Consider the following 40924-nt stretch of genomic DNA (forward strand, 5'->3'; position numbering starts at 1 on the left):
GCTGCGCGCGCGGGCCGACCTTGCCGAGGCCGAAGCCGAACGGGTGCGCGACGAGCAGCGGGATGTTCTCGAGCAGGCTGTCGCTGTGGCCGATCAGCGACGGGTCGGCGACGTGCGAGATCACCTTGTCGATGTAGAGGTAGAGCGTGACTCCGCCGACGGCCGCGGCCGTGGTCACGGTGAGCATCGCCCACACCAGCATCGGCTTCGCGCGGAACAGCGCCCAGGCCACCAGGGTCACCGCGAGCATCGCCAGGCCGATGTAGCCGCTCCGGGACTGCGTCAGGTAGACGGCCACCAGCGGCAGGAGCGTCAGAGCGCCCTTCAGCCACAGCGGCCATCGGGGGCGGGTCCACAGCACGGCGAGCGCGATCGTGACGGCGACGGCGCTCTCGTTCGGGGCGCTGTAGGGGCTGAAGCCGCGGGGCACGATGCTGCCGGCGACGAAGAGGGAGGAGGGGAACGGCGTCCCGGGAGCCAGCGGGAACACCCCGAGGGTGAACAGCCAGTCGAGCCCCTGGTTCCAGGTGAGGATCGTCGTGATCGACGAGAGCTGCAGCGCGACGACGAACGCGGTCGCGAGGATCCCGAGGTGGCGCTTCTGGAGCAACGCGGGCACCACGATGAGCGCGAGGAACGGCAGGAAGTCGTTGCGCCAGCCGTAGGCGGCCTGGATCGGGTTCTCCGTCCACACGGCCGAGACGGCGCCGAGGCCGACGATCATCAGCACGAGCACGACGATCGGCACCGGCACCCGCTTGATCCGCCCGCTGACCAGCACGAGCAGGAAGAGTCCGAGGATGGTGGCGTCCTTGATCGCGCCGAACGCGGTCGCCGAGGCGCCCGGCAGGAACGCGGAGGCGACTCCGTTCGCGGGGAGGGCGAAGACCAGCAGCAGGACGCCCAGCCACGGCAGGCCGAGCCCGTCGCGGCCGAGGAGGGCGCGGAGCGTGCGGCGGGTGCGCACCGGTCCGCGGGCGACCGTGCGGGAGCCCGCCCGGGGCAGCGGCGCCGCGGTGCGGGTCATGCCGCGCCGCCCCGCATCGTGAGGCGCCGGACGACCAGCGGCACGTCGGAGGGCCGCGGGACGATGGTCCGCGCCGGGGGCCGGATCGCGAGCACCATCACCACCAGCGCCATCAGGATCCCGCTCGCGTTGGCGATGGCGGCGGCGATCGCGCCGTTCGCCGGGCCGAAGGCGAACAGGAGCACGAGGCAGGTGATCAGCCCGGCGCCCTGCGCGACGGTGAGGCTGATGCCGCGGTTGCGCGCCGAGAGCACCTCGCCGGCGCTGACGGTGACGACCACGAAGACGGAGCCGAGGATCGCGAAGAAGACCGCGGGCATCGCCTCCGCGAACTCGTCGCCGAAGAGGAACGGCACGCCCCAGGGGGTGACGACGGCGAGGAACACGGCCGAGGCCAGGCCGACCGCGAAGGCCGAGCGCAGCGCGTCGCCGGTCGCGGTGACGCGGGCGCCCCCCTCCGTCCGGCTGATGTCCGAGAAGACCGGAGCGGCGACCGCGTGCGCGAGGAACACGGGCAGCGTGCCGATCGTCACGGCGACCGAGTAGAGACCGGCCTGGTGCGAGCCGATCAGCGGCAGCATGATCACCTGGTCGAGGCGCTGGTACGCGGCGTCCGAGGCCTGCGCGCCGTAGAAGGTGACGGAGCCGCGGACGAGCGGCCGCCAGGGCGCCGGAGCGGCTCCGCGGGGTCGGTTGAGCAGCGAGCCGATCAGCGCGGTCATCACGGAGCCGGCGAAGTTCGACCAGATCACGCCCGAGACGGTGATCGAGTCGAGGAGGAACAGCACCACGATCCCGCCGACGTAGACCAGCGGCTGCGTGGCCTGGAGCAGCGCGACCGCTCCGAAGCGGCGCTGCGCCCCGACGACGCCGATGTCGATCATCCAGCAGACCATGAGCGGGGTGCCGGTGATCGCGACGAACACCGCGATCGTGGCCGCCTCGTCGAGCGCCGAGAGGAGGGTGGAGGTGAGCAGCCAGGCGATCAGCGCCGCCGGGATCGCGGTCAGCAGCGCGAGCCGCCTGGCCGTGCGCACCGCGCCCAGGTCGCCCGCCGCGGCGAGAACGCGCCGACGGATCTCGAGGGGCATGCCGAGCGCGAGCACGATCGGGATCAGGTACATCGAGGCGAGGGCCGCGGCCGTCTCGCCGCGTCCGCTCGGGCCGAGGGCCTGCGCGATCAGCGGGGCGCTGACCAGCCCGAGCGCCGCCACCGAGAGGCGGCTCGCGAGCATGGTGATCGGGGAGTTCAGGAGGCGCAGCAGCCCGCTCACGAGGCCTCCGCGGCCCGGGCACCGACGGCGGCGAGCAGCCGCTCCTCGAAGCCGTCGAGAGCGAAGGTGCCGGTCTCGTCGTGGACGGTCAGGTGCATGCTGTCGCGCATCGGCGCGACCTCGACCCAGACGCCGAGCGGGAAGCGCAGGTGGGCGGGCATCCCGCCGACCATGGTGTCCGGCTCGATCCGCGGCAGCAGCTCCTGTGCGACGGGCACCTCGGTCGAGGGCAGCGAGACGTGGATCTCCCACGGCACGCGCGGCGTCCCGGTCGGCGGGCGCAGGGCCGCCAGCGGGTGCTGCAGGAGGTTCTTGACGCTGAGCAGCGCGCTCGCCAGCAGCCAGGTCGCGGGGAGGCCGGACCTGGTGGCCGCGGACAGCCGCTCGAGGAGCGAGGTCGCGGACCAGTCGTCGGCGCGGAGGCGGCCGAGCGGGAGGGAGGGAGAGAGGTTGCCGCTGACGTCGGTGCCCTTCGCGACCCAGCGGCGGCCGTCGACGGGGACGACGACGCGGAAGTCGAGGCCGTCCGCGGCGCAGTCCTGCAGGCAGCGGAGCACGAGGCTCGCGGTCTTGAGCGACACGGGCGGACGGGCGGGGCGCCGGCCCTCACGCGCCTGCTCCGGAGTCGCGGCGATCGCGCGCAGCGTCTCCGGGCCCAGGACGGCGGTCACCAGGCGGGCGCGACGGTCCGACTCCTCCTTCGAGAGGGTCGTGTCGAGCTGGTAGCCGGTGCCGGTCGCGGCGGTCAGGGTGCGGAAGGTGTCGCGGGCCCTCCTCGCTCCGGCGAGGCCCGTCAGCTCGAAGCGCTCCACGATCTCGCGCAGCGGAGCGGCGGCGAGCGGCTTCCCAGCGGTGTCATCGGCTCCCGGGGCGCCCAGCTTCTCGATCACGAGCGCCACGACCGCGGTCGCTCCGGTGCCGTCGAAGAGGGCGTGCGGGAGGGTGAAGCCGAGCGTCGCGCCGTCGAACAGGATCCGGACCGGCAGCTCGCCCGCCGCGAACTGCGGGGCCAGCAGGCGGTGCGCCAGGTCCTCGCGCTCGAGCGGGCCGGCGACGATCCGCACGGCGCGCTCGGCGGCGTCCAGGGCGGCCGCCGCGTCGATGCGGCGCCACCCGCGGAGCCGGGTGCGGCGCCGCAGGAGCACGGCGCCCCGGGGCGAGAGGAGGAGGTCGCGCAGCGCGGTGCGCACACGCTCCGCGGTCACGCCCGTCAGCGGGCCGACGTGGTAGCTGATGAGGAGGTCGTCGTAGCCGAGGTCGCGCGGGGCCCTCACGCCCGGCTCCTGCTCGCTCCCGCGGAGGCCCGCTCGGCGATGACGCTGAGCAGCGAGCGCTCGTAGCCGGCGTTCACCTCGGCCCAGGAGTAGGAGTGCACGGCGCGCAGATGCCCGCGGTACGAGAGCCGCTCCTGCTCGATCGGGTCGTTCAGCACGGCGAGCACGCCCTCGGCGATCGCGTCCGGGGTCGGAGCGACGAAGCGCCCCGCCTCCTGGAGCACCTCGCGGTTGAAGACGGTGTCGCGGGCGACGACCGGAGCCCCGCAGGCCATCGCCTGCACGAGAGCCGGGTTGGTGCCGCCGACGCTGTGCCCGTGGAAGTAGGCCCCGGCGTGCTGCCAGAGAGAGTGGAGACGGGTGTCGTCGCTGACGTGCCCGAACCAGTGCACCCGCGCGTTCTGCTGCGCGAGGGCGCTGACCGCCTGGTCGATCGGACCGCCGTAGCCGGAGGAGCCGACGACGACCACGTCGTGGGTCCGCGCGATCCGCTCGGCCGCCTCGATGAACTCGGGCACCGTGTTCTCGGGGACGAAGCGCGCCACGATCAGCGCGTAGCCGCGGTGGGTGAGCCCCGGCTCGACCGGGTGCTCCGGCGGGACGTCGCCGCCGTAGGGGATGACGTCGCCGTCGCGGCCGAACTCCCGCTTCCAGCGCGTCTCGATCGCCGCGGCGTCGTAGACCATGCGGTCGCCGTGGCGGGCGGTCCAGACCGCGCCCTGGTGGAAGACGAACTTCGCGAAGCGGCCCCACTTGGCGCGGTCCCACTCGATGCCGTCGACGTTGACGACGGTGGGGATGCCGCGCTGCTTGAGGATCGGCAGCCAGAAGCCGTTGGCGCAGTTGAGCACCAGGGCGACGTCGGGCTTGCGCTTCGCCGCGTCGAGAGCGGCCGTGAGCCCGTAGGAGAGGGTGCTGAGCGACTTGCTCTCGACTCCCCGTGTCTGCCGGGTGATCACCCGCTCGTCGCGGTCCGGGTCCTGCAGGGCCGTGGTGCCCGGCCTTCCGTAGACCGTGACCTCCCATCCCTGCTCCGCCAGGAACGGCGCGAGACGTCGGACGGCTGTCTCGAATCCCCCGTAGTAACTGGGATAGCCCCGCGTGCCGATAATGGCGACCGACCTGCCCATGTCCCGGTTCTCCCTTTGTTGTGCGTCGCCTCGTCGCAGGCGATCGCCGGACGAAATCTGCTGTCGCAATACCAGGCGTATGCGACGGTGCACAGCATTCGTTCGACGGCCTAACTCGCACCCCCGAAGGCGGGTATTGGCGCTCATACTAGCGGCGAACGGACCGCCGTTCGCCACCGCTGGAGGGACAGGATCGCGACACCCATCAGGAAGAAGATCGAGAGGATCAGGACGGTCATCCCGACGATGATCCGCTCCCCGCCGGAGAGCTCCGGGTCGAGGAACTCGTACACGTAGCGCGACGTGAGAGCGCCCCGGGCGAAGGTGTAGGCGAACCACAGGACGGGGAACACCATCACCGCCCAGACCAGCCGGAGGTCGACCGGGCGGGCGCCCGGGACGGCGAGCAGCTCGACCAGCGCGAGCGCCGGCACGAGCACGTGCAGGACCACCGTGCTCGGGTTCAGCTGAGCCGGATCGCCGAGCACGGCGGGCCCGTAGATCACCAGGAACAGGCCCGACATGCTCAGCAGCGTGGCGGTGTTCAGGGTGCGCATCGCCGTGATCGCCCGCGACTCCCCGTGCGCCGCAGCACTCCTCCTGCCCCCGGATCGCGCGGATCGCCAGGCGCTCCGGCCCGCGATCGCGAAGGCGGCGATCGAGAGGATGTTGGTCAGCGCCGTGACCGAGCTCAGGAAGTCGGCGGTCGCGTCCGAGCCCACCTGCGTCTGGGCGACGACGACCGCGTTGAGCACCACGACCGCCCCCAGCGCGGCGACGGCCCAGCGGACGAGTGCAGTGCGGCGTCGAGCTCTCATGGGGCCCTCTCCTCGGTGCGGCGACCCTCGGGCCGGTACTCGTGGGCGTCCGGTGCAGGAGTCCGTTCGCTACAGTCGGGACATCCATGAGAACCCATTCCCAGACAGGGGTCGAATGCCCGGCACAGGTTCGCACCGAGGATCCCTACGGGTCCTGCTCGATGGTAATTGGTGGATTCGCGGCCCGATCTCCAACCGTGAGGTCATGCGAGAGATCACCTTCTCCTGGGCGCGACTCTTTCCTGAGGATTCCCTTGTCGTTGCTGTCCCCCTGACGGGGGTGGAGACGGCGAGACGGGAGTTAGCGGGAATCGCCCGAGTAGTGCCGACAAGACTCCGGCCGCAGGGGATCAGCGCCGTTATCGAACTCTCTCTGCTCTCTCTCCGACTGCGTCCGGACATCACACTGGCGCACAACTTCACCCCCCTTCTGGGGCGGTCCTCGGTGTTCATCCAGGACTTCCTCTTCCTCACGAATCCGGAGTGGTTCACGCGGAGGGAGCGCGCCTACTTCTCGCTCATGCCGCTCAGCGTCCGCCGCGCCGACGTGGTGATCGCGAGCAGCGTCGCGGAGTCGCGCCGGATCGTCCGCACGTCCGCCGCGACGAGCGCCGTGCCCGTCGGCCTCGGCCTCAACCGGGCGTTCGCCGCCGCGGAGCCCGTGGCGCCCGCCGGCGTCGACGACCTCGACGGCTTCCTCCTCGCCGTCGGCCGCCTCAACGCGCGCAAGAACCTCGCGACCACGATCGAGGCCGCTCTCGCCTCGGGAGTGCTCTCCCCCTCCTTCCCGCTCCTCGTCGTCGGCGAGGCCTCGGGCGTCCGCACCGAGTTCCCTCCGGCCGTGCGCGCCGCACTCGACGACGGCTCGGTGCGCCTGCTCGGGCGGATCGAGACCGAGGAGCTGCGCTGGCTCTACGAGAACGCCGCACTGTTCCTCTTCCTCACCCTCGACGAGGGCTTCGGCCTGCCGACCCTCGAGGCCCTGGCCTGCCGCACGCCGATCCTCGCCAGCGACATCCCCGTGTTCCGCGAGATCCTCGGCGAGCACGCCCGCCTGGTCGATCCGCGCGACGTGCCGGCGATCGCGGCGTCGATCCGCGAGCTCGTCGCCGACCCGCCGGAGCCGCTCGATCCGACTCCGGTGCTCGAGTACTACAGCTGGGACGCCGTGGTCGCCCGGCTGCGCGCCGCGATGGTGGCGGTGCTGCCGTGAGCGGGCCGTCCGTGTCGATCGTGATCGTCACCTACAACAGCATCGGCGTCATCCGCTCCTGCCTCGACGCGCTCGCCGGCCGCGACGAGAGCGTCGAGATCCTGGTGGTCGACAACCTCTCGCGCGACGAGACGGTCGCCGTGCTGCGCGCCGAGTACCCGGACGTCCATGTCGTCGAGAACACCGAGAACGCCGGATTCTCGCGGGCCGTCAACCTCGGCGCCGCCCACGCCACCGGCCGGCACCTGCTGCTGCTGAACCCCGACGCGCAGATCTCGGCGGAGGTCGTCGGCTCGCTCGCGTCACTCCTCGACAGCGATCCGACGATCGGCGCCGTCTCCCCCCTCCTCGAGAACGAGGGCGAGGACGTCGTGATCGTCGCCGCCGGCCACGCCCCCACGGTCCGCCGGATGCTCCTGCACCAGACCGGCCTCTCGCGCCTCGGCCGGCGCTTCCCCTCCTTCGAGGGCCACTACCTGTTCGCCGCCGACCTGCACGGCCGCCCGCGCGACGTCGACTGGGTGAGCGGCGGCTGCCTGATGATCCCGCTGGCCGTCTGGGACCGCGTCGGCGGACTCACCGACCGCTGGTTCATGTACGCCGAGGACGTCGAGATCTGCCTCCGCCTGCGCGCCGAGGGCCTGCGCGTGGTCCTCGATCCGCGCCTGCACGCCCTGCACGCGATGGGCGGCTCCTCGAGCGGCGTCGACGGCCGCGTCGGCACCGCCTGGATCGTCAACCTCTTCGACCTGTACGGCTGGCGGATGGCGCGCTCGGACCTGCAGCAGCAGGCCTGGCGGGCGGTCGTGCTCACGGGGATGGCGTCGCGGATGCTGGTGTACCGGCTGTCCGACCTGCGCCCCGGACGCGCGGCGGCGGCGGCCGGCCAGCTGCGGCGGTACGGGATCTACATGCGGGCGCTGCGGGCGGCCCCGCTGACCCGCGACCGCGAGCCGCTCGCCTGACGGCCTCTCTCCGTGCGGCGTTCCCCGCGCACGGTCCGCGGCCCGCGATCGAGGCGTCACGAACGGTCGCTTCCGGGCGCGCGTGACGACCGTTCGTGACGCATCGGAGTCCCGTTCGCGCGACAGGCTCGTCCGTCGGCCGGCAGCGGGCGCGGGAAAGGGGCGGCAGCCCCGGGTCCAGCCCGGAGCCGCCGCCCCTCCTCGCCGCTACTTGCCGGTGCCGCGGTACGCCACCCGGAAGGTCTCCCGGGTCCCGTCCGGTGCGGTCGCCGTCACGCGGAACGAGCCCGACGGCACCCGGGAGAGGTGCGTGTCGACCGAGACGGTCTTCGTGCGGCCCGCCGCCAGCGAGGCGACCTTCAGCTCACCGAAGGCCGTCGGGATGCTGAGACGGACCGGCGTGCTCCCCTCGTTGGTCGCGGTGGCGGTCAGCACGACCGAGCCGCCGCGCTTCACGCCGGTGATCGTCACGTCGACGTCGACCCGGGTCGCCGGGGCGACGACGGTGACGACGGGGAGGAGCCGGCTGACGCCTCCCGAGACCGCGGTGATCGAGACGGCACCCGTGCCGGGGCCCGCCGTGGCCGCGGGGAGCGGAGCGGAGCCGTCGGCGCCGGTCGTCGCGGCGGCGGTCGTGCCTCCGTCGGCGAAGCGGGCCGGACCCTCGATCGTGTACGCGACGTCCGCGCCCGCCACCGGCTCGCCGGCCGCGTTCGCTGCGGTGACTCCGAGGCCGGTGATCGCCGCTCCGGTCTCGACGGTCTGCGCCGCGCCCGCGGGGGTCAGCGAGGCGACCGCCGCCGGATCGGTGAACATCGACGGAGTGAGCGGTGTGACCGTCAGGCTCTCGAGGCGCGCCGTCCCTCCGGAGGAGAGGAGCGAGACTCCCGTGCTGCTCGGGTGGGGGAAGACCTGGTCGGTGATCGTCGCGCGGCCGCCCTGCGCGAACGTCTCGACGGAGGCGTGATCGACGTAGAGCTCGAGGTGCAGCTCGCCGTCGTCGAGCGCCACGGGTGCGGTCTCGACCGACGGGAAGTCGGCGTCGAAGCCGATGTCGCCCGAGCGGGTGCGGTCGACGCTCAGCTGACCGGACGCGACGTCGTAGGTGATCGGCGTGCGCTGGGAGCCGTCAGCGGAGTTGCGGACCGAGAGGCCGAAGGAGTCGGCGTCCCCGGCGCTGAAGACGGCGTCGAGCTTGTAGACGCTGCCCTCGGCGGCAGCCGGGAGTGCGGTCTCACCGTCGGCGATGTCCGTGGCACCCAGCGTGAACGCCTCGTCGCCGCGCTCGAGGGCCGCGGTCTGATCGACGACCTTCTGCACGAGCTTCGGGGCGCCGTCGACGGTCTCGAGGGAGAGCTCACGCGGGAGGGCCATCGCTCCCCGCCAGGTCCCGGTCGGGATGGCCTCGCCGTACTGCCAGTTGTTCATCCACGCGATCATGATCCGCTTGTCGTCGGGCGCGTTGTCGAAGGTGACCCCTGCGTAGTAGTCGCGGCCCCAGTCGAGCCAGTCGTAGTCGACGAGGCGGCTCTGCGCGGGCTCGTCGGCGAGCATGAACTGGTCGGCGAGGATGTGGCCCCAGCCGGCGCGGTTGTTGTCGACGACCTGCAGGTGCGCCGTGCGGCCGGCGAGGTCCGCGACGTCCCAGCTCTTCCAGTCCAGCGTCTCGCTGTCGCTGCCGGTCGCAGTGCGGACGATCTCCCCGTCGACGACGAGGTTCACGCTCGTCTCGTTGGAGCGGACCTGCGCCGGGGCGTCGGCGAGCACGATGTGGTCGACCGTCAGGTGACCCCAGCCGCCGGTCGCGTCGTCCACGACGACGATCCGCGCCGCCTTCCCCTGGTAGGCCGAGACGTCCCAGCTCTTCCAGTTCAGGGCGCCGTCGTTCGTGCCGGCGGTGGTCTGCACGACCTCGCCGTCGACGACGAGCTGCACCTCGAGGGCCTGGGCGTCACCCTCGGGGCGGAAGCCCCCGCCGACGAGCATGCTCAGGTGGCTCTTGTCGATCGTGAACTCCGGCGAGGTCAGGGTGCCGAGGTTGTCGTCGCCCTTCGGTCCGCCGTCGAAGGTGTTGATCCGCTTCTGGCCGAGGAAGAACTCGCCGCCGCTGGTCGAGGGGTTGGTGCCGCCGGCGAGGTCGCCGGTCACTGCCCAGCCGTTGTCCGCGAGGCCCTGCTGGTCCGGGAACTCGAAGCCCTCGAAGAGCAGCTCGCTCCCGGCGGGCGGATCGTTGGCGAGCTGCGTGCCGTCGACGTGCGGGTGGTTGCCGCCGCCGACGAGGAAGTTCAGGTGGTCCTGGTCCACGGTGAAGTCGGGCGATTCCATCGTGCCGACCGGCCAGTCGCCGTCGTTGAAGCCGTTGATCAGTCCCGTCCCCGAGAAGCCGGTGACGGTCTGCTGGCCGTCGATCGGACCGGTGGCGGGGGCGGAGCCGAAGGGCCCGTTCTTCCAGTTGCCGGGCTCGTTGTCCACGGTCCAGCCGTTGTACGTCCCGTCGTCGAACCCGGCGAGGGTCGTGCCCTCGGGGAGGGTGTCGGAGCCGACGGTCGACTCGGAGGTGAAGGTGGTGCCGTCGAAGTCGCCGACGAAGTACTGGCCGCCGGAGCCGCCGCCCACCGCCCCCGGGTTGAGGTTGACGACCATGACCCACTTGATGTTCGACGGGTCGCCGTCGACCGCCAGCGGGAACAGGTCCGGGCACTCCCAGACGCCGCCGGTCGCGTTGGCCGGGCCGAACTCGCTGAGCTCGGTCCAGTTCTTGAGGTCCGTCGACTTGTGCAGCAGGACCTTGTGATCGTCGGCCTCCACGGTGACGACCACCCAGTAGGAGGATTCCGGAGTGCCGCCGTCGTACCAGAACACGTGCGGGTCGCGGAAGTCGTTCTGGTCACGGTCGATGACCGGGTTGCCCTCGTACTTCGTCCACGTCTGCCCGGCGTCGGTGCTGTACGCGAGCGCCTGCGCCTGCTCCCCCGTCTTGTACGCGGCCGTGTACATCGCCACCAGGGGCGGGTTCTCGGCGGTGCCGAATCCGGAGGTGTTGTCCTTGTCCACGACGATCGAGCCGGAGAAGATGTCCGACTCCGCATCGCCCGGGATCGCGAGCGGCTGCTCGGTCCAGTGCGTGAGGTCGGTGCTGGTGGCGTGGCCCCAGCTCATGTTCCCCCAGCGCGTCCCCTGCGGGTTGTACTGGTAGTAGAGGTGGTAGATCCCCTCGTAGTACACGAGCCCGTTCGGGTCGTTCATCCAGTTCTTCGTCGGCGAGTAGTGGATCGCCGGACGGTAGGTCTCCGCTGCCGCGTCGAGCGGAGCGGCGGAGACAGCGGGGACGGACAGCCCGCCGCCGACGAGGCAGAGCGCGGCGGCGACGGACACCAGGCCGCTGCGCCGTGGGAGCGAGCGATGAGGAGAAAGCACGGAAGAACGCCCTTCGTTGCGCGTGTCACGAGTGACAACGTTGTCAATTGCTGGGCAATCTACGGACTGTCCTCCGGACAATTCAAGAGCGGCCTGCGAGAAAGATCAGATCCCGTCCCACCGCCTCTCAGTCGGGGCAGGGCACCTCGCCGGAGCCGCGGGCGATCAGCTCGGTGGGGATCACGAACGTCTGCGCCGGCTCGTCCTCGCCGTCGAGGCGGACGAACACCCGCTCGGCGGCCGTCCGCCCGATGACCGCGGGGTTCTGCGCGATCACCGAGACGGCGGGCTCGAGGAGCTCCGCCAGGGGGATGTCGTCGAAGCCGATCAGGGCGACTCTTCCGTGCGCGCCACGACGGCGGAGCGCGGCCAGCACGCCGATCGTGATCAGGTTCTGCCCGCCGACGATGGCGGTCGGCGGCACCTCGAGGTCGAGCAGAGCGGTCGCCATCTCCTCCGCCGCGTGCTCGTCGTGGGCGCCGTGGCGCACGTACGCGGGCGGCACCGGCAGGCCGAGCCGGCTCATCTCCTCGAGGAAGCCGCGCTCCCGCTCCTGCGCGGTGAAGATCTCGGGCCGGTCGCCCAGGAACGCGATGCGGCGATGCCCGAAGGAGGCGAGGTGCCCCACCGCGCGGGCGATGCCGGCGGCGTTGTCGGTGATCACCGCGTCCGCCGTGATCCCCGAGGGGACGCGGTCGACGAACACCGCAGGCGTGCCGCGGTCGACCTCGACGCCCAGGTAGGCCTGGCTGGGCGCGACCGTGGTCAGGATGAGCCCGTCGACGCGCCGCGAGACGAAGGCGTTCACCGAGGAGCGCTCACGGGCCGGGTCGTCGTCGAGGCTCGAAGCGAAGACCGCGACCCCGCGCTCGTTCGCGAGGTCCTCGACGGCACGGTGGAGAGCACCCGAGAAGGGGTTCGCCACGCTGCCCACCAGCAGTCCGAGCGTGTTGGTGCGCCCGTTGGAGCGGCGGAGGTTCCCGGCGTGCAGATCCGGCTGGTACTGCAGCTGCGAGGCGGCGGCCTGCACCCGCTCGATCGTGGCGGCCGACACGTTCGGCTCGCCGTTGATGACCCGGGAGACCGTCTTGATGCCCACTCCGGCCAGAGCAGCGACGTGCTTCATGGTCGGACGGCGGCCTGCACCGGCGCCGCTTCGATCTGACAACGATGTCACAGTCGGGTCTCGCTTTCTGGAGGATCGCTTGACCTTAGCGTCACCGAACCGATAGACCTACCTCTGACATCGTTGTCGGGAGGCTGCTCCCGCCTTATGAACAGGACTTTCAATGACGAACCGTTCCCCTCGCCTCACCCGGTACATCGGCCTCGGCTCCGTCGCGATCCTCGCGGCCCTGGGCATGACCGCCTGCTCCAGCTCCGGCCCCGGCTCGTCCGACGCCGGCTCCACCGCCGGCAGCGGAGACGGCGTCGGCGTCACCCTCATCGTCAAGACGACGACGAACCCCTTCTTCGTCGCGATGGAGGACGGCGCCAAGGAGGCGGCCACCTCCGCCGGCGTGAACCTCACGCTCGCCGCGGGCAAGGAGGACGGCGACGAGGACACCCAGATCCAGGCCATCGAGAACGCGATCTCGAAGGGCGACAAGGGCATCCTGATCACCCCGAACGGCCCCTCCGTCGTCGACGCCATCCAGAAGGCGCGCGACGCCGGTCTCTTCGTCATCGCCCTCGACACGGCGCCCGACCCCGCCGACGCCGTCGACATCACCTTCGCCACCGACAACTTCAAGGCCGGCGAGGCCATCGGCGAGTGGACCGCCGCGCAGCTCGACGGGAAGAAGGCGACCATCGCGATGCTCGACCTCTTCGACGACAAGGTCGTCTCGGTCGACTACAACCGCGACCAGGGCTTCCTCACCGGCATGGGGATCGACGTCGCCGACGACCAGACCAACGGCGACGAGGCGAAGACCGGCAGCTACAGCGGCGGCGACTACGAGATCGTCGGCAACGAAGCCACCCAGGGCGCCGAGGACGGCGGCCGCACCGCCATGGAGACGCTCCTGTCCAAGAACCCCGACGTGAACGTCGTCTACACGATCAACGAGCCCGCCGCCTACGGCGCCTACCAGGCCCTCCAGGCCGCGGGCAAGGAGAAGGACGTCCTGCTTGTCTCGATCGACGGCGGCTGCGCCGGCGTGAAGAACGTCAAGGAGGGTCTCATCGGCGCCACCGCGCAGCAGTACCCGGTGAAGATGGCCCAGCTCGGCGTCGAGGCGATCGCCCAGCTCGCCGAGGACGGCACCAAGCCCAGCACCAGCGAGGGCCTCGACTTCTTCGACACCGGCTCGCAGCTGGTGACCGACACCCCCGTCGACGGCCTCGACAGCATCACCTCCGACGACGCCGCCGGGATCTGCTGGGGCGAGTAGCCCCCCGCGGGCGGGGCGCTCCGGCGCCCCGCCCTCCTCCTCCCGCTCCCAGCGACTCCAGAAAGGCCATCGTGGCTCAGAAGACCACCGACCCGAATCCGCCGACCTCCGCACTCGACCTCGCGAGCGAGTTCCTCGACCGCCGCACGCCGCTGGACCGCGTCCGCGGAGTCCTGCACCGCTATCCGGCCGTCAGCCCGGCGGTCGTCCTCGTCCTGGCCGTCATCGTCTTCGGGCTCCTGAACGACCGCTTCCTCGACCCGTCGAACCTCTCGCTCATCACGCAGCAGGTCGCGGTGGTCGGCACCCTCGCCGTCGCGCAGACGCTGATCATCCTCACCGCCGGCATCGACCTCTCGGTCGGCGCGGTCATGGTCCTCACCTCGATGGTCATCGCGCAGACCGCGACCGAGAACGGCCTCCCGGCGGTCGTCGCCCTGCTCCTGGGCCTGGTCGTCGGCCTCGCGGCCGGCGCCTTCAACGGCCTGCTCGTGACGAAGCTCCGGCTCCCCCCGTTCATCGTCACGCTCGGCACGCTCAACATCTTCGTCGCGCTGACGCTCCTCTACTCGAGCGGATCGACGGTCCGCGGCACCGACATGCCGGCCCTGCTGCCCTCCACCGGCGGCACCTTCGACATCCTCGGCGTCCGCATCAGCTACGGCGTCCTGCTGATGCTCCTCGTCTACATCGTGATCGCGTTCATCCTCGGCAAGACCGCCTGGGGCCGCCACGTCTACGCGGTGGGCGACGACAAGGAGGCCGCCCGCCTGGCCGGCATCAGCGTGAACCGCGTCCTGATGAGCGTCTACCTCGCCGCCGGCGCGATCCTCGCCATCGGCGCGTGGATCCAGATCGGCCGCACCAACGCGGCGAGCCCGAACGCCGGAGCCGACCTCAACCTCGACTCCATCACCGCGGTCGTCATCGGCGGCACCAGCCTCTTCGGCGGGCGCGGCACGGTCTGGGGCACGCTCCTCGGCGCCCTCATCGTCGGCGTCTTCCGCAACGGGCTCTCGCTCGCCGGGCTCGACGTCCTCTACCAGACGCTCGCTGTCGGCGTCCTCATCATCGTCGCCGTCTCGGTCGACCAGTGGATCCGGAAGGTTCGCAAGTGACCCTCATCGACGCCGCGGGCACCGCTCCCGCCGCCGCCCGCACCCCCGTCCTGCAGGCCAAGCGCCTCGTCAAGACCTTCGGCCGCGTGGTCGGGCTCGACGGCGTCAGCCTCGAGCTCTACCCCGGCGAGGTCCTCGCCATCATCGGCGACAACGGCGCCGGGAAGTCGACGCTGATCAAGTGCCTCACCGGCGCCGAGATCCCCGACGAGGGGGAGATCCTCCTCGACGGCCGTCCCGTCTCGTTCAAGCGCCCGCAGGACGCCCGCGGCGCCGGAATCGAGACGGTCTACCAGAACCTCGCCGTCTCCCCGGCGCTCGACGTCGCCTCGAACCTCTACCTCGGCCGCGAGAAGCGCAAGAAGGGGATCCTCGGCTCCGTCTTCCGGATGCTCGACACCGCCGGAATGCGCAAGGAGGCGCGTGCCGAGCTGACCGAGCTGGGCATCTCGACCCTCCAGGACGTCACGGTCCCGGTCGAGAACCTCTCCGGAGGACAGCGCCAGGCCGTGGCCGTCGCCCGCGCCGCCGCGTTCGGCTCGAAGGTCGTCGTCCTCGACGAGCCGACCGCCGCCCTCGGCGTCCGCGAGTCGAACCAGGTGCTGCAGCTCGTGCGCAATCTGCGAGACCGCGGCATCCCGGTCATCCTGATCAGCCACAACATGCCGCACGTCTTCGACGTGGCCGACCGGATCCACATCCAGCGCCTCGGCAAGAAGGCCGCGACGATCACCCCGCAGTCGCACTCGATGACCGACGCGGTCGCGATCATGACCGGGGCGGCGACGGCATGAGCGCCCGCATCCTCTACGCCGAGTTCACCGCGAAGCCCGGCCACGAGGAGACGGTCGCCGGCATGATCGCCGACCTCGCCGTCCTGGTCCGCCGGGAGCCGGGCAATGTCGAGTTCACGCCCTACCGGCGGGAGGACGATCCGGCCCGGTTCTTCGTCTACGAGGTCTACCGCGACGAGGACGCCTTCCAGGCGCACATCTCGGCCGACTACGGAGCCGAGTTCAACAGGGAGCTCGGCCCGCTGATCGTCGAGCCGCACTCGCAGCTCACCTGGCTCGTCGCGGTCTGATCCGTCGCAGAAGCGCACCGTCTCTCCGGGGGCGGTGCGCTTCCGCGTGCGCGGCCCGGCGATGAGCGGGATCCGCGCGAGTTATTGACTGATCGATCCAGCACGTCTACCGTAGGAGAACGATCAGTCAACAACTCGGACGGAGATTCTCATGGATGCAGCACTCAGCGGTCGGACGGCCCTCGTGACGGGCGGGACCTCGGGCATCGGCCTGGCGGTCGTCCGCCGGTTCGTGCAGGAGGGCGCGCACGTGTTCGTGACCGGCCGCCGCCAGGAGCAGCTCGACGCGGTGGCGGAGGAGCTCGGCGACGCCGTGACCGTCGTCCGCGCGGACGCTGCGGAGCCCGACGGCGCGCGAGCGGTCTTCGACGCGGTCGCCGCCCGCGGATCCGGTCTCGACGCCGTGCACGCCAATGCGGGCGGAGGCGGGTTCAAGGACCTGGCCGACGTGACCGCCGACGACATCGACACGGCCTTCGCGACCAACGTCCGCGGCACCGCCCTGACGGTCCAGGGGGCGCTCCCCCACCTCACCGACCGGGCCGCGATAGTGGTGACCGGCTCGACCGCCGGCTCAGGGACCGAGAAGAGCTTCGGCCTGTACGGGGCCTCGAAGGCGGCTGTCGCCACGATGACCCGCACCTGGGCCGCCGAGCTGGCGCCGCGCGGCGTCCGCATCAACACCGTCGTGCCCGGGCCGACCGAGACGCCCGGGCTCGCGGCCCTGGCCCCCGGCGACCCCTCCGCGCTCCTCGAGCAGATCGCCTCCGGCATGCCGCTGGGCCGGCTGCTGCGTCCCGAGGAGATCGCCGCGACCGTGCTCTTCCTCGTCTCCGACCAGAGCTCGGGCATCACCGGCGCGGAGATCCTCGTCGACGGCGGCGCGTCCATCGCCTGAGCCCGGAGCACCGAGCGCGAGCCCGAGCGCGAACCCGAGCCTGGACCCGAAGCCCCGGACCCCGGACCCGGAGCCTCGGACCCCGACCCGCGCGCCCGTCCCTCCGATCCGCCGCCCGGCCCGCGGACCCCGCGCGGTGGGTCAGGATGGACGGGCCACCCGACCAGGAGGACGATCATGCCCCGACCCCGCACCTTCGACGAGGCCGACGTCGTCGCCCGCGCACGGACGGCCTTCGCCGAGACCGGGTACGCGGGCACCTCGCTCGACACGCTGCTCGAGGCGACCGGCCTGGCGCGGCAGAGCCTCTACAACGCGTTCGGAGGCAAGAAGGAGCTCTTCATGCGGGCGTTCCTCAGCGACACCGCCGAGGCGGTCGACGCCGTGGAGACGATCCGCCACGGAACCGAGAGCCCGCTGGCGCGCATCCGGTCGCAGCTCGTGAGGGTGGCGGTCGAGCACGGCGCGGCGCAGTCGGCTCCGTCCCTGTTCACCCGGACCGCGGTGGAGCTCTCGGCGCGCGACCCTGAGATCGCGGCGACGGTCGCGACCGCGTTCGACGCGATGCGCTCGCACTACGCGGCCTGCATCGACGACGCGCGGACGGCGGGCGAGATCGACGCCTCCGCCGATCCGGAGGCGCTCGGCGCCTACTTCTGCGCGGTGCTGGAGGGGATGGCCCTGCTCGGCGCGTCCGGCGCACCTCGGGCGACGCTCCTCGGCATCGGCCTCACCAGCCTCGCGGCTGTCCCGATCACCGAGGTCGGCCGCGAGCGCCTCGGCACAGGCGAGGGCGACTGGTCCTGAGGCGCCCGGGCGTCCGCCATCGAGGGATGCCTGCCGCCCACTGTCCAGGATCTGTCGCACTCGGCACCCCACTGCGACGACTCCTGGAGAGTCGTGGGGGGCGGCCGTCCCGAGACTCCAGAAGTCGAGGCGGCCGCCCGCAGCGATCCGCGTCAGGGCTGCGTGAACGCGACCTTCTGCACGCTGGTGCGTCCGTCGGGCGTCGTCGTCGTGATGCGCATGCTGTACGACCCGGCCGGGGCGACGGCGCCGTTCGTCAGGCGTCCGTCCCAGGCGAGGGTCTGCCGGCCCGCGAGGTGGCGGATCGACGAGGTCAGCTGCTTCGCGACTCCGCCGGACGCCGTGAGCACCGCGACGCTGGTCGTCGCGCCGTCGCCGGTCATCCAGTCGAGGGTCGTCGTGCCGCCGGGGCGGGTCACCGCGGGCGCCGAGACCACGAACGCCGGCGTCCGGCCGAGCGTCGCGGTCGCGTGGCCGTCGGCGACGGCCAGCGCTGTGCTGCCCGCGGTGGTCCGGATCGACACCGTCGCCCCCGAGACCTGCACCGAGGCCGTCGACGGGCCCGCGGTGTAGAGCGCCTGCACCGTCTCGGTCGGCGTCTGCAGCACCGTCCCGTGCAGGTTCACTCCGTAGTCGGCCGTCACGTCGTCGATCGAGACCGTGCCGGCGGAGACGCCCGACGTCGCCTTGTAGACGAAGGCGTCCACGAGCTTCACCGGGTAGTCCCACACCCCGTCGCCGTCACCGCCGGAGTGCGTGTAGTTGGCGTTCAGCCCGTCCGAGAACAGCGTCATCTTCTGCCACGGCGAGCCGCCGACGTTGCCGACGAGGCCCTGGAAGGTCTCCCCGGTCGCATCCTGCAGCTTCAGGTAGACGGGGCTGGTGCTCGCGTCGCCGCTGACCCGGACCGAGACCGCTGTCGGCGAGCCGGGGAGGGTGCGCGAGGTGTGCAGCTGCGCGCCCTTCGAGGCGCCGGAGAAGTCGTACGTCAGCTTCAGCGCGCCCGAGCCGGAGTAGCCGGTCGACGTCGCGGCCAGCGAGGCGGTCCCGCCGCCGATCGGCGCCACGGCCCACCCGCTCGTGGAGGAGAGGTCGTCGACCGTCACCGGCGAGGCGGAGGCGGTCGCGCTCGCCCGGCCGACCGCGGTGCCGGTCGCGAGGACCGCGCCGACCTCCTTCAGCGCCGCGTACGCGGGCTTCTGCCGTCCGGAGCGCTCGGTCACCGAGAAGGTGTCCAGCGGCGCCTGCGGGTCGGGGCCTCCGACGAGGTTGTACCAGGCGATCGCCTTGATCCCGCGGGCCGCGGCGTCGAGGTAGGAGCGCGAGAGGTACGACGCCTGGTCGGCCTCGCTGGTGGCGCCGACGCAGGTGGTGCAGGTCGCCCAGCTGACCTCGGTGATCCACAGGCTCCGGCCCGGCGCGCTGCGGGTGAGGAAGTTCTGCGCCGCGTCGAGGTAGGTCGGGATCGCTCCGGTCTCCGGCGCCCCGTCGACCGTGTAGGTGTGGATCGCGAGTCCGTCGAAGGAGTCGCCGGCCCCGGCCGCCAGCACCCCGGCCATGAACGGATCGCTGAACTGGTCGAGCCCGCCGACCAGCACGGTCGCGGTCGGGTCCACGGCCTTGATCGCCGTGTACGCGGCCTTGAGCATCTCGCCGTACTGGCCGGCCGTGGCGCCTCCGCGCCAGTAGTAGTCGGTGTTCGGCTCGTTCCACACCTCCCAGACGTGCACGCGGTCCTTGAACCGGGCCACGGTCGCCGCAGCGTACGACGCGAAGTCGGCGTTGCTGCGCGGCGGGTAGTACTGGGCGTCCTCCGCCGCGGTGCCGGCCGGGGCCGACGAGGCCCAGGGCGCCGAGTAGGCGAGCTTGCCGATCATGTCGACGTTGCGCGCCTGGCTGATCGCTACGGCCTGGTCGAACTTCGCCCAGTCGTAGAAGCCCTTCCGCGGCTCGACGCGCTTCCACTCGAACTCCTCGCGGGCCCAGCGCACCTGCGCGTCCTCGAGGAGGGCGGCCTGCCGGTCGGCCTCGACGGGCGAGTCCTGCTCGGTGAGGAAGCTGTTGATGCCGCTGATCGACGTGGGCGACGCCTCGGTGACCCGGGCGCTCACTCCGGTGAGGTAGGGGCGGGTCGCCGTGGCGGCTCCCGAGAGCGCGCCGTCGGCGGTCGTGTCCCAGGTGAGGCGGCTGGCGATGCTGCCCGCCATCGCGGCTCCGCTGTCGTCGGTGCCGTCGTAGGTCGCGGTGATCTCGCCCGCGGCGGCGGCGGTCCCGCCGTAGGTGCGGGTGCGGCCGGCGCTGTCGCGCAGCACCAGGGCGTAGTCGCCGGGCCCGCCCGCCGTGAAGCGGACGGTCGTGGTCGCGGCGTTCTCGCGCGAGAAGCGCGCGCCGCTCGCGGTCGGCAGCGTCCAGTCCTTGTCGAGGACGCGCAGGTTGTCGAGCACGACGGTGCCGGTGGCGGGGGCCGAGGCGCCGTTCCGCACCACGTTGATCCGCACCAGCGAGACCGGGTAGTCGAGCACGCCGTCGTCGTTGCCGAGGTGGGTGTTCGCGGCGGGCGACCGGAGGTCGATCGTCGCGGTCGTCCACCGGCTGAGGCTCATCGCGTCGACGCGGTAGAAGAACATCTCGCCGGTGGCGTCGCGCAGCTTGAGGAACACGGTGTTCCAGCTGCTGTCGCCGAGCAGGTCGACCTTGAGCGCGGTCGCGGGCTGCGTCAGCAGCGGCACCGGAGTCGTCGCGGTCTCGATCTCGGCGTCGGCGCGGGAGAGGTCGTAGGCGATCCTCAGCGCGCCCGAGCCCTCCGTGCGGGTGGCCGAGGTCGAGGGGGTCGCGGTGCCGGCGGCCTGCACCCAGTCCGTCCCGGCGGAGTCGAAGGACTGCGCGAGGCTCGCGTCCGCGTCGATCTCGGCGAGGGTCAGCAGGAGCGGGATCCCGCTGCGGGTGGCGTTCGAGGCGAGGACGCCGTCGTCCGTCCCGTCCTGCGAGAAGACGCCGCTGACGTCGCCGCGCATGCGGGTTCCGGAGTCGTCCGAGCCGTCCCAGGTCAGGGTGACCGGGCCGGCCGCGGCCGCACGCCCGGTGATCGTCTTCACGCGCCCCTCCTTGTCGCGCAGCTCGAGGCGGTGGTCGCCCGGGCCTGCCGCGGTGAAGGAGAACGAGGTGGTCGCCGAGGCGCCGGGGGTGAAGAACGCGGTCGCGGCCGTCGGCAGCGACCAGCCGGTGGCGAGGGTGCGCAGGTTGTCGAGCACGACGGTCCCGGTGGCGGGCTGACTGCCGTTGCGCACGATGATCACGCCGGAGAGCTTCACCGGGAAGTCGAGCACCTGGTCGCCGTCGCCGCCCTCGATCAGCGCGGCCGGGGCGGTGAGGTCGACGTCGATCGTCGCCCACGCCGTCGAGCGCATCGCGTCGAGCCGGTAGGTGAAGGTCTCGCCCGAGGCGTCGCGGAGGCGCGTGTAGACGGTGTTGTAGGTGCCGTCGCCCTTGAGGTCGATCCGGAGCGACGAGGCCGGCTTCGCGATCACGGTCGCGGGGGTGCTCTGCACCGTCTCGACCAGGCCCGACGAGACGTCGTAGTCGATCCGCTGCGCGTAGGAGCCCTGGGTCTTCTGCGCGCTGGTGCGCGAGACGGCCGCCGAGCCCATCGCGACGCTCCAGCCCGACGCCGCGCCCTCGAAGCCCTCGACCACGCTGGTCGTCGACGGCTGCGCCGCGGCGACGGTCAGCAGGGTCGGAGTCGCCGAGCGGGTCCGCGACGCGGAGAACTGCCCGTCCGGGGTCGAGTCCTGCAGGAAGGTGCTGCGGATCGGGCCGTCCATCTCCTGGCCGTCGTCGGCCTTCCCGTCCCACTGCACGGCGGTCTCGCCGGGCTCCGCGAGGGTGCCGATGAGGGAGCGGCTGCGGCCGGTGCCGTCGCGGAGGACGATCATCCAGTCGCCGGCCGTGGCGGCCGAGAACGCGAGGCTCGCGACTCCGCCCTCCGACGGCACGAGGAACTCGGTGTCGGCGACCGGCATCGTCCACCGGCTGCTCACCGCGCGCAGGTTGTCGAGCACGAGCGAGCCGGTGGCGGACTGCTCGCCGTTGCGCACGACGTAGAAGCCGGTCAGCGTCAGCGGCATGTCAAGCACGGAGTCGGCGTTGCCGCCCTCGGCGAGCACCGGGTCCTGGGTGAGGTCGATGGGCACCGTGGTCCACGTGGTCTGCCGCATCGCGTCCATCCGGTAGGTGAACGCCTCGCCGCTCGCGTCGGTGACGCGGAGGTAGACCGTGTTGTAGCTGCCGTCGCCCTTGAGGTCGACCTTCAGCCCCGTGACCGGGCCGGTGGCGACGTCGAGCGGAGCGGTCCGCGTGATGCCGGCCATGCCGTCGGTGAGGTCGTAGTCGACGGCGAGCGCGTCGGTGCCCTCGGTGCCGGTCGCGCCTCCCCCGGCCGCGGAGGCGCGGCGCAGGGTGGCGGATCCGGTGGCGACTCCCCAGCCGGCGTCTCCGCCGTCGAAGGCCTCGACCACCGAGGTCGCATCGGGGTCGTCGGCCGCGGCCAGGGTGAGCAGGAACGGGACGCCGGTCGTCGTCGCGGCGCCGAGGGAGCCGTCGGCCGAGTCGTCCTGGCGGAGCACCGCGCGCACGTCGCCGGTCATCGCGGCTCCGGAGTCGTCGCGTCCGTCCCAGTCGACGGCGACGGGACCCGCCGCGGCGGCCGTGCCGGTGAGGGTGCGCGAGAGCCCGGCGGCGTCCGCGAGCCGCAGCTCCCAGTCGCCCGCGGATCCGGCGTCGAAGGAGAGCGCGGCTCTCGCCCCGGCGGCGACGTAGGTCGACGCGGCGACGGGGAGGGTCCAGCCGGTGGTGTCCGCGCGCAGGTCGTCGAGGGCGAACGTGCCGGTCGGCGGCTGCTCGCCGTTGCGGACCACGAGGACGCCGGCCACGGTGAGCGGCGCGTCCATGACTCCGTTGCCGTCGCCGCCGTCGCGGGCCACCGGCTCCGCGGTCAGGTCCACGGTGAGCGTCTGCCACTGGGTCGAGCGCATCGCGTCGACGCGGTGCACGAAGGTCTCGCCGCTCGTGTCGCGGACCCGCAGGTAGACGGTGTTGTAGGAGCCGTCGCCGCGGAGGTCGACCGTCAGGGCCGAGGCGGGCGCGGGGATGACGGGCGCCTGCAGCGGGTCGAAGCCGAGCTCGGCGAGCCCCCCGGTGACGTCGTACGAGACCTCGAGCGACGAGTCGCCCTCCGTGCTGTCGTCGGAGACGGCCGTGGAGGCCGTGCCGGTCACCGTCGTGAGCGCGGGCGAGCCGCTCTCGAAGCCCGTCACGGGACTGGTCCCGGGAGTCGCGGCCAACGCGGCGCTCGGCGCCGTGAGCAGGCCCGCGACGAGGGCGGCGGTGACGAGGAGGACTGTTCGGGCACGGGACATGGGGGCACTCCGCTGGGCGTCGGATCGAGGATCGAACGCTCGCCTGGGGGTGATGGCGAGCCGGCCGCATCGACGACCTGCGCGTCACGCTAGGACCGGCGGAGGTGCTCGGAAGGGTGCGGAGGAAAGCTCGATTCGCCCGCACTCGAAGAGGGGTGGCGGGCCGGGGCGGATCCCCTCGGGGGATATCACGAGGGCCGATCCGCGCGCCAGCCCTCGCAGAGAGGGCAGACGGGGCGCTGAGAGGAACGCCATCCCGTGCGGCGCCGGAGCGCACGCCTCACTTCGTTCGAGTGCTCTCAGGTCCAGTCGAGAGCGGAGCGCTCGGCCCAGTAGCGGGCCGGATCCACGGCGAGCGCCGGGAGGTCCGGGAGCTCCCGGGGCTGCGCGCGCAGGTTGGCCCGCAGCTGCTCCGGAGTCGCCGCGCCGCTCAGCACGACGTCGGCCCAGGGCTGCGCGAGGACGGCCCCCAGGGCGACGGCGTCCGGCGCGGCGCCGGCGTGCTCGATCGGGTGCGCCACGAGCCTCCCGTTGGCGAGGGCCTCCTTGACCACCACCAGCCAGCCGTCGTCGTGCGCGGCGGCGAGCGCCCGGCCCGCGGACTGCTCGAGCGGGTTCCAGGTGCTCTGGACCGCGCTGAACGGCGACTCCGGGATCGCGCGGGCGAGCTCGATCACGCGCGCCTGCTCGGGTCCGCTGGTGGAGAGGCCGACGCGCACTCCGGAGCCGGCGAGGCCGCGCAGTCGGTCCAGCAGCGGGCGGTCGGTGAGGGCCGGGCTCTCGGGAGTGATCGAGTGGACGAGGTAGGAGTCGGGCGCCGAGCCGAGCGCGTCGAGCGTGAGCGGCCACTGGCGGTCGAGCATCACGACCGAGTGCTCCTTGCGCTCGTGCACCGGCGCATCCATCGCCCACCCGCCGACGTACTCGTAGCCCCACTTCGACTCGATCGTGAGCGCCGCCCGCCGCTCGGGGTGCCGGGCGAGCCAGCCGCCGAGGAACTCCTCCGCCCGCCCGTAGGAGCGCGCGGCGTCGAGGAAGCGGACGCCGGCGTCCCACGCCGCGTCGAGCAGCAGGTGCGTGCGCTCCCGCAGCGCGTCGACGCTCCGCTCGGCCGCAGGGCCGAGGTCGTCGTCGCGCCCTGCCGTGATGTACGCCGGCCGGCCCACGGCCGCCAGCCCGATCCCGAAGCGCTGCATCCCGCCCACGGTACGCCCGTCCCGGAGCTGCGGCAGCCGCTAGCGTCGAGCGGTGACCTCCGCCCTCGACCGCAGCATCCTCCGGCTCGCCGTCCCGGCGCTGGGCTCGCTGGTCGCCGAGCCGCTGTTCCTGCTCACCGACTCCGCCCTGGTCGGCCATCTCGGCGCCGTCCCGCTCGCCGGGCTCGCGCTGGGCGGCACGGTGCTGCAGACGATCGTCGGCCTGATGGTCTTCCTCGCCTACAGCACCACTCCGCGGGTCGGCCGGGCCCTCGGCGAGGGCGACGAGCGGAGGGCCGTGGCGGCCGGGATCGACGGCGGCTGGCTGGCCCTGCTCCTCGGCGCCGGCATCGCCGTGGTGGGCGCGCTCACCGCTCCGGCCGTCGTGGCGCTCTTCGGCGCGGAGCCGGCGGTGGCCGAGGCGGGCGTGCGGTACCTGGCGGTGAGCATGGCCGGGATCCCCGCCATGCTCGGCGTCTTCGCGCTCACCGGGCTCCTCCGCGGCTTCCAGGACACCCGCACTCCGCTGGTGATCGCCGCCGGCGGATTCGCCCTCAACGCCGCTCTCAACGCCGTGCTGATCTACCCGGCCGGCCTGGGGATAACCGGCTCCGCATTGGGGACGGTGATCGCGCAGTGGGCCATGCTCGCGGCCTACGCGGGAGTCGCGCTGCGGCTCGCCCGGAGGGTCGGCGCGCCGCTGCGGCCGCACCTCGCGGGCCTGGCCTCGTCCGCGGGATCCGGCGGCTGGATGCTGCTGCGCACAGCGAGCCTCCGCGCGGCGATCCTGCTCGCGGTCGCGACCGCCACCTCGCTCGGGGCGGAGGAGCTGGGCGCCTTCCAGGTGGCGATGACGCTGTTCTCGACGGTCGCCTTCGCCCTCGACGCGGTGGCGATCGCCGCGCAGGCTCTGCTGGGCCGCCTCCTCGGCGCGGGCGACGCCGAGCAGGCCCGAGCCGTCACGAAACGCTGTGTGACCTGGGGAATCGGTGCGGGAGTAGTGCTCGGAGCGCTGGTCACCGGTCTGAGCGGTGTCCTGCCGTACGTCTTCTCGAGCGACCCGGAGGTGCTGCGGCTGCTGCCCGCGGCGATCGCGGTCGTGGGCCTCACCGCTCCGCTCGGCGGCTACGTCTTCGTGCTCGACGGCGTGCTGATCGGCGCCGGCGACGGCCGCTACCTGGCGCTCAGCGGCCTCGCGAACCTCGCCGTCTTCGTCCCGCTCGCCCTGCTCGCCCCCGCCGCGCCCGCCGAATGGCGCCTCCTCGCGCTCTGGCTCGCCTTCGCCGTCGGCTTCCTCGGCGCCCGCGCGGTCACCCTCGGGCTCCGGGTCCGCAGCGACGTCTGGCTCCGCTGACCGCACTCCTCCCCTGTGGAGAAGCCTGTGGACAACTCCGGTCAGCGCGGCGGTGCGCTGGTGTTCCCGCGGTGGAAGACGGCGTGGAAGCAGACCGCCTCCGCCTCCTCGTCGGCCAGGAGCGCGACCGCGGCCCGTCCCGCCGCACGGCCCTTCTCGACCGCGGGCTGGGCCATCGTCGTGAGGTCGTACTCGGCCGCGAGACCGGGCACCTGCACGCCGTCGAAGCCGACCACCGAGAGGTCCTCGGGCACGCGCAGCCCGCGCTCCTCCGCCGCGAGGATCACGCCCGCGGCCAGCAGATCGCTCTGCGCGACGACCGCGGTCGGCGGCTCCGCCCCCTCGAGCAGCGTGCGGCCCGCGGCGACGCCCTCGTCGACCGAGCTCGCCGCGGCGGCGACGACCGACGCGTCCGGGAAGACGTCCTGCACGCCGAGGAGGCGGTCGACCGGAGTGATGCTGGGGCTCGAGCGCCAGCCGGGCGGGATCGCGCCGCGGCGCCGGTCCTTCGCGAACGGGAGCGAGACCACCGCGACCCGCTCGTGGCCGAGCTCGCGCAGGTGCTCCGCGAGGGTGCGGCTGGCCTCGCGGTTGTCGAGCGAGATCACGGCGCCGCCCAGCTCCGAGAGGCCCTCGACCACGACGACCGGCACCCCCCGGCGGCGCAGCACGGCGACGGAGTCGTCGACCGACGGGCTGCAGCCGACCAGGATCATCGCGTCGACCGGGGCCGTCGCCAGCAGGCCCGCGCCGTCGCCGGTCTCGGTGAGCAGCAGGATCCCGGCGTCGACCCCGCCGAGCACGTCGGCGATCCCGTCGAGCATGGCGATCTTGATCGGGTCGCGGAACGCGTGCAGCATCCGCTCGTCCACGACGACCCCCACGATCCCCGAGCGGCCGCGGCGGAGCGAGCGCGCCCGCGGGTCGGGGCCGGCGTAGTCGAGCTCGGACGCCGCGCGCAGCACCCGCTCCTTCGTGGCCTCCGAGACGGGGCCGGAGCCACTGAAGACCAGCGAGGCGGTGGAGGGGGACACTCCGGCCCGGCTCGCGACGCGGGCGAGCGTCGGCCGGGGGCTCTTGCGGGGTTCCACGTTCCTCCTCGTGGGGGCGGCGCGCTCGTCGTCGGTTGACCGTCCCCGGGGTTCCGGATAGCTTAGACCGGCTCGCTTCGAATCGATTCGACCGTGCCTCTCGATCCGGTGTCCGGATCCCGCCCGCACCAGGAGAACCGCCATGACCTCGACGTCCGCGCTCACGCGCCCGCAGCTGGTCGCCTGGCGCAACGCCGTCTTCACGATCTTCGTCCTCAGCGGGATCTCGATCGCCACCTGGGTCTCGCGCACCCCCGCCATCCGCGACGAGCTCCAGCTCTCGACCGCCGGAGTGGGCCTGCTGATCCTCTCGATGTCGATCGGCGCGATCGTCGGACTCGCGTTCTCGACGCCGGTCATGGGCGCGATCGGCGCCCGGCGCGGCATGGCGCTCGGCCTCACCGTCTCGGCGGCGGGCCTCGCGGTGCTGGGCGTCTCGGCCGACGTCATCGGCGTCCTCCCCGCGGCCTTCGCCGGCATGGCGATGCTCGGCTTCGGCAACGGAGCGGTCGACGTGATGATGAACGTCGAGGGAGCGGCCAACGAGAAGGCCTTCGGCAAGACGCTCCTGCCGCTGTTCCACGCCTTCTTCAGCCTCGGCACCGTGGCCGGCGCACTGATCGGCGCGGGCGCCTCCGCCCTGGCCGTGCCCGTCGCCGTCCACCTCGGCGCGATCGCCGTGGTGATCGCCGTGACCGCGGTGATCGCGATCCGCTTCGTCCCGGTCCGCGAGGAGCTCGACACCTCCGGCGCGGCGACCACGGTGAAGCCGCCGGTCCGCGAGCGCGTCGCCGCCTCCCTCGGCGTCTGGCGCGACGGCCGCCTCGTCCTCATCGGCCTGATCATGCTGGGCATGGCCTTCGCCGAGGGCTCCGCGAACGACTGGCTGACCCTGGCGATGGTCGACGGCCACGGCACCGACAAGACGACCGCCGCCGTCGTGTTCGGCGTGTTCGTCGCCGCCATGACGGTCGGACGCGTGATCGGCGGACCCGTGCTCGACCGCTTCGGCCGCGTCCCGGTGCTGCGCGCCTCCGCCGGGCTCGCGATCGTCGGCATCCTGCTGTTCATCCTCGCCCCGGTCGACGCGCTCGTCGTCGTCGGCGCGGTCGCCTGGGGTCTGGGCTGCTCGCTCGGCTTCCCGGTGGGCATGTCGGCCGCGGCGGAGGGGCCGCACTCGGCCGCCCGCGTCAGCGCGGTGGCGATGCTCGGCTACGTCGCGTTCCTGGTCGGACCGCCGGCGATCGGCTTCCTCGGCGAGCACTACGGCCTGCTGAACGCCCTCTTCCTGGTTCTGGCCCTGGTGGTCGTGGCGGGGCTCGCCTCCCCCGCCGCCCGCAGCCGGCGGAGCTGACCGCCGCCGCCGCAAGCCCCCGTGCGGCCCGGGCGCCCCGACGCGCCTCCCCCTAGGCTTCCCAGGACGGCGGCGGAGGGGGAGCGGATGCGGTACCGAGCGCGCGACGGCGCCCTGCTCCACGTCGACGAGCACGGAGCCGGTCAGGGGCGGCCCCTGGTGGTCGTCCCCGGCGAGCCGGAGCGCCACCCCTCCTACCTCGGCTCGTTCGCCTCGATCGCCTGCACGCGCCGCGTCCTCGTGCTGCACCCGCGCGGAGTGGGCGGCTCCGCGGAGCTGCCTCCCGCTCCCCCGGCCACGACGGCCGCCGACGTGGAGGACCTGCGCCGTCACCTCGGCGTCGACGAGCTCGATCTCGCCGCGCACGACTCCGGCTGCCGCGCCGTCCTGCTCGCCGCCGTGGACGCGCCCGAGCGCGTCGCCCACCTGCTCCTGATCGCCCCCGGCACCGCCTGGCTCGGGATCGACGACCACGCTCCCCGTGAGGAGCACACCGCTCCCGCGGGCTCCGACGACACCGCGGCGATCCGCGACGCTCTGCAGCGCCTCGACTGCCCCGCGGTCGTCCTCGGCGGCGAGGACGATCCGGTGACGGGCGTCGCCGCTCTGGAGGCGCTCACCGCGCTCCTGCCGCAGGCGAGCCTGGCCGTCATCGAGTCGAGCGGCCACCACCCGTGGGCGGAGGCGCCGGCCGAGTTCGCGGTCGCGCTGCGCGCCTCGCTCTCGGTGCCGCCGCCCGCTCCTCCGCTCGGCCGCCGGCCTCCCGTCGCCGCGCGCTGAGCCGGGAGCCCGCCGGAGCCGCGCCGTCTATCCTCGACGGGTGCGTCTCGTCATCGCGCGCTGCTCCGTCGACTACACCGGCCGTCTCAGCGCCCACCTCCCGCTCGCCACCCGCCTCCTGCTCGTCAAGGCCGACGGGAGCGTCCTCATCCACTCCGACGGCGGCTCCTACAAGCCGCTGAACTGGATGAGCCCTCCCTGCACGCTGATCACGGGCGAGCCCGACGAGGAGGCGCGCGCCGCGGGAGTGACGCAGCAGTGGACCGTCGCGCACCGCAAGACCGGCGACGCTCTCGTCGTCTCGATCCACGAGGTGCTGCACGATTCGGCGCACGAGCTCGGCGTCGATCCGGGACTCGTGAAGGACGGAGTGGAGTCGCATCTCCAGCGCCTTCTCGCCGAGCAGATCGGTCTCCTCGGAGAGGGGCACACTCTCGTCCGGCGCGAGTACATGACCGCGATCGGCCCGGTCGACATCCTCGCCCGCGATTCCTCGGGAGCCGCCGTCGCCGTCGAGATCAAGCGCCGCGGCGAGATCGACGGAGTGGAGCAGCTCACCCGCTATCTCGAGCTGATGAATCGCGATCCGCACCTCTTCCCGGTGACGGGAGTCTTCGCCGCTCAGGAGATCAAGCCGCAGGCGCGGACTCTCGCCGAGGACCGCGGAATCCGCTGCGTGGTGCTCGACTACGAGGCCATGCGCGGCACCGACGACTCCCACACGCGCCTGTTCTGACAGGCACGGCGACAGGCACGGCGAAGACGCGGCGACAGGCACGGCGAAGGCCCCCGCGATCGGATCACGGGGACCTTCCGCTCACCGGGCGCGAGGCCCGGGAATGCGGCGTCTCACCGGGCCGAGAGCCCGGCGGCCGCTACTTGTGGGCGGCCTGGTAGGCGGCCTGGACCTCGGAGGGGATGCGTCCGCGGTCGGAGACCGGGTGGCCGTTGGCGTTCGCCCACTCGCGGATGGCCTTGAGCTGCTTGGGGTCGCTCTTGGAGGCGGTCGCGACGCTCGTGGCGGCCGCGGGGCGCGAGCCGACGCGGCGGGCGCTCGAGACGAACTTCTCGAGCGCCGAGTGGAGCTCGGCGATGTTGTCGGGGCCGAGATCGATCTCGTAGTTGGCGCCCTCGATGCTGAAGCGGACGGTACCGCCGTCACCGGAATCGATAAGGGTTCCGTCGATATCGTCGACAAGCGTGATCTTCTGGGCCACTTTTCCTCCTGGAGTTCGCGGGACCGGACTGTCTCGACCCGGACCGGAAGAGACATTACCCCCTTTCACAATCGAGTGCGCCATGAATGGCGCCATTCGTCCCTTTCTCGCGCCATGTCGAGGGGAATGTTCAGGATAAGCGGAGGCAATCAGGGCGGAATCGAGCTGTTCGCCACCAGCCGTCGAATAGAGGACACGGTGTCCGCAGACGGCCGTAACGATTCCGGACACCGATCGCGCGCATTCCCGGGAACCGGACCCGGCGATTCCGATCACGCCCCGGTCTTCGTTAGCGTGGAGTCATGGCACGACGAGGCGGACCCCCTGCACCCCCGGCGCGACCCGGTCCGTACCGCAATGCGGAGGCTCGGGAAGCACTGGAGGCGCTCGTCGCCGCTCCCACCGCCGAGGCCGTCGACCGGCTGCTCGAGGCCTGCCTCGACGGCTCCCTCGTGGTCGACGTCACGGGCTCCCAGCCCGGAGGCGTGCCGCACGTCCGCACCGTCGCGACGACCACCGGGGAGCAGGTCCTGCCGCTGTTCACCTCCACGGACGAGGTGCGCACCGCGGTCCCCCGGCAGCAGCATCCGCGGGTGCAGATGCTGGTCCTCCCCGGACGCGAGGCCTTCGCGCTGATCCGCACCGCCGACTTCGTCGCCGTGCAGCTCGACCCCGGCTCGATCGCCCAGGTCGTCACCCGTTCGTTCGTCGAACGGGCTCTGGACGCCGAACGGCCGTAGAGTGTGGCCCCCGGCGGGGCAGCGCCGGCGTCACCCCGTCCTCCGAGGTCAGGAGCCCGCCATGTCCGACACGACCCTCGCCGCCACCGGCCTCGACGCGCGAGCCGGCACCTGGTCCTGCATCCTGTTCGACCTCGACGGCACGATCACCGACTCGGCCCCCGGCATCACCGGCACCCTCGTCGAGACCTTCGTCGAGCTGGGCCGCCCCGTGCCCGCTCCGGCCGAGCTGCTGGCCTACGTCGGCCCTCCGCTGCTCGAGGCGTTCCGCGAGCTCGGCGGGATGACCGTCGAGGAGGCGCAGGCCGCGCTCGTGGTCTATCGCCGCCGCTACAACGCGGGCGGGCTGTTCGACTCCTCGGTCTACCCGGGGCTGCCCGAGGTGCTCGCGCGCATCGCCGAGGCCGGCGTGCCGCTCTCGCTCGCGACCTCCAAGCCGGAGTCGGCGGCCACGCGCATCCTCGAGCACTACGGACTGGCGCAGTACTTCACGGTGATCTGCGGCGCCTCCGAGGACGAGGTCCGCAGCGCCAAGGCCGACGTCGTGGAGGAGGCGCTGCGCCGGCTCCGCGAGCTCGGCGTCGACCTCTCGGCGCCGGTGATGGTGGGCGACCGCGAGCACGACGTGCAGGGCGCCGCAGCCCACGGCGTGCCGACGATCATGGTCGAGTGGGGCTACGGATCGCCGCTCGAGGCGGTCGGGACGATCGCGCTGGTGTCCGGTGCCGAGGAGCTCGCGGACCTCCTGCTCCCGTGACCTGCGTACGATGAGGGCATGACTGGTCTGGGCGTCGTCCTCTCGTTCGTGCTGTTCCTCGGCGGGATCCTCGTTCTCGGCAACTCGTTCCTGCTGCCCGACATCGCCGGATTCCTCTTCGTCGGCGGCATCCTGATGATCTCGGGATCGCTCGCCGTCGCGTTCCACGTCCTGCCGAAGTCGCAGTAGCCGGGTCGCTCCGGGCGGCCGCCTCCGCGGCTCGCCGCTCCGCTCACCCCAGCGTGCTCGCGTCGAGGTTGACGACTGCATTGATGTAGACCGCCTCGCCGGCTCCGGCGATCGTCGGGTTCATCCGGAGCAGCTGCTGCACCGGGATCCCGAAGCGCTGCGCGATGTCGAAGAACGTGTCGTCCTGCACCACGGTGTAGCTCACGATGTCCCCCTCCCCATCGCGGGTCGGCTCGCCGTTCGCCCCGGGAACCGCGCCGTTGTCGACCGCGAAGGCGGTCTCGGGGATGTCCGGCGTCGCGTTCGGCGTGAACGTGACCGTCGCCTCGGGGACCGGCGCGAAGACCGTGGCCGTCGCTTGCGGGAGCGCCGCCGTGACGGTCGGGTCCGGCACCGGAGTCGGCGTCGCCGTGGCGAACACGGTGACCGTGACCGTGGGAGCCGGAGCGGGCGCCGAGCACCCCGCGAGCGCGAGCACCCCGGCCAGTGCCGTCGCTCCGATGACCGTCCTGCGCATGTCCCCCGCCCTCCGCGCGCCCCGCGGCGCCCGCTCCACCCTAGGAGACGGGGCGGCCGGCGGCACGTGCTATCGCAGGAGGCCGGTGCTGCGGATCCACCGTCGTGCGGGGAGCCCTGTGGTCGTCCGGGACGGGTCGGCCTCGCCGGGACCGGGTCAGGACGGGGGCTCGGGGAGCAGGCGCAGCCCGCCGCCGCTGTTCGCCGCGTCCATCAGGAGCTCGACCCAGGTCGGGTTGATCGTCGGCTGCCGGCTCCCCGCGAAGTGGAACTGCAGGGCGATGTTCGGGTTCATCCAGAAGGAGTGGCGGCCGCGCGCACCCTCGGGCATCGAGTCGAGGGTGAGGCTGAAGCGCTCGTCGCGTCGGAACTTCGCGTAGATCACGATCTGGAGGTGGGCCAGGGTCCGGTCCTCGATCTCGATGACGGCGGGAGGAGTGCCGTAGAGGAATTGACCCATGCCGCCAGACTATAGGCCCCTCGGCTTATTACTAGTCCGTCTAGCTATTTCGCCGCGGAGGGTTCCGCCGGGTCGGCTTCGTCCGTATCGTGCCCGTCGCCGTGCTCCGCGTCGATCTCGTCGACGGCCGCGCTCATCCGGCGGAGGAAGTTGACGACGACCTCGGCCTCGGGGGCGTCCAGGTCCTCGGCGATCTCGAGCATCCGGCGGTGCATCTCCTGGAGCGTGGCGCGCACCTCGTCATCGCTGTCGACGGTCGCCTCCACGACGATCCCGCGCCGGTCGGTCGGGTTGGGCTTGCGCACGAGGTGGCCGCTGCGGACCAGGCGGTCGATGAGGACCGTGGTCGACGCGGACGAGATGGAGAGGTGCGAGGCCAGATCCTTGCCGGTCACCAGCTCGCCCTTGCGCTGCTGGCGGAGCAGGTACTGGATGGCGATCAGGTCCGTCTCGCCCATCGCCATCCGCTCGCGCGTGCGGCGGCGCATCGAGACCTCGGAGACGCGGTACGTGCGCATGGCGCTCAGCACCTCGACAGCGCGGCGGGTGGACGACTCGTCCGGGTACCAGTACCCGGCGCCGCTCCGCAGGCTCGTGTCGCTCATCCGCACATCCTAGACCGGCTGATCACCAGGCCGTCTAGCGAGTCGCCCGCGCCTACGCTGGACCGGTGACCGCCACCCTCGTCGCCAAGGGCCTCTCCGGAGGCTATGCGCACCGCACCCTGTTCGACGGACTCGACCTGACGGTCGCCCCCGGGGACGTGGTGGGCGTCGTCGGGGCGAACGGAGCCGGCAAGTCGACGCTCCTGCGCATCCTCGCCGGCGAGACGGCTCCGCTCGAGGGCTCCGTCGTTCTCTCGCCGGGCGACGCCTTCGTCGGCTGGCTGCCGCAGGAGCACGAGCGCCGCGAGGGCGAGACCGTGGCCGGCTACATCGCGCGCCGCACCGGCTGCGCCGAGGCCTCCGCCGAGCTCGACGCCGCCGCCGCCGCCCTGGCCGACCCCGATCCCGACGGCTCGATCGCCGACCGCTACGCCCTCGCACTCGACCGCTGGCTCGCGAGCGGCGCGGCCGACCTCGACGAGCGCACCCCGGTCGTCCTGGCCGACCTGGGCCTGTCGCTCGGAGCCGCGGCCGCCTCCTCGACGATGACCTCCCTCTCCGGCGGGCAGGCGGCGCGGGTGGGCCTCGCGGCACTGCTGCTCTCGCGCTTCGACGTGGTGCTGCTCGACGAGCCGACCAACGACCTCGACCTCGACGGCCTGGAGCGCCTGGAGGCCTTCGTCCGTGGACTCCGCGGCGGCGCGGTCCTCGTGAGCCACGATCGCGAGTTCCTCGCCCGCAGCGTGACCCGCGTGCTCGAGCTCGATCTCGCGCAGGGCACCAACCGGGTCTACGGAGGCGGCTACGACGCGTTCCTGGAGGAGCGCGAGACCGCGCGCCGCCAGCGCCGCGAGAAGTACGAGGACTTCGCCGAGCAGAAGGCCGACCTGGTCTCCCGCGCCCGCACCCAGCGGGAGTGGTCGAGCCAGGGCGTGCGCAACGCGATGAAGAAGGCCCCCGACAACGACAAGATCCGCCGCAAGGCCTCGGCGGAGTCGAGCGAGAAGCAGGCGCAGAAGGTGCGCCAGATGGAGAGCCGGATCGCGCGGCTCGAGGAGGTCGAGGAGCCGCGCAAGGAGTGGCAGCTCACCTTCACGATCGGCAGCGCCCCGCGCTCGAGCTCGGTCGTCTCGACGCTGAACGGCGCGGTCGCCCGCCGCGGCGCCTTCACGCTCGGGCCGGTGTCGCTCCAGGTCGACGCGGGCGACCGGATCGGCATCACCGGGCCCAACGGCTCCGGCAAGTCGACGCTGCTGTCGCTCCTCCTCGGCCGCGCCGAGCCGGAGGAGGGCGGCGCCTCCCTCGGAGCGAGCGTGGCGATCGGCGAGATCGATCAGGCCCGCGGGATGCTCGCCGCCGAGGTGCCGCTCGCGGACGCGTTCGAGGCGCTGGTGCCCGAGTGGCCGACCGCCGAGGTCCGCACGCTGCTGGCGAAGTTCGGGCTGAAGGCCGACCACGTCGGCCGCCGCGTCGGCGAGCTCTCGCCGGGCGAGCGGACGCGGGCCGCCCTGGCGCTCCTCCAGGCCCGCGGCACGAACCTCCTGGTGCTCGACGAGCCGACCAACCACCTCGACCTCGTCGCCATCGAGCAGCTGGAGGAGGCGCTCGAGGCGTACGAGGGCACACTGCTGCTGGTCACCCACGACCGGCGGATGCTCGAGACGGTGCAGCTGACGCGGCACTGGCACGTCGAGGCGGGCGTCGTCACGGAGGCGTGAGCGTCGGCGGGATCGAGACACCGCCCTGCCGCCGAGACACCGCCGACGGAGCGGCGCCTCGGCGATCACGGCAGCGGCTCGACGGCGGGCGGGGCCCGACGGACGCGGCCGCCCGCAGGACGCGGCGTCAGGCGCCCGCGGCCCGCGCCGCCTCGTCCTCGCGCCAGCCGGCCTCCTTCTGCACGTACTCGTTGTCGGCGAACTCCGCGAAGTCGCTCTCGTCGGTGATCCGGCGCACCTCGAGGCGGTTGCCGGGCACCAGGGGGCAGCGCAGCGCCCAGTCGCGGGCCTGCTCCTTGGATTCGACCCCGATGATCCAGAAGCCGTTGAAGAGCGACTCGGTCGGGCCGTAGGCGCCGTCGACGACGGTCGGCGGCTCGGAGGAGAAGTCGACCACGAAGCCGGAGGAGGCGACGTCGTCGGCCAGGCCGTCGCCCGAGAGCAGCACGCCCGCCTCGATCATCGCCTCGTTGTACTGCCCCATCCGGGTGATGATCTCGTCGAACGGGATGGAGGCGTAGGCCTCCTTCGCCGCATCGGTCGCGCGCATGATCAGCATGTACTTCATCGGGTCTCCCTCGGGTCGGTGCGCGGGGGCGCACCGCTCACTCTGGCGCGTCGTGGGCACGAACGGAACAGCGGATCCGGAGGCGCATCGTCCTCGGCGCGGCCGTGAGCCGCAACCCCCGCGCAGACCCTCCGCGAGCGGCGGAGACTGGCGACGGCCCGTTGCTCGACGGGCGCTCATCGACGGAAGGAACGACCCCATGGTGGATCTCGGAGGACTCGCGGACAAGGCGAAGAACGCCGCGAGCAGCGACAAGGGCGAGGAGCTGACCGACAAGGGACTCGACAAGGCGGGCGACGCCGCCGACTCCGCGACCGGCGGGAGGTTCGCCGGGCAGGTCGACAAGGCCCAGGAGGCCGGCGACCAGCACGTCGGCAACGACTGACCCCGGGGCGGCCCTTCCGCGCAGTCGCGGAGGGCCGCCCGTCCGTCAGTCCCGGACGCCGAGCCCGCCGAGCAGCGCCCGCACCACGGCGACGGAGCGATCGGCCGCGTCGTCGACGTGCGCCTCGAACTCGCCGGGGGCGCAGAGGTCCGAGATCCCGCGGACCGAGACGAACGGCAGCCCGTGCACGTGCGCCGTCTGCGCGAGCGCGACCGACTCCATGTCGGTGGCGAGCGCGCCGGGGAAGTCGCTCCGCACGCGGTCCACGTGGGCGCTGGAGACGAAGACGTCGCTCGAGACGATCACGCCGCGGCGCACCCGGGGCCCCTCGGGCAACTCGAGCTCCGCGGCGAGCGCCGCGTCGTCCCCGGAGTAACGGGCGGGCATCCCCGGGACCTGCCCGAGCGCGTAGCCGAACGCCCGCGCATCGGCGTCGGTCTGCACGTACTCGGCGCCGATCACGACCTCGCCCACGCGGACGTCGGCGCCCAGGCCGCCGGCGGTCCCCGCGCTCACCACGAGCGGCCGCTCGCCGGCCTCCCGAAGGATCGCTGCGGTGAGACCGCCGGCCGCGTTGACGAGGCCGATGCCGGTGCGGACGAGCAGCACCGCGCGGGAGTCGAGCTCGAGCTCCCACTGCAGCGCGTTGCCGACGGCGCGCGGCTCGGAGGCGCTGGACGCGGCGGCGAGGAACGGCGCGGCCTCCTCGTCCATCGCGACCAGGACGATCGCCGTGCTCACGCGGTGACCGTCTCCCACTCCGAGCGGTGCGCGAGGAACGTGCGCGCCGCCTCCTGCGCCCCCTCGAGGGAGTGGTTGGCGCCCCAGCCGCACTGGGTCTCGTTGGCCGCCGGGACCTCGTCGGCCTCGGTGATGTCCTGGAGCGTCGCCTCGACCAGGCCGAGCACCTCGGAGAGCTCGGGCTCGCCCGAGAGGAGCAGGTAGAAGCCGGTCTGGCAGCCCATCGGCGAGAAGTCGATCACGCGGTCGGAGTGGTTGCGGGACTTCTCGGCGAACAGGTGCTCGAGCGAGTGCACGGTGGGCATCTCGAGGTGCCCGCGGTTGGGCTGGGTGAAGCGCACGTCGTACTTGACGAGGTGGTCGCCTCCGGGCAGCGTCTTCGCGTCGGCGAGGCGCACGTACGGCGCGGCGACGGTGCGGTGGTCGAGGTTGAACGACTCGACGTTCATGCGCGGCTGATCCACGGTGGTCTCCTTCGCTGGGGGTCCCTCCATTGTCCTCCGCTCCGCGGAGCGGAGGCGGACCCCGGCGGATCCGGCTGCTTCTTCTCCGGGGCTGCGCCCGGATGCGAGGAGTTCCTCGCCGGCCACGACGAGGTACGCCGCGTCGAGCGCGATGCTCACCAGGACCGCCTCGAACAGGCGCGCGGAGACCGTGCGGTCGTCCAGCGGGACCCGCCGCCCCGCACGGAGGAGTGGAGCACCCCGGGCAGCACCAGCGCGACGAGCGCCGTCACGCCGAGCACACTGTCAGGAACGACCATCGCCGCCACCTCCTCCGTCGACGGGTCGAGCATGACGTCGCGCCCTGCGCGGCGGGGAACCAGGCCCCTGATCAGTGAATTACGGGCCGCTCCGATCCCTGGGGAGGAGCCTCGGCCGCTCCTCAGAACAGGTCCGAGAACCCCATTGCGACGAGGTTCGCGTGCGAGGTCCGCAGGCAGTCGAGCGCGCTCCGCCCGTAGCGCTCGTCCTGCTCGACGAGGAGGTGGTCGACGCCGAGCGCGAGGCTCGTCCCGATGATCCCCGGGAAGTCGAGGTTGCCCTCCCCCACCTCGGCGAACTGCACGTTCGAGGTGAAGGCGTGCACGGACCACCCGCCGGACACATCGGCGGGCGGCCCGACCCGGTAGTCCTTCAGGTGCACCAGGGCGACGCGCTCCCCGTACCGGCGCAGCGTCGTCACGGGATCGAGCCCGCCCCGCTGCACCCAGTGCACGTCGAGCTCGAGCCCCAGCAGCGGAGCCCGGTCGGCGACGACGTCGAGCAGGAGGCGGCCGCCGTGCCGCGCGAACTCGTGGTGGTGGTTGTGGAGCAGCAGCCGCAGCCCGTCGTCGCGGAGCCTCGCCGCGGCGGCCTGGCAGCGGTCGGCGAAGTCGAGCAGGGCGGCCGGCGAGGCCGCCGCGGAGGCGGGCAGCATGCCGATCCGGACCGTGCGCGTGCCGAGCGCACGGGCGTCGGCGACGATCCCGGCGAGCCCGCCCTCGAGCGCGGCGCCCGGGGAGTCTTCCGGTGCCAGGCCCGCCGAGATCGCCGCGATCTCGACGCCGAGCTCGTCCCGCGCCCGCTGCAGCTCGGCCACGGTGGCCGCCGTCAGCGGGATCTGCGAGATCTCCACCGACCGGTAGCCGATCGCTCGGACCTCCCGGAGCGTCGCGAAGGCGCCCGCCGAGGCGAACGCGTCCTTCAGCATCATCGCCTGCACGCCGATCCTGGTCACGGCAGTCCTCCCGGTCGCGGTGGGGGCCGGCGTCTCCGCGGCCCGGAACGCCCCCGACGGTAGAGGCCTGTCTCCGATCTTGTCAATCGGTTGCCAATACGCGTATGGTCGTGGCACGGCGGCGCTCCTGCCCGCCGGTTCCCGACGACGAGAACGAGGCACGCACCGTGACCACCGCACCCGTGACGACCGCACCCGCGAACCCCGCACCCTGGACCCTCTCCGGCTTCGGCGACGAGATCGACCCCGACCCGGTCGTCCAGGTCGCCGTCCTCCGAGCGCTCGGCGCGCACAGCATCGAGGTGCGCAGCGCCTGGGGCCGGAACGTCGTCGACCTCGACGACGAGCGCCTCGCCCGCCTCGCCGCCGTGCTCGAGCGCGGCGGCCAGTCCGTCTCGGCCGTCGCCTCGCCCATCGGCAAGGTCGACGTCGCCCTCGACCCCGAGCTCGAGGTGGCGCGCCTCGACCGCGTCATCCGCGCCGCGCACGCCCTCGGCACACCGAGCATCCGCGTCTTCTCGTTCTACCGGGGCGAGGGAGTGCCGGTCGAGAGCATCCGCGACGACGTCCTGCTGCGCATGCGCAGGCTCGCCGATCGCGCCGAGCGCGAGGGCGTGGTGCTGCTGCACGAGAACGAGAAGGACATCTACGGCGACGTCCCCGAGCGGATCCTCGACCTGGTCGAGTCCGTCGGCTCGCCCTCCCTGCGCCTCGCCTGGGACAACGCGAACTTCGTGCAGTGCGGGGTGCGGCCCTTCGACGACGGCTGGGCGACGCTGCGGCCCTACGTCGACTACCTGCAGGTGAAGGACGCGGTGGCCGCGACCGGCACCGTGGTGCCCGCCGGCGAGGGCGACGGCCAGCTGCGCGAGACGCTCACCGCCCTGCGCGACGACGGCTGGACGGGCGTCGCCTCGCTGGAGCCGCACCTCGCGATCACGGACGCCCTCGGCGGATTCTCCGGCCCCGAGTCGTTCGGAGTGGCCGCTCGGGCCTTCCGGGGGCTCGCCTCCTCGCTCGGGATCGACCTGCGATGACCGTCCGCGCGGCGGTGATCGGCTGCGGCGACATCTCCTCCGTCCACCTCGCGGCGATCGGCACCGCACCCGGCGCGGAGCTGGTGGCGGTCTGCGACACCGACCCGGGCCGGCTCGCCGCGGCCGCCGAGAGGCACGCGGTGCCGGGCTTCCCCGAGGCGGTCCGGATGCTCGACTCCGTCCGCCCCGACGTCGTGCACGTCTGCACTCCGCACAGCACGCACGCCGCGCTGGCGGTCGCGGCCCTGGACCGCGGCGTCGCGGTGCTCCTCGAGAAGCCGCTCGCCTCCTCCGTCGCCGAGGGCGAGCAGGTGATCGCCGCGGCCGAGCGGGGCGGGGCGCGCATCGGCGTCTGCTTCCAGAACCGCTACAACCCGCCCGTGCAGCGCCTCCGCGAGCTGCTGGCGTCCGGCTCCCTGGGTGCCGTGACAGGTGCGGCCGCGACCGTGCTCTGGCACCGCACTCCCGGCTACTACCTCGACCGCCCCTGGCGCGGGATGCGGGCCGAGGGCGGCGGCGGGATGCTGATGAACCAGGCGATCCACACCGTCGACCTCCTGCAGTGGCTCCTCGGCGAGGTGGCCGCGGTGAGCGGCTCCGCCTCCACGCGCCTGCTGCCGATCGAGGTCGAGGACACCGCCGACCTGGTGCTCACCCACGCCTCCGGCGCGCGCAGCGTCCTCTACGCGACCGTGGCGAACGCGTGGGACGAGCCGGTCGAGCTCCGCCTGCGCACCGAGCGCGCCACCGTCTCGCTGCGCGGTGCCCTCACCGTGCGGCGCGACGACGGATCCGTCGAGGTCGTCCCGGACACGGAGCGCCGATCCGGCGGGCGCTCGTACTGGGGCGCCTCGCACGAGCTGCTCGTGCACGACTTCTACGCCCGCCTCGGCGAGGACGAGCCCTTCTGGATCTCGCCCCGCGAGGCGGCGAGGTCGCTCGCGATCGTCCAGGACGCCTCCGCCCTCGCCTCCCCAGGTCGCGCGCCACGCGCTCTGGTCGAAGTAGGCCTGCGGCCGCCACCAGGTCGTGATGATCCAGTTCGAGCGCAGGATCCGGCCGATCCCGCCCTCGTCGACGACCTCCTTGAGCCGGCGGTAGAGCGGGTTAGCCCGCTGGTTGAACATGATCGCGAAGCGCTGCCCGGGACGGGCGGCGGCGGCCTCGTTCAGCTCCGCCACCTGCGCGGCGTAGACGCCCGCCGGCTTGTCGACCAGCACGTGCAGCCCGTGCTCGAGAGCGTCGATGCCGATCCCGGGGTGGAGGTAGTGCGGAGTGCAGACGACGACGGCGTCGACCTCCCCGCTCGCGAGGAGGGAGCGGTGGTCGGCGTGGAAGGACGCTCCGGGTGCGAGCGCGGCGGCCGCCGCCTCCCGGGCGGGGTCGACGTCGGCGACGGCGGTGACGACGAGGTCGCGCACCCTGCCGTCGGCGAGGAAGCGGGCGTAGGAGGAGCCCTGGGCGCCGAATCCGATGATGCCGAGGCGGACGGTGGTCATGGGAGGAGTCCTTTGTTCGGGGTGGAGTGGGGGATCCGCGCGGGCGCGCTCGGGGCGTAGGCGGCCTGGACGATCGCGAGCGACCTCGCCGCCTCGCGGGGCGAGATCCAGAAGGGCTCGTCCTCGCCGAGGCGGGCGTAGAAGTCGTGCACGAGCAGCTCGT

General features: G+C 72.7%; 36 protein-coding genes and 2 pseudogenes. 19 read left to right on the forward strand and 19 right to left on the reverse strand.

What is annotated here, in order from left to right; genetic code table 11:
• From C5C82_RS11550 to C5C82_RS17615, 5 genes are all read right to left on the reverse strand, one after another.
• A partial coding sequence (locus C5C82_RS11550) for an O-antigen ligase family protein (RefSeq protein ID WP_146085984.1) occupies nucleotides 1-1027 on the reverse strand: 1027 nt, incomplete at its 3' end.
• Entirely contained in the window at nucleotides 1024-2301 is a 1278-nt protein-coding gene (locus tag C5C82_RS11555; protein ID WP_104238965.1) for a lipopolysaccharide biosynthesis protein, read from the reverse strand. The genes C5C82_RS11555 and C5C82_RS11550, both read right to left, overlap by 4 nt.
• Complete coding sequence (locus C5C82_RS11560; protein WP_104355104.1) at nucleotides 2298-3575, reverse strand: hypothetical protein; 1278 nt, start codon at nucleotides 3573-3575, stop codon at nucleotides 2298-2300. The genes C5C82_RS11555 and C5C82_RS11560 overlap by 4 nt, the downstream gene beginning before the upstream one ends.
• Entirely contained in the window at nucleotides 3572-4705 is a 1134-nt protein-coding gene (locus C5C82_RS11565) for a glycosyltransferase (protein ID WP_104256434.1), read from the reverse strand. The genes C5C82_RS11560 and C5C82_RS11565 overlap by 4 nt, the downstream gene beginning before the upstream one ends.
• Nucleotides 4706-4848: 143 nt before the next feature.
• Nucleotides 4849-5523, reverse strand: a complete 675-nt coding sequence (locus C5C82_RS17615; protein WP_181134437.1) for a Pr6Pr family membrane protein — start codon at nucleotides 5521-5523, stop codon at nucleotides 4849-4851.
• A 445-nt stretch (nucleotides 5524-5968) separates the two neighbouring features.
• Between C5C82_RS17615 and C5C82_RS17620 the strand changes: the two genes are divergently transcribed.
• Both C5C82_RS17620 and C5C82_RS11580 read left to right on the forward strand, forming a co-directional pair.
• On the forward strand, nucleotides 5969-6736 hold the full coding sequence (locus tag C5C82_RS17620; RefSeq protein WP_181133668.1) for a glycosyltransferase family 1 protein: 768 nt from the start codon (nucleotides 5969-5971) through the stop codon (nucleotides 6734-6736).
• Nucleotides 6737-6747: 11 nt separating this feature from the next.
• Nucleotides 6748-7701, forward strand: a complete 954-nt coding sequence (locus tag C5C82_RS11580) for a glycosyltransferase family 2 protein (protein WP_181133667.1) — start codon at nucleotides 6748-6750, stop codon at nucleotides 7699-7701.
• A gap of 207 nt (nucleotides 7702-7908) precedes the next feature.
• Here C5C82_RS11580 and C5C82_RS11585 read toward each other — a convergent pair whose 3' ends face one another.
• A complete protein-coding gene (locus tag C5C82_RS11585; RefSeq protein ID WP_104355112.1) occupies nucleotides 7909-10947 on the reverse strand; it encodes a GH32 C-terminal domain-containing protein in 3039 nt (1012 codons plus the stop codon).
• Between the two features lie 298 nt (nucleotides 10948-11245).
• Nucleotides 11246-12244 (reverse strand): LacI family DNA-binding transcriptional regulator, encoded by a 999-nt coding sequence (locus C5C82_RS11590; RefSeq protein ID WP_104355106.1) that lies wholly within the window; start codon nucleotides 12242-12244, stop codon nucleotides 11246-11248.
• A gap of 163 nt (nucleotides 12245-12407) precedes the next feature.
• Here C5C82_RS11590 and C5C82_RS11595 point away from each other — a divergent pair, with 163 nt between their 5' ends.
• From C5C82_RS11595 to C5C82_RS11620, 6 genes are all read left to right on the forward strand, one after another.
• On the forward strand, nucleotides 12408-13514 hold the full coding sequence (locus C5C82_RS11595; RefSeq protein ID WP_104238959.1) for a substrate-binding domain-containing protein: 1107 nt from the start codon (nucleotides 12408-12410) through the stop codon (nucleotides 13512-13514).
• Nucleotides 13515-13585: 71 nt separating this feature from the next.
• Nucleotides 13586-14632 carry an ABC transporter permease gene (locus C5C82_RS11600; RefSeq protein ID WP_104238958.1) on the forward strand — a complete coding sequence of 349 codons (1047 nt, stop codon included), beginning with the start codon at nucleotides 13586-13588 and terminating at the stop codon, nucleotides 14630-14632.
• Nucleotides 14629-15426, forward strand: a complete 798-nt coding sequence (locus C5C82_RS11605) for an ATP-binding cassette domain-containing protein (protein WP_104250284.1) — start codon at nucleotides 14629-14631, stop codon at nucleotides 15424-15426. Before C5C82_RS11600 ends, C5C82_RS11605 begins: the two co-directional genes overlap by 4 nt.
• Nucleotides 15423-15716 (forward strand): putative quinol monooxygenase, encoded by a 294-nt coding sequence (locus tag C5C82_RS11610; RefSeq protein ID WP_104250283.1) that lies wholly within the window; start codon nucleotides 15423-15425, stop codon nucleotides 15714-15716. The genes C5C82_RS11605 and C5C82_RS11610 overlap by 4 nt, the downstream gene beginning before the upstream one ends.
• Before the next feature lie 151 nt (nucleotides 15717-15867).
• Entirely contained in the window at nucleotides 15868-16614 is a 747-nt protein-coding gene (locus tag C5C82_RS11615) for an SDR family NAD(P)-dependent oxidoreductase (protein WP_104355107.1), read from the forward strand.
• Nucleotides 16615-16791: 177 nt separating this feature from the next.
• Entirely contained in the window at nucleotides 16792-17421 is a 630-nt protein-coding gene (locus C5C82_RS11620) for a TetR/AcrR family transcriptional regulator (RefSeq protein ID WP_104250281.1), read from the forward strand.
• Nucleotides 17422-17573: 152 nt separating this feature from the next.
• Here C5C82_RS11620 and C5C82_RS17310 read toward each other — a convergent pair whose 3' ends face one another.
• Both C5C82_RS17310 and C5C82_RS11630 read right to left on the reverse strand, forming a co-directional pair.
• Complete coding sequence (locus C5C82_RS17310; protein ID WP_146085985.1) at nucleotides 17574-22835, reverse strand: FlgD immunoglobulin-like domain containing protein; 5262 nt, start codon at nucleotides 22833-22835, stop codon at nucleotides 17574-17576.
• A 299-nt stretch (nucleotides 22836-23134) separates the two neighbouring features.
• Complete coding sequence (locus C5C82_RS11630; RefSeq protein WP_104355113.1) at nucleotides 23135-24031, reverse strand: aldo/keto reductase; 897 nt, start codon at nucleotides 24029-24031, stop codon at nucleotides 23135-23137.
• 52 nt (nucleotides 24032-24083) lie between these two features.
• Here C5C82_RS11630 and C5C82_RS11635 point away from each other — a divergent pair, with 52 nt between their 5' ends.
• The gene (locus tag C5C82_RS11635) at nucleotides 24084-25385 is read left to right on the forward strand and encodes an MATE family efflux transporter (RefSeq protein WP_104222620.1); all 1302 of its coding nucleotides are present in this window, start codon (nucleotides 24084-24086) and stop codon (nucleotides 25383-25385) included.
• A gap of 41 nt (nucleotides 25386-25426) precedes the next feature.
• Here C5C82_RS11635 and C5C82_RS11640 read toward each other — a convergent pair whose 3' ends face one another.
• Entirely contained in the window at nucleotides 25427-26476 is a 1050-nt protein-coding gene (locus C5C82_RS11640) for a LacI family DNA-binding transcriptional regulator (RefSeq protein WP_244230542.1), read from the reverse strand.
• A 142-nt stretch (nucleotides 26477-26618) separates the two neighbouring features.
• Here C5C82_RS11640 and C5C82_RS11645 point away from each other — a divergent pair, with 142 nt between their 5' ends.
• From C5C82_RS11645 to nucS, 3 genes are all read left to right on the forward strand, one after another.
• Nucleotides 26619-27830, forward strand: coding sequence for an MFS transporter (locus C5C82_RS11645; protein WP_104225755.1), 1212 nt, complete (start codon nucleotides 26619-26621; stop codon nucleotides 27828-27830).
• 87 nt (nucleotides 27831-27917) lie between these two features.
• Nucleotides 27918-28610: an alpha/beta fold hydrolase gene (locus tag C5C82_RS11650; RefSeq protein WP_104257964.1), complete on the forward strand. Its 693-nt coding sequence runs from the start codon at nucleotides 27918-27920 to the stop codon at nucleotides 28608-28610.
• A gap of 40 nt (nucleotides 28611-28650) precedes the next feature.
• Complete coding sequence (gene nucS, locus C5C82_RS11655; RefSeq protein WP_104222623.1) at nucleotides 28651-29346, forward strand: endonuclease NucS; 696 nt, start codon at nucleotides 28651-28653, stop codon at nucleotides 29344-29346.
• A 139-nt stretch (nucleotides 29347-29485) separates the two neighbouring features.
• Here nucS and C5C82_RS11660 read toward each other — a convergent pair whose 3' ends face one another.
• Entirely contained in the window at nucleotides 29486-29827 is a 342-nt protein-coding gene (locus C5C82_RS11660; RefSeq protein ID WP_104222624.1) for an Lsr2 family protein, read from the reverse strand.
• A gap of 302 nt (nucleotides 29828-30129) precedes the next feature.
• Between C5C82_RS11660 and C5C82_RS11665 the strand changes: the two genes are divergently transcribed.
• The 3 genes from C5C82_RS11665 (at nucleotide 30130) to C5C82_RS17625 (ending at nucleotide 31513) form a co-directional block, all read left to right on the forward strand.
• The gene (locus tag C5C82_RS11665) at nucleotides 30130-30567 is read left to right on the forward strand and encodes an SseB family protein (RefSeq protein WP_104355108.1); all 438 of its coding nucleotides are present in this window, start codon (nucleotides 30130-30132) and stop codon (nucleotides 30565-30567) included.
• A 61-nt stretch (nucleotides 30568-30628) separates the two neighbouring features.
• Nucleotides 30629-31324, forward strand: coding sequence for an HAD hydrolase-like protein (locus C5C82_RS11670; protein ID WP_104222626.1), 696 nt, complete (start codon nucleotides 30629-30631; stop codon nucleotides 31322-31324).
• An 18-nt stretch (nucleotides 31325-31342) separates the two neighbouring features.
• On the forward strand, nucleotides 31343-31513 hold the full coding sequence (locus C5C82_RS17625) for a hypothetical protein (RefSeq protein ID WP_159911733.1): 171 nt from the start codon (nucleotides 31343-31345) through the stop codon (nucleotides 31511-31513).
• A 43-nt stretch (nucleotides 31514-31556) separates the two neighbouring features.
• Here C5C82_RS17625 and C5C82_RS11675 read toward each other — a convergent pair whose 3' ends face one another.
• The 3 genes from C5C82_RS11675 to C5C82_RS11685 all read right to left on the reverse strand — a co-directional run bounded on the left by C5C82_RS11675 (nucleotide 31557) and on the right by C5C82_RS11685 (nucleotide 33094).
• Nucleotides 31557-32030, reverse strand: coding sequence for a LysM domain-containing protein (locus tag C5C82_RS11675; protein WP_104346298.1), 474 nt, complete (start codon nucleotides 32028-32030; stop codon nucleotides 31557-31559).
• A 156-nt stretch (nucleotides 32031-32186) separates the two neighbouring features.
• Complete coding sequence (locus C5C82_RS11680) at nucleotides 32187-32489, reverse strand: ATP-dependent DNA ligase (RefSeq protein ID WP_104225758.1); 303 nt, start codon at nucleotides 32487-32489, stop codon at nucleotides 32187-32189.
• Nucleotides 32490-32533: 44 nt separating this feature from the next.
• Nucleotides 32534-33094, reverse strand: a complete 561-nt coding sequence (locus C5C82_RS11685; RefSeq protein ID WP_104256423.1) for a MarR family winged helix-turn-helix transcriptional regulator — start codon at nucleotides 33092-33094, stop codon at nucleotides 32534-32536.
• Between the two features lie 65 nt (nucleotides 33095-33159).
• Between C5C82_RS11685 and C5C82_RS11690 the strand changes: the two genes are divergently transcribed.
• A complete protein-coding gene (locus C5C82_RS11690) occupies nucleotides 33160-34812 on the forward strand; it encodes an ABC-F family ATP-binding cassette domain-containing protein (protein ID WP_104346297.1) in 1653 nt (550 codons plus the stop codon).
• A 127-nt stretch (nucleotides 34813-34939) separates the two neighbouring features.
• On the opposite strand, the gene C5C82_RS11695 is transcribed toward C5C82_RS11690, so the two are convergent.
• Nucleotides 34940-35380, reverse strand: a complete 441-nt coding sequence (locus C5C82_RS11695) for a YciI family protein (protein ID WP_104355109.1) — start codon at nucleotides 35378-35380, stop codon at nucleotides 34940-34942.
• 199 nt (nucleotides 35381-35579) lie between these two features.
• On the opposite strand from C5C82_RS11695, the gene C5C82_RS11700 reads away from it, so the two are divergent.
• Nucleotides 35580-35765 (forward strand): antitoxin, encoded by a 186-nt coding sequence (locus C5C82_RS11700; protein WP_104255664.1) that lies wholly within the window; start codon nucleotides 35580-35582, stop codon nucleotides 35763-35765.
• 45 nt (nucleotides 35766-35810) lie between these two features.
• Here the strand turns inward: C5C82_RS11700 and mtnN are convergent, their stop codons facing one another.
• The 3 genes from mtnN to C5C82_RS11715 form a co-directional block, all read right to left on the reverse strand.
• Nucleotides 35811-36506 carry a 5'-methylthioadenosine/S-adenosylhomocysteine nucleosidase gene (gene mtnN, locus C5C82_RS11705; RefSeq protein ID WP_258063852.1) on the reverse strand — a complete coding sequence of 232 codons (696 nt, stop codon included), beginning with the start codon at nucleotides 36504-36506 and terminating at the stop codon, nucleotides 35811-35813.
• Complete coding sequence (locus C5C82_RS11710; protein WP_104222722.1) at nucleotides 36503-36955, reverse strand: S-ribosylhomocysteine lyase; 453 nt, start codon at nucleotides 36953-36955, stop codon at nucleotides 36503-36505. Before C5C82_RS11710 ends, mtnN begins: the two co-directional genes overlap by 4 nt.
• Before the next feature lie 436 nt (nucleotides 36956-37391).
• Complete coding sequence (locus C5C82_RS11715) at nucleotides 37392-38225, reverse strand: sugar phosphate isomerase/epimerase (RefSeq protein ID WP_258066091.1); 834 nt, start codon at nucleotides 38223-38225, stop codon at nucleotides 37392-37394.
• 167 nt (nucleotides 38226-38392) lie between these two features.
• Between C5C82_RS11715 and C5C82_RS17860 the strand changes: the two genes are divergently transcribed.
• Both C5C82_RS17860 and C5C82_RS17865 read left to right on the forward strand, forming a co-directional pair.
• Nucleotides 38393-39262, forward strand: coding sequence for a sugar phosphate isomerase/epimerase (locus C5C82_RS17860; protein WP_258066093.1), 870 nt, complete (start codon nucleotides 38393-38395; stop codon nucleotides 39260-39262).
• Nucleotides 39259-40161, forward strand: a pseudogene (locus C5C82_RS17865) (Gfo/Idh/MocA family protein); the annotation flags it as partial. The gene C5C82_RS17860 and the pseudogene C5C82_RS17865, both read left to right, overlap by 4 nt.
• A gap of 309 nt (nucleotides 40162-40470) precedes the next feature.
• Here the strand turns inward: C5C82_RS17865 and C5C82_RS18070 are convergent.
• Nucleotides 40471-40761: pseudogene (locus C5C82_RS18070) on the reverse strand (Gfo/Idh/MocA family protein); the annotation flags it as partial.
• Nucleotides 40762-40924: the final 163 nt, after the last annotated feature.

Origin of the sequence: Rathayibacter sp. AY1D5 (genome assembly GCF_002932515.1) — a bacterium.
Classification (GTDB): Bacteria; Actinomycetota; Actinomycetes; order Actinomycetales; family Microbacteriaceae; genus Rathayibacter.

What these genes read in the sequence shown, in the direction of transcription:
- C5C82_RS11565 (WP_104256434.1), bottom strand. Translation starts at nt 4,705, where the DNA reads ATGGGCAGGTCGGTCGCCATTATCGGCACGCGGGGCTATCCCAGTTAC.
- C5C82_RS17615 (WP_181134437.1), bottom strand. Translation starts at nt 5,523, where the DNA reads ATGAGAGCTCGACGCCGCACTGCACTCGTCCGCTGGGCCGTCGCCGCG.
- C5C82_RS11585 (WP_104355112.1), bottom strand. Translation starts at nt 10,947, where the DNA reads ATGAACGACCCGAACGGGCTCGTGTACTACGAGGGGATCTACCACCTC.
- C5C82_RS11590 (WP_104355106.1), bottom strand. Translation starts at nt 12,244, where the DNA reads ATGAAGCACGTCGCTGCTCTGGCCGGAGTGGGCATCAAGACGGTCTCC.
- C5C82_RS11595 (WP_104238959.1), top strand. Translation starts at nt 12,408, where the DNA reads ATGACGAACCGTTCCCCTCGCCTCACCCGGTACATCGGCCTCGGCTCC.
- C5C82_RS11610 (WP_104250283.1), top strand. Translation starts at nt 15,423, where the DNA reads ATGAGCGCCCGCATCCTCTACGCCGAGTTCACCGCGAAGCCCGGCCAC.
- C5C82_RS11615 (WP_104355107.1), top strand. Translation starts at nt 15,868, where the DNA reads ATGGATGCAGCACTCAGCGGTCGGACGGCCCTCGTGACGGGCGGGACC.
- C5C82_RS11620 (WP_104250281.1), top strand. Translation starts at nt 16,792, where the DNA reads ATGCCCCGACCCCGCACCTTCGACGAGGCCGACGTCGTCGCCCGCGCA.
- C5C82_RS17310 (WP_146085985.1), bottom strand. Translation starts at nt 22,835, where the DNA reads ATGTCCCGTGCCCGAACAGTCCTCCTCGTCACCGCCGCCCTCGTCGCG.
- C5C82_RS11630 (WP_104355113.1), bottom strand. Translation starts at nt 24,031, where the DNA reads ATGCAGCGCTTCGGGATCGGGCTGGCGGCCGTGGGCCGGCCGGCGTAC.
- C5C82_RS11645 (WP_104225755.1), top strand. Translation starts at nt 26,619, where the DNA reads ATGACCTCGACGTCCGCGCTCACGCGCCCGCAGCTGGTCGCCTGGCGC.
- C5C82_RS11650 (WP_104257964.1), top strand. Translation starts at nt 27,918, where the DNA reads ATGCGGTACCGAGCGCGCGACGGCGCCCTGCTCCACGTCGACGAGCAC.
- C5C82_RS11665 (WP_104355108.1), top strand. Translation starts at nt 30,130, where the DNA reads ATGGCACGACGAGGCGGACCCCCTGCACCCCCGGCGCGACCCGGTCCG.
- C5C82_RS11670 (WP_104222626.1), top strand. Translation starts at nt 30,629, where the DNA reads ATGTCCGACACGACCCTCGCCGCCACCGGCCTCGACGCGCGAGCCGGC.
- C5C82_RS17625 (WP_159911733.1), top strand. Translation starts at nt 31,343, where the DNA reads ATGACTGGTCTGGGCGTCGTCCTCTCGTTCGTGCTGTTCCTCGGCGGG.
- C5C82_RS11675 (WP_104346298.1), bottom strand. Translation starts at nt 32,030, where the DNA reads ATGCGCAGGACGGTCATCGGAGCGACGGCACTGGCCGGGGTGCTCGCG.
- C5C82_RS11680 (WP_104225758.1), bottom strand. Translation starts at nt 32,489, where the DNA reads ATGGGTCAATTCCTCTACGGCACTCCTCCCGCCGTCATCGAGATCGAG.
- C5C82_RS11685 (WP_104256423.1), bottom strand. Translation starts at nt 33,094, where the DNA reads ATGAGCGACACGAGCCTGCGGAGCGGCGCCGGGTACTGGTACCCGGAC.
- C5C82_RS11695 (WP_104355109.1), bottom strand. Translation starts at nt 35,380, where the DNA reads ATGAAGTACATGCTGATCATGCGCGCGACCGATGCGGCGAAGGAGGCC.
- C5C82_RS11700 (WP_104255664.1), top strand. Translation starts at nt 35,580, where the DNA reads ATGGTGGATCTCGGAGGACTCGCGGACAAGGCGAAGAACGCCGCGAGC.
- C5C82_RS11710 (WP_104222722.1), bottom strand. Translation starts at nt 36,955, where the DNA reads ATGAACGTCGAGTCGTTCAACCTCGACCACCGCACCGTCGCCGCGCCG.